Here is a 57,671-nt window from a genome sequence, read left to right as displayed (position 1 = left end):
GAGGAATCGGCCGGCATGGCAGTCTGTTGCGAGTCGGGTTTCGTGACGCGGCGCATCAGCAGACGGGCCACCGGCCCGCCCAGGATACCGCCCATCACGAGACCGAATGTGGCACACGCGATGGCGGCTTCGATAGCCGATTGCAGGCCGTGATGTTCGGCAAAGACCTTGCTCCACGCGGCACCCGTTCCGTGTCCGCCCGACAGCGTGATCGAACCGCCCAGCAAGCCAAGCAGCGGGTCGACGCCGAGCGCATAAGCGAGACCGATGCCGACGGCATTCTGTAGTACCAGCAAGCCGAACACGACGGCGAGAAAACGCAGCAGCAACGGGCCGCCTTGTTTGAGGCTCGCGAGATTGGCATTCAACCCGATGGTTGCAAAGAAGGCGAGCATCATGGGCGTTTGCAACGCCGCGTCGAAGCGCACCTCGGCGTGCCCTGCGACGCGCACGACCAACAGCACGATCGCGACGACGAGCCCGCCGGCAACCGGCTCGGGAATCGTATAGGTATGCAGCACGGGAATCCACGTGACGAGGCGGTTGCCGAGCAGCAGAACCAGCGAAGCCGCAACGAGGGTGCCATAGATGCCGATGTTCATGTTTTAGCCTTGTGAAGCCGATGAGGACGAAGCCTCAGCCTGGTCGCGAGCGTCCGCCGCCTATGCCGTGCGGACGAACAGAGCGTGGATCTTGGTCCAGAAATCGCCGCCGAGCACAAAGAAGCTCCCGATCAGCATCAGATCACCGAGCACCTGCAACTGCCAGATGTTCGGTCTGAGTCCCGGCCAGAATTGGTCGACGTACGATTCGAGCATCGCCCACACGATTGGCGTGCAGAACATCACCAGGCCGATGACGTGGCGAACTGGCCCGACCGTTTTGCTGGGTGCGAGACGTTTTGCATGGCCGAAGATAATCTGCTTGAGGCTCTGAAAACCAGCTTTGCCCATGACAGCAATGCAGGTCACCAGCAGGACCTTGTTGGCAACGAAAATCACGCCGGTCAATGCCGCGATGCGTCCAGCCGAAACTCCCATGGAGCTAGCCAGTGGAAGGAGTAGCCACAACGTGAAAGCCAGCACGAAGATGCCGATTCCAAGCTTGAAACGCCATCCGCCAGCGGCGGGAACCTCGGCTTTGATGTCTGACGTAGTCATGACGCTATCTCCTGTTGGGCGACTAAAGAGCCTCGGATTGCCGCGGCACGCGACGGGGTTGATCGAGAAGTTGCAGCACCAGACAGGCGTAGAGGGAGACGGCGATAAACAGCCCCGTGCGCACCGCGAAAGCTGTGTAGACGTCTTTCCCAGCGACACTGTCCTCGACCGACTGGCCTAGCAGGATGATCAGGGTCACCAGAGTGTTCAGCCAGAAGCTGGGCGGGTATTGCGTCGGGCTCAGGGCATACAGCTTGCGCGCCAGCAATAGGGCAAACAGGAACGTCCAGAGAAAGAACATCCATAGATGGACGAACAGACTGAGCGCAAACCAGAACAGGATTGCGAGTACGCCGCCGAGCAAAGTCGAACCGAGCAGTTCGCGCGCTGCGCCACGGGCCGTAGTCGTGCAACTCTGTCGGCCGAGGCTGACCGCCTTCATCATGATCGGTAGGTAGCCGGCCGGGTCGGTCAGCGTCAGCAGGAAGGCGGGTAATACCACTGCGGTGGCGCGAACCGCCATCCAGCTGGCTTCGTTATCCGCGAGGACCGGGGCGGTAGGTAATGCCGGCGCGCCAGCGGGCTCAGGAAACATCCAGTGGCTGAATGCGTGCATCAGTATGGCGAGAAGCAGGCCCTTGACCAGCGCGCCGATGACCAGCACGGCCAGCCCAAAGTCGACGGTGCCGGCCGTCGAAATCATGGTTAAGCCGACCGCCAGGAAGGTGGTGACCAGATTGTTAGCACCGCGCAGGCCGCGGCGGAATGCCAGGAAGAGGCACAGACCGACCAGCAGCACGCCAGCGAGCGAGAAATATCGCAGTAAAGGGATGAGCAGCAGACCGCTGCCGGTTGTCAACATCGCTACCAACACCAGGCCCAGCCCGGCCTTGGGCGACAGCGGCTTGTTGAGCATGGCCAGGAGAAACACGACGAACACCGGGGCGACCATCGGGATTGGCAAGCCCAGGCCGAAGCTTGTCGCCAGGCAAAGCGCGGTACCGGTCGCGAGGCGCAGTGCGCGCTGACTGCGGGGAGGACGCCGGGTGGGCGCTGCGCGGTTAGTAGGCATACGATAGCCAACTCATCAGATGCAGGAATAGACGGCCGAGCGGGTTCAACGGATTCCCCTGAGTGGGGAACGCCATGACCTCGGCCTGGCCGCCAACGCGCACACCACGCAACGTGGACAACTCGCCGTGGGAGACCTCGACTATTACCGGGAAGCGTTGGGCGGGACGCAGCCAGTCGCGGCTGTTCTGCACGGTCGGCAGGCCGCCGGGCGGCGCGCTCAATCCGACATTGACCCCGTAGCCCACGCTGCGCACGCGGCCTTCGAATACCTGGCCCGGCAGGGCGTCCAATGCGATGGCAACCGGAGTACCGGGCTCGACATGGCCCAGATTGTTCTCCGTCATTTCCGCGCTGATCCACATATCGTGGATGGTGATCAGTGTCATGACCGGATTGCCAGCGGCAGCAAACTGGCCGGCGTCGGTGCGCAGATCCGTGATCAGACCGGCCGAGCGCGCGCGTACCCTGGTATTGCTTAAATCCAGTTCGGCCTTCTCGAGGGCGGCAGCGGCACTACGCAGCTTTGCGTTGTCGTCCTCGCTGCCCCCCTCCTGTTCACGCGCGCGTTGAACCTCCGCCTGCGCCGCTGCCACCTGACTGATTGCCTGTTCAAGGCTCGCGCGAGCCAGTTCGAGGCGGCGCAGTGAAATGGTGCCTGGATCTCCACGATAGAGACTGCCGAGGCGATCGTTATCCTGGCGGGCCTTGAGTTCGTTAGCCTGGGCGGCACGCAAGGTGGCACGCGCCGAATCGATCCCGGCTGTGCTGGCGCCGATCTGCCGGCGCATTGAGTCGAGATCGGCGCGGGCGCGATCAACGGCGATCCTGTAGTGCTCCGGATCTACCTCGAACAGGACTGCCCCCGCATCGACATCCTGATTGTTCCGCACATACACCTTGGTCACCCGTCCCGAGACTTCGGACGCCACTGGCACAACGAAGGCCTGCACCCGCGCTTGCTGCGTATAGGGCGTAAACCGGTCGGCCAGCAGGTACCAGACGAGGCTAAGAACGATCAGTATGACGACCCACTTCACCCCCTTCCTTGACGGGTCGTCGGCGGGCGATGGCGTGCTCGGCGGAGTGGCTGCAGGAGGCTTCGGGACGTCGCTCATCGGACCTTACCTCTGCAAAGGGGAGCTGGCGTTGGCGGACGAACTTGCCGGCTCGTCCAGCAGTTGACCCCAGTCGGTACGTTTCTGCATCTGCTTACGGCTCGCTGGGTCGATGAGCGGTTGGTCGCTGTACCATCCCCCTCCGAGGGCTTTGTACAAAGCAATCACGTCGCTCACGGCATTACTGCGGTTGACCAGATAGGCATCCTCCTGGGTAGCTAGCGCGCGCTGGGCATCCAGCACCCGCTGAAAGTCTGAATAGCCCTCACGGTAAAGTGCGTTGGCCAGCGTCAGTGAGCGCTTCGCGGCCTGTTTCGCGTCGCGCAGGAGCGCTTCACGTTCGAGGGATTTGTTCAGGTCGCTGGCGGCGTCGTCGGCTTCGCGCGCTGCCTGGCGCACATCGTCCCGATAGACGACGATCAGTTGTTGGAGACGGGCGTCCTGTACGCGCACGTTGTTCTTGATGGCGCCGTGGTCGAACACGTTCCAGCGCAGACTAGGGCCGCCGATCACGGACAGGCCGTTGGGTATGCCAGCCAGCGAACCGGCGGACCAGCCAATGCTGCCCAGCAGGGTCAGCGACGGATAGAGATCGGCTTGCGCAACGCCGATGAGCGCCGATTGAGCCGCAATCTTCTGTTCGGCAGCGCGGATATCCGGGCGGCGCAGCAGCAGGTTCGCGGGTACGTCCTGGAGCACCGCGCGGTCGACCAGTGGCACCACCCCTTCCTTCTCCGTCAAGTCCGGGAGTTCGGCCCGGTTGCCGGGAGTGTGGCCGATAAGAACTGCCAGGGCATTGCGTGAACGCATGATCTGGCTTTCCAGATCGGGGATGCTGCTCAGGGTGCTCACGTACTGGGTCTTGGCTTGCTGCACGTCAAGTTCGTCAGTTTCGCCGCTCTTGAAGAGTCGTTCGGTGATTTCATAGCTGCGTTTTTGCAGCCGGGCGTTGTCGCGCGCGATGTGCAGGCGCGCCTCGGCCGTGCGCAGGGCAAAGTAACTCTGTGCCAACTGAGCATGCAGCAGGACCAGCGCATCCTCATAGTTGGCTTTGGCGGCCAACCATGCAGCGTCGGCCGATTCTATGGCCCGGCTGAATCGCCCCCAGAAATCGACCTCCCAGCCGATGTCGAAGCCCGCGCTGTATTGCCAGAAGCTGCTGGTCTGGGGAGCCTCGGGCGTGGTTACCTTGCGATCACGGTAGAGGACGTCGGCGCTAGCTATCTGGACTTGCGGGTAGCGTCCGCTTTGGGCGATACCCAGTTGCGCGCGCGCCTCCATGACGCGCAGGCCGGCAACCTGAAGGCTGGCGTTATGCGCATCGGCTTCGGCCATCAGACCTTCCAGCGTCGGATCAGCGAAGACTCGCCACCATTGCCGGATATCGGGTTGCGAACGTGTCTCGACGGCCTGGTCGAGAGCGGGACTATTCCAGTGTTCAACCCATGGCTCGCGCTGTGGCTGGAAATTCGGCCCCAGGCGCACGCAGCCACCGAGGCATAACGCGCCGATCAGCAGTACCCGGTTAGGACAAGTCGAAAGCGACATGGGCATCCTGCACTACCAACCATTCTTGGTAAACATCAGCTGTGACAGCCGCCACCGGCCGCAATCGAACAATAGAAAGTCCCGTAGCAAGCCGTTTCGCCTTCGTATGACCTTGAGTCCTGGCTCGCGGTCACGTTTCGTGTGCATGCACGAACGACGGCCTCGGTCGAGCAGATCCGAGACGCACTCGTCGCCGACAGCGGCTCGTTGCTGAATACTCGCCAACCGCGAACGTTCGCCGCCGCTACTGAAGTCTGATTCGGCGAATCAATGTTAGTGGTGGCGTGTCGAAAAAACTATTGGACTTTAGTTCCATGCGCGGGCGGCTGGCGCGTGTTAATCGTCGGACGCAAAGGTCGCGCGGTTCAACGGCGAGAAAGTAAAGCAGAATGAGAATGAAGCGGCCATAACATTAATGTCTACAATCTGTTTTAGTGAGACCTGGCTAAACTGAGCCATCTGCGATGCACTGTGCCATTCACTTAGTGGAACCCCGTAGCAGTATTTCAACGCGTTGTCACGTCAGGGCACCGCTGGTTGTAATCGAATGCAATCAATTCGCGACACTTACTAATTCGTGAGTTCGACATTTACAATCGGCCGACCCCGTACTAGCATTAATTACCCGTCAGTTCATAGCCCGCTAGGCGCTTCTTACGGCGATTCTGAAAAACGGACGGCATTCGGCAACTGGTCACTTCGAGGACGGCCGAAGCGAGAGCCAATTGATGGCAATTACCCCGGAGATCTGCTTTGACGATTGACGCGCACGCGTGAAATATTGAGTGTGACGCGCAACGCCTGGCAGTGAAAGCAGTCTCTAGCGTGCTAACGGAAGTGTCTCCTAGAAATTCAGCGGTTGTGTCCCGGCGTTAGCGTTTGCGAGGAAGCGTGGCCATGAGCATCGCGATCCAAGTCATTGCCATTTTGGAAGCAGTGGTCATTCTGTGGTTGCTGCTCGAGATGACGCGGCGCCGGCAATCCATGGCCTTGTTTGCCAGTGCCAATCTACGAGATTTCTCTGCCGAAAGCGTCGATGCTCCGTTATCGAGCGCCGCGGCGACGCGTCAACGGAGTTCGAGGACGGCGACGCGTGCTAGTCGGTTCGACGCGATGGCGAAGGCGAGTTCGTCAGGCGGGTCGCCAGGAGAAATCCGCCACCTCGCAGAGACTTCTAGTACGGCGGGCGAGCGTCAAGGCGCGGCGGGCGTTCACCGTGCATTTGGAGCGCGGTTTCGCACGATCGCATCGGCGAGGACGCTTCGTCGTCAGTCTTCTGACCATGGCACCGGCGTGACGGGCATGCAAAGCTTTTGTGACGACGCGACCGCTCGTACGAGCGGCGAGCATTATTTTCGCGAGGCGGTCGTATATTTGCCATTGGCGATTCTGATGCTCGATGAGCGCGGCCTGATAGTCATGGCTAATCCGCAGATCGAGAAGCTGTTTGGATATGAACACGGACGGCTCGTCGGGGAGCCTGTCGGACTGTTGATACCCTCCCTGCATTTTGACCGTGGTGCCTCCCGTTGGACGGCCGCGTTCGGGTTGCCGGGAACCCACGGCGTGCCGCCTTCGCACGAAATGTCCGCGCGGCGAAAGGACGGCACGGAATTTCGCGTCGAGGTCGGGTTGAATGCATATCCGTTCGATGAGAGCGTAACGCTCGGGTTCATCATCGACAGGACAGATCGGCACGAGTTAGAGCGCAACCGCCAGGATCTGGCGCATCTGACGCGCGTGTCCACGATGGGGCAACTGGCGTCATCGCTAGCCCATGAGCTCAATCAGCCTCTCACTGCAATTCTGAGCAACGTTCAGGCCGCGCAGCGCTTTATGGCTGCTGATCCTATCGACCTGGTTGAAGTGCGAGAAATACTCGACGACATTGTTAAAGACGACTACCGGGCAAGCGAGATCATCCGGCGAATCCGGACGGCAGTCAAAAAGGGGGGGCTGGATGTCGCGCCGCTCGATCTCTCCGGGGTGATCCGCGACGTTATCCATCTGGTGCATAGCGACGCTATTGTGCGCGGAACTCATGTGACGCTAGATCTCGAGAGCGGTCTTCCGCCCGTGCGCGGCGACAAGGTGCAGTTGCAGCAGGTAATCCTCAACCTCCTTCTCAATGCGTTCGATGCCATGAAAGATGTGCCGCCAGTTGATCGTACGGTCTCGGTGACGCTCAGATCCGAGGGCGATAACAAGCTGTGCATCGCGGTTCGCGATAGGGGGCACGGACTGACCGCCGACAAGCTTGACAAGATCTTCAGGCCATTCGTTACATCAAAACCCAACGGGCTCGGCTTGGGATTGTCGATTAGCCGTACCATCGTCGATATGCACCTCGGTCGGCTTTGGGCGGAAAACAATGTTGAGGGAGGCGCGACGTTCTATGTCACATTACCCCGCGGTGATGCGACAGACCATGACCGGTCGCGACAAGAGCCATGACAGTCAATGGGTCGCGGGTATTCGTTGTCGACGACGATGATTCCGTGTGTCGCGCTCTTGCGCGTTTGATCCAGTCCGCGGGCTATGGAGTGGAGACGTTCGGCTCCGCACGGGCGTTTCTCGGCAGGGTGTGCACCGTTAATACCCCGGCGTGTGCGGTCCTGGATGTTCAATTGCCCGACCTGAGCGGCCTGGAATTGCAGCGTGAACTCAATGCGGCGCTGCCGGTCATTTTCGTTACCGGGCATGGCGATATTCCGATGACTGTCGGAGCGATGAAAGCGGGTGCCACCGACTTTCTTTCGAAGCCAGTGCAGGACGCCGACTTGCTCCGTGCAATCGGACAGGCCCTTGAGCGTGCCGCGCAAACCCATGCGATCCGGTGCGAAGTCGACGCGCTCCGTCGTCGCGTTGATCGCCTGACGCCGCGAGAGCGGGAAGTCATGGAACTGGTCGTGGAGGGGCGACTGAACAAGCAGGTGGCGAGCGAACTCGGCACAGCCGAACAGACTATCAAGATCCATCGTGGGCGCGTGATGGCAAAAATGGAAGTCGCGTCGCTAGCCGAGTTGGTCCGTATCGCAGACAAGATCGGTCTCGGTGCTCCTGCCGAACCACCCGCATCACGCTGAACATCGCCGAACCGACGCGAACGGCCTATCCGTTCTGGGCACACTGTCCACGTTGCAGCGCCGGTATAGGACTAAAGTCTAATAGTGAAAAGTTCGCGTGACTTCTAATCTGGTGTCTATGGAGTGCGGTGAGATCCATGCGCTCCTGGACACCGGACTACATGCAATGGCAAAACTCAAACCATTTGTTGTCGTTGTCGATGACGATGAATCGGTGTGCCGGGCGATCAGGAGACTGCTGCGATCAATCGGGATCGCAGCCGAAACGTTCGCGAGCGGATATGCGTTTCTCGATGTCTTGTCGTCAATGCCGTCATATCAACCTGACTGTGTGATTCTCGACGTGCAGATGCCTGGATTGAATGGACTGGAAGTCCAGCAGGCTCTTTCTGGTAGCGGTACGCCCGTCATTTTTATTACCGCCCACGATGACGTCGGCGTGCGCGAGCAGGCAATTGCTTGCGGCGCCGTGGCCTATTTGCACAAACCTTTCGACGACCAGTTGTTCGTGAAGACCGTACTTACGGTGTCAAACGCAATCTCAAGTTGATACAGCTGTATCAATTTACAACTGCGCGCGACGCTTCCAAAGCGCAGGGGATCCTGGTGTTCCCGAATGTTCTTGCCGCGGGGGTTGTCGTAGGAGGGGAGTATGGCGAGGGCGCGTTGCGTGTTGGTGGCTCGACGGCCGGATACTACAGCACCACGACCGCTTCATTCGGTTTGCAGCTAGGCGCGCAGTCGAAGTCAGTGATTTTGATGTTCATCACGAAAGATGCGTTCGGCAAATTTCGCGGCAGCAAGGGCTGGACTGCTGGCGTCGACGGATCTGTCGCTTTAGCGAATGTCGGCGCCAATGGAAACGTGGATACCAGCAGCATCTCCGCGCCGGTAATCGGATTTGTGCTCACGAATGCCGGTTTGATGGCCAATCTCTCACTCGAAGGTACGAAGGTCAGCAAGCTCGATCTTTGACGGCCTTCCTGACGCACGCCAGGTCTCGGCAGGGCAAGGGGATGCCGGCACCTGGCTGCAACGCAGGTCGTTATCCTTGCTTCTGCACTTTTTTGATTGCATTGTCTTTCGCCGCCTGCGCATCCACGATCAGTCTGTATGCAGCGTAGTACTTATAGATATTGCGCACATAGGTCGTGGTTTCCATGCCGATCTTCTCCGCGACCACGATTTCCACATTGTTAAACCACTTGTCGGGATCGAGCCCGCGCGCCGCTGCCTCCTTGCGCATTTTGGCAATGTTGCTCGGCCCGGCGTTGTAGCTCGCGAACGCAAAGAGCGCCCGATCAGTGTCGCTGAAGTGTGCGTCGGAGAAGTAGCGGGTCATCAAGTGGTCCATATATTTCGCTCCCGCGTGAATATTGGACTCACTGACGGAAATGCTGCCGACGCCCATCTGCTTCCCGGTGGCAGGCATGATCTGCATGATGCCGATCGCACCCACATGACTGCGCGCGTTCTGGTTGAGCTGCGATTCCTGATAACCCTGTGCGGCCAGCATGAGTGGATCGAAACCGTATTGCTTGCCGTACTTGTCGAACAGAGCGAGCGTTTGCTCGAATAGCTTGCGTTCCGCGGAGTCTGTATTGTTCGAAATCTGCTTGATCTGTTTCATGTACTGGGACAACCGATAGGCCGCGACGCCCTGCTTCTTTACGTAATTGACATAGAAGTCGGATATCGCGGCCTGAAGTTGCGGACTTCCTTTGCGAATCGCCCAACCGACATAGCCCTCCCCGCGCACGACAAGATCGTCGCGTACCTTGACATGTGGGAGCACTTGAGCCCACATCTTCGCCTTCCAGTCATCGACTACGACGATACCGAGCAGGCCTGCGTTCAGCATCTCCAGCGTATCTTCATCTTCAAGGGCGTCCGGCAGTAACACGATCTGCACGGGCGACTTGCCGGCCGCCTTGAAGCGGTCGTTCAGGGCCGTCAGGCTCTCGTAGTAACTGGTCGACTTACGCACGTAGACCTGTTTGCCTGCTAGGTCGTCGAGCGTGGCGATCGACGGTGCCTTCGGACCCGTCACGATCAGTTCGCGCACTGGTTTCAAATCACGTGGTGCAACAAAGTCGACGAGCTTCTTCCGTTCGTCTGTGGCCGTCAGGTTGCCGGCGGAAATGTCGCCCAGGCCGGCAGAAAGATTTGCCAGAAGCTTGTCGCGTGTCGTCGGAATCAGATAGACGGTAACCGGTCTCTTGCCGAGCTGACTGGCGTAGCGTTTGTTTATGTAGCGTTCGAAATCGCGTGCGAGTTCTGCCGACAACCCGCGCTCGCGGCCTTTATCGTTGAAATAAAGCGTCCGGCTATAAGGAACAAGAAAGCGTATGACATGGCGCTGAAGCATCGCGTCAAAATCACCGGACCAGGGCTTGATTGCCACGTCCAGTTTGCGGACTTTGATCGCCTGCGTCGCCACCGTTTGCGATGCGGGAGTGTTCGACGACGCGGTTTGCGGCGCAGCCGCCTGCGCGCCCGTAGTGATGGCCAGTACGGATACGACAAATGCAACCGTCCAATGATTGGCGCCCATGACGAATGTCTCCCCGCAAGTGCCACGTATCTATGTTGACGTAGGCATTTTTCATAATAGGACACGCCACGCGGGGGATGACCCGGCATTTCCCTAGGCACATAGAAGGCGGCGCTGCGGTGGCATCGTGGGTCTCTGCGAATCGCGCCGTGAACGTGCCGGCCTGATCGCGCAGTTGGCGAACATGGATCCGTATCCGGAGTCGGTGCCGATCAACAGTCTGGTGCAGGTCGAGGGCACGCCGCTGACCGGGACCGAACCGCTCGATCCGTTCGAATTCGTGCGCACGATCGCCATAGCGCGCATTTCGATGCCACGCGCGATGGTGCGGCAGGGCGCGAGCAGATGAACGAAGCGCTGCAGGTCATGTGCTTCCTGGCCGGCGCGAATTCGATTTTCTACGGCCGCCAGTTGCTGACTACTGGCAATCCGCAAGCCGAAGCGGACCGCAAGCTGGTTGAGCGCCTCGGCATCCGGGCGGAAGGATCACCGCCAGTGGAAGTCCCACAGGCCTTCGATATGAAGTGCCTACACGAGCAAACTAGCTAACCCGTATGCATCGAGAGAGCTACGCGAGCAATCTGCGCAGGTCTTTTGTGCCTGGCTAGCATAGATCTCATTGAGGAGCATCTAAGCGCGACGCATCTTTGATTTCGCGCGCCGCGTCAACATGTTCAAGCCTTCGACAAATGCGGAAAAAGCCATCGCGGCGTAGATATATCCCTTGGGGACATGCGAACCGAAGCCCTCGGCGATGAGCGTCATTCCGATCACGAGAAGAAAGCCGAGTGCGAGCATCACAACGGTGGGATTGCGCTCGATGAAACGCGACAGTGGGCTCGCCGCGAATAGCATGACCGCGACGGCGGCAATCACAGCGACAAACATGATGGGAACGTGTTCTGTCATACCAACCGCAGTCACGATGCTGTCGACCGAAAACACGAGATCGAGAACAAGAATCTGAACGATTGCGGACCACGGCGTGAGCGTTGTGGCGGGCTCGCCTGACGCGTCGTTTTCGTCCTCTGGCGCAACGTGATGATGGATCTCTTTAGTCGCCTTCCAGACCAGGAACAGGCCGCCAGCGATCAGGATAAAGTCGCGCCACGAAAACTCATGACCGAAGGCGGAAAAGAGCGGACTGGTCAGGCCCATGATCAGCGCGACCGTGCCGAGCAATCCAAGCCGCATGAGCAGCGCGAGACCGATACCGATTCTTTGCGTTCGTGCCCTCTGTGCCGAGGGCAGTTTGTTGCTCAGGATCGAGATGAAGATCAGGTTGTCGATGCCCAGCACGACTTCCATCACGACGAGCGTTCCAAGAGCCGCCCAGGCGGTGGGGTCGCTGGCGAGCGCAAACAAATCGGCCATGGGGAGAGCAGATAGTGAGGGTTATGGGTCAGTGGCCAGGGGCGACAGTCCGAAGCACCGCCACGCCCGCGCCTGAAGCATGGCGCATCGAAACACGACTGGTGAGCTGAGTCTAAACAGGCATAGGCCGGAGACGCGTCGCCGCGAGGCAACACGGTCAATAACCGGCGCGGTCTTCATTGCGGCAGTTTTGCGCCCGGACTTGCTGTTCTGAACATCAAGCCTAGCATCCGCCATGGATGGCCGCCATGGAACCTTAGTCCCATTGTCGTCGCGCTCAATCAGGCCTAGATTTCCGAGATTGAGACACCTTACGTTTTGTCAATACAAGGTTAGGAGGCGTGCTTTGCCTTTACGGCAGGGGATGGTGGTTTTTCTCCCAGTAGCGTCACCCGTTACGTCATTCAATCACAGGAAACCATCGTGGCAAATAAACTTGGGGAGCAACCCTCCAAGATAGCGACGACGTGGGACAAGTTCGACCACGACGTTCTCGTCTCGACGCGCGCGGGAAAACCGCTTTGGAGAGAGACGGAAATTTTTGCACCAATGCATCGGCCTGGGCAAAATTCATCAGTTGCAGATCGCTGTTCAATAGCGTTTTCTGCATCTCGGCGTCGGTGAATCTTCACGTGCAGCCGACTGTAGTGTGGACCGGGTGCGCCCGTCACGGGCGGCTGGCACATGCAATTACCTAGCCGTAGGCGGGGAATACCGGCGTTGCGCCGCGGCGCATACGGTGTGCGCTGGGCGAGCCGCATACGCCGCCGCTTCCTGCACTTTCCTGCACTAGAATGGGTTATTACTACACTGCCGGGCGTCGTGGAGTATCTGGCCAGCACGACGCGCGGGATTCTCGTTGGAGGAATGCCATGCCGACTTACCAGTACAGGTGCGAGAAGTGCGGTGAAGTGTTCGAACATGCCGAGCATCTTGCTGAGCACGAAACCGCCCATCCGCCTTGTCCGAAGTGCGCAAGCGAGAAGGTTCAGCACATACCTACGCCATTTGTTGCGAAAACGTCCAGAAAGAGCTGAAATCCGTCTGGCCGAGCAAGGGCAAAATCCGACCGCATCTACGGACGTTAACGTCACCCAAAACTATGTCCGGAGTTTGCTCGATAACGGTCGTTCGCTTATCAACGATGTCGCGGGGCGCCCAGCGTAATGGGCCGGGTGTTTTAGGGGCGGCTCATTACGCCGGATGAGTAGAGGAATCCGGATTAATCCGAACCCCGACAAGTGGTGGGTTACACGATTAATGTTCCGCGACATCACTTACCCAGCGCTTCATCCGGCCGGAGTTTGGGTCGAAATGCCCCTTGGGTTCGTCGGCGGTTGGAACTGCCTGCCAGCAAAGCTACCGTCGCGATCGCAGATCCAGACAAACGCCCATTGTTGGGCAACCTCGATCGCCTCTTCCTCAGTATCGAACCAGGCAAGATTGCGCTCGATGTGCATTTCGCCGTCAACATCCTCGTCCGCGGAAAGGCGGACCAGCCGCGCATGTGCGAAGAATTTCCCACGGGAGAATTCCGGGGTTGCATCAATGATCCACCCAAGGTACCCGCATTTCATGATCACCTCCATACCAGGCTATTGAGATTCGAAAAGCCAACATGGAATCATCCAGTCGTGTTCGCTAATGCTCCTCCGTGAGGCAGTCCGCAGAGCCTTGTGTCGGCAATTGGGCAGACGCCGTTACGGGCCAGTGCGGAGGCGATTAGCCCGTCGGCGATCAAACGGCGATCGTCATCGAAGCAAATAACATGCCTTTTTGCATACACGCCGCGCTAATGAAGGCACTTGCGTTTCGGCGCCCGCCGGTTGCGGCTTCTGCCAGGCAGGACGGCCGCCAATGCGTGAAAGTTCTGCGCCAGCATTGGACTGCGGGCGACGTGTTCTGAAAAAATTTTTGCCATTCTTGAAAAAAGTATCGACGGCCCAAACGGGTCGTTCTGCCGGTCGCCGTCAGGCATAGACGGCCACAAAGGGCAAATCCCGGAGTCACCGATGAAGGACCGTGTGTTGTTGCAGACGGCCCGCGCGACTCTAGGTGTCGCCGTGAACCGAACGGGCTTGTCCGATCGCTGCAAGTAACGAAGCGAGCAATACCGGTTTGCCAACATGTGCGTCGAAGCCGACTCAGAGCCCTGGGCCGGTAGCTGTGCTGCCACAGTGGCGCCCCTTTGTTCCTTTACTCAGGCAGTTGCATTTCCCGTCGCAATGGTAAACCGTCACAACGTGTCGTCTGTGTGTCGAACAATGTCGCCGCGGTGTTATTCGAGACCGAACATTTTTCCTTATAGTCGAACAGTCTGTAAAGGCTACGACGAGGCGTCAAACGATGATCTGTTGGGACGTGCGTCGGTAAATCCTGGCGCGTAGCGTCGACGACGCTGGCATGTGGTTAAGGTCCCGACAGACACGTCGGCCGCCGCGCGGAACCATCGATTCTCTAACCAGTGAGGCAGCGAACGTGGGCACTGACGGAATGCAGTGCGGGACACAGGCGAGCGTCGGCGCCAGCGACTTGCGCACAGGAGCATCGGCGCCTGGTATGGTGTCCTCCATTTCCAGCCTGCTGCTCGGGTTTGCCCTGCTGGTCATGGGGAACGGCCTGCTCGGCACGCTGATCGCTCTCCGCATGGTCCATGCAAACTTTCCTTTGATGACTGTTGGACCGATTCAGGCCGCGTATTACCTCGGCTTCATGCTCGGCGCCTGGCGAGGCGGATCACTCATCGCACGGATCGGTCATCACCGTGCGTTTGCAACCTTCGCCGCCGTTGCGGCCTGCACTGCGCTCGGGTATGCCGTCTCCATCCAATCGCTCATCTGGGGGGGCCTGCGGTTCATGACGGGCTTTTGCATGGTGGGCATTTTCACGGTAATGGAAAGCTGGTTGAATGGCGTGGCGCGCAACGAATGGCGGGGGCGCGTCTTCTCCGTATATCTGATCACCACATATCTGTGTGTGGGCGCCGGACAGTTTCTGGTCAGCATGACTGATCCCTACGGTTTCGAACTTTTCAGTCTCGTGGGCTGCTTGTTCGCGGCATCTCTCGTGCCCGTTACCCTCGCTCGCAGCCGTGCAGCCGAAGCTTCCGCGCACGCACACGACTGCACACAGGAGTCGAGATCCGGCCTCGGACTGGACGGCGTGCGCTCCCTCTGTCGATTGGCGCCGTTGGGTCTGTGTGGGTGCCTTGCGGCCGGCTTGCTGAACAGCGTGTTCTACTCCCTGTATCCCGTATACATGCGTAGCGCCGGTTATCCGGTATCGGCGGTGTCCCATTTCATGGGTACCGCCCTGATCGCAGCGCTTCTGCCGCAATGGCCGGTGGCTCACCTGTCTGACCGTGTCGACCGGAGGTGGGTGATGCTGGCCGTTTCGTTGTTGCTGGCCCTGAGCAGCGTGACACTCTTTCTATTGCATGGCGACGGGCTACCTCAACCTGTTGCGTACCTCTACGTCAGCCTGATGTTTACCGTGTACGGCCTATCTATCGCGCACGCCAACGACCGTGTCCCATCGACCCATCGCGTCGGCGCTAGCGCCGGCTTACTGCTGATTTTCGCGCTCGGGGGTAGCACCGGACCGATTGCGGCATCGCTGGTGATGACGTGGGCCGGCCCGCAGGGTATCTATCTGTTCACCATGGCCGTTACTGCCGTTCTTGCCATGCCGATCTTGCTCAGCGTGAGCGCTCATCGCGGCATGGCCAGAGCTGCATGACGGTTCAACTTAACTTTAATTCTGCTCAGAGCCGTTCGCATCTGAACTGATGCAACGAGTGGACCATGTTATGGCTGGGCAGGGGCGTGGCGCTCTGCAGCCGGATGCGCCCTGCTTCTCGCCGGGCCGGGATCGTCTAGCCCCGTCGTCTCCGATAAACCGGCTCGAATCGCACGGCGATCCCGGGGCATCGCCGGGGGCGCGACTAAGTGTGCGGGAGATTGGGCGAGGCGCCTCGAGACGTCGGTGGTTACCCTACATTGCATTGATTCAAAAGAACAAAATCTGGTCACAGACGCGACATGCCGCTTTTGTGACAAATGATGTCGATCCCGTGTTAAAGGAAGCGCTCATCCTGCATCTATGCTGTCACCAAAGCAGCAAGCACGATAAACATGGCCCCGTCAGGGCTAGGAGACACAGTGGAAATCCTTGCTTTCATCTGGGACAACCTGGCGAGTATCGCCAGGATGACCGTCGAGCATATCGAGATCGTCGGCGTGGGCGTCGGCTTCGCCATCCTCACCGGCGTGCCGCTCGGCATTGCGATCACCATTAATGAACGCGTCGCGAAAATCGTGCTGTACGTCGCGTCGATCATCATGACGATTCCGTCCGTTGCACTGTTCGGCATCATGATTCCGGTGCTTTCCGTGATCGGCCAGGGCATCGGCTTCCTGCCGACGGTCATCGCGTTGTTCCTCTACTCGCAACTGCCGATCGTTCGCAATACCTATACCGCGATTACCAATATCGACCCTTCGCTGCGCGAAGCAGCCAGGGGGATGGGCATGAAGACCGGCGAGCGGCTGCGCAAGGTCGAACTTCCGATCGCGCTGCCCATCATCATGGCTGGCGTGCGCATGGCGGTGGTCATCAATGTCGGGGTCGCAGCGATTGCGGCCTACATCGGGGCCGGCGGTCTGGGCAAGCTCATCAGCCGCGGCATCTCACAATCCGATCCGCGCCAGTTGATCGCTGGCGCCATTCTTGTCAGCGTGCTCGCCATCGCGGCCGACTTCGGGCTCGGCTGGGTTCAGCGGTTCTTGACACCCAGGGGGCTACGCAGCCCGTCCCGCACGGCTAATCTCGCGCTGCGGCTTGGCGTGTTGACGGGCATTCGCAAACATCCACGGCAGGCGCATTGATCATGATCAAGCTATCAAACGTTACGAAGCGCTACGACGGCGCAAGCAGCCCGGTGGTCGACGGCATCAACATGGAAGTGGCCGCCGGAGAAATCTGCGTACTGCTGGGACCTTCGGGCTGCGGCAAGACGACGACGCTCAAGATGATCAACCGTCTGGTTCAGCCGACCTCCGGCAAGATCTTTCTCGAAGGCAAGGACACCGATGAATTCGACGTGGTGGCGTTGCGCCGCCGCATCGGCTACGTGATTCAGCAGATCGGCTTGTTCCCGAACATGACCGTCGAGGAAAACATCTGCGTGGTGCCGCAGTTGCTGGGCTGGGACAAGGCGAAGGCGCGCCGGCGGGCGGCGGAACTGCTCGAGATTGTGGCGCTCGATCCGGCCATTTATCTTACCCGCTACCCGAAGGACCTGTCGGGGGGGCAGGCACAGCGTGTCGGGGTCGCACGGGCGCTTGCAACCGATCCGCCCGTCATGCTGATGGACGAACCGTTCGGCGCGATCGATCCGATCAACCGGGAGCTGATTCAGGATGAGTTCCTCAGGATTCAGAAGCAGGTTAAAAAGACCATCATCTTTGTCAGTCACGACATCGACGAGGCGGTGAAGATGGCCGACAGGATCGCGATCTTCCGTGCCGGCCAGCTCGAGCAGTTTGATTCGCCGGACAACATCCTCGCGCGACCGGCCACGCCGTTCATCGCGGGTTTCGTCGGCACGGACCGCGCACTCAAGCGCCTGCGTCTGGTGCGTGCGCGGGACGCACTGTCGGCATGTGAGTGCCTGGTGCGCGTCGGCGAGAGCAGCGCACGCGCGCAGGCGATCATGGCCAAACACGGCGTCGACCAGATCGTGCTCCTCGATGCAGCCGACAGGCCCCAGGGCTATCTAACCGCTGACCAGCTTCAGCGCTTCGATGGGGCGCTGACTCCGGCACACGCCATGCCTTGTCAGGGGGCAGCAAGGCCGGAGGATGATCTGCGATCGGTTGTCTCGGCGATGTTCGCGAGCGGGGCATCGTGGCTGCCCACGGTCGACGACGACGGCCGGTTTGTCGGTTATGTCAGTCAGGCGCACATTGTCGATCTGCTGCGCGTACCGGCTGGAGAGCAGGCATGAAACACGGAAGACATACCGGCACGGCCAGATGGGCCAGTTCTGCCGTCGGTCTGCTGCTCGCGATGGTGTGCGCGCAGGCTCGCGCGGACAGCTGGTTGTCTGGCGTCGCCCAATACCGCGGCGACATCGTCTACCAGTCGAGCCAGATGATGCTGATGGTGGCGATTGCGGGCGTCCTCGCGATCATGGTGGCGGTGCCGGTCGGCATCTACATGAGCAGACCCTCGCAACGGCACGGTTCAGCGGTGGTCATGCAGACACTGAATGTCGGCCAGGCGGTCCCGAAGCTCGCCCTGCTCGCGCTGGCGATGAGCGTGATGGGCATCGGCACGGTACCGGCGATCTTCGGCCTGTGGGTGGCGACACTGCTGCCGATCGCGCTAAATACCTATGAGGGGTTGCGAGCCGTGCCACGCGCATTGATCGAAGCAGCCACCGGAATGGGCATGACGCCGCTGCAGATTCTCTGGCGCGTCGAACTGCCCAACGCGCTGTATGTCATCTTCGCGGGCATCCGGACGGCGCTGGCGATCACTGTAGGGACGGCGCCGCTCGCCTTCCTGATCGGTGGCGGCGGTCTCGGCGAGCTGATCTTTACCGGCATTGACCTCAACGATTTCACCATGTTGCTTGCGGGCGCGATACCGACTGCCCTGCTGGCTATTTTCACCGACGCCTTTGTCGGTCTGATGCAGCGCCGGCTTGTCTCGCGCGGCGTCAACCCGCAAACGTGAACCACTGCCGGTTATCACCAACCCATCGAGGAGACCATGAAAAATTCATTGTTGGCGCGCGCGTTCGCGCTGATCTCTGTACTGATTGCAGCGTTCTGGATCATCCCATCATCGGCCGCGACGGTCATCGTCGGCGGCAAGAATTTCACTGAACAGCAGCTGATGGCGGAGATGACCACTCAACTGCTGGAAGCCAAGGGCTTCACCGTGACAAAGAAGGACGGCTTGGGCAGCGCCGTGCTACGGCAAGCACAGGAAAACGGTCAGGTCGATATCTATTGGGAGTACACCGGCACGTCGCTGATTACCTACAACAAGGTCAACGACCGTCTCAGTCCCGAAGACACCTATAAAAAGGTCAAGGAACTGGATGCGGCCAAGGGTCTCGTATGGCTGAACCCGTCGCGCGCCAACAATACCTACTCGTTCGCGATGAACGAGGATGAAGCGAAGAAGCTCGGCATTGTGACCATCAGCGATCTCGCAAAAGCAATCAAGGGCGGCAAGACTCTTACGTTCGCGTGCAACTCGGAATTCTATGCGCGCCCCGATGGCCTGCGTCCGCTTGAGAAGATGTACGGCTTCGAGTTCAGCCAGGATGAGGTCAAGCGGATGGATTCGGGGCTGACCTATCAGGCGTTGAAGGACCGGCAGGTGGACATTGCGCTGGTGTTCGCCACCGATGGCCGCGTGCCGGCCTTCCACTTTGTGATCCTGAAGGACGACAAGGGCTACTTCCCGGCCTACGCACTCACACCGGTTATCCGCAAGGCAACGCTCGACGCCAATCCGACGCTCGGGCCTATCCTGAACTCTCTGTCGGCAAAGCTCGACGCGCCGACAATGGCGCGCCTCAATGCAAGCGTCGACGTGTCGAAGAAGTCCTTTAGCGATGTCGCGCACGAATTCCTGAAGCAGTCAGGTCTGATCTGATGCCCGGTCAGGGCGCCCACCCACGCAACGCGAGAGAAAACAGATGAATTCGATGGCCGGCAACGATCCGCAGCACAACCTGATCAGGGTGGCTGCTGCCCAGATCGACGGCGCCTACGGCGATGTCGGCGCGAACCTGACCAGGCATCTCGGCCACATGGAGCAGGCGCGCGCCAGCGGCGTACGGCTCCTTGTTTTCCCCGAGCTGTCGCTGTGTGGGCACAGTGCCGGCAAGGATGCGCTGCGGCTCGCGATGGGCACCGACGATCCGGTGATCGCGACGCTTGCGCAGGCGAGCACGAACCTGCATACCGTGTTCGGGTTCATCGAGGAAGCACCTGGCGGACAGTTCTACAACAGCCAGGCGACTGTCTCGAACGGCAAGGTCGTGCATATTCACCGCAAGGCGCAACTGGCAACCTACGGCAAGCTGAGGGACGGGCTTTACTACGCGGCCGGTACGGCGCTCGGGAGTTTCCCCCTCAATGACCGCTGGCAGCTGGCGACGCCAATATGCGCGGATCTATGGAATCCGGCCCTCGTGCATGCGCTCGCCTGCGATGGCGTCACGCTGATCGCGGCGCCGATCAGTTCGGCTCGCGAAGCGGTCGGTGAAGGCTTCGACAATCCGACCGGCTGGGACGTCAACCTGCGTTTCTACGCGATCACGTACGGCGTGGGCATCGTCATGGCAAACCGTGTCGGCACCGAAGGGATGATGACCTTCTGGGGCGGTTCGCGCATTCTCGATCCGTTCGGCAAGACTGTCGCGCTCGGCTCGGAGACTGAAGAGGGGCTCGTCATTGGCGAACTGGACTATCAGGCGGTTCGCCGGGCGCGGTTCCTGTTGCCAACCGTGCGGGACGCACGAGCATTTGCATTGCGCCAAAGTGCAGCGAAGCGCGACTTTACCCTTCAACCGGATTAAGACACGACGATGCGAGATTTTCTTCTTGATGACACCGACCGGGCGTTCCGGAGCGAAGTCCGGGATTTCCTGCTACGCGAACTCGCACCGCGGGCGGCCGACATCGAAGACCGCCAGGACTGGTCGGCCGTGAAACATGTCGTCCGCATGCTGGGCGAGGCGGGCTATCTCCGGCTGATGTTTCCCGATCTGTATCGGGGCACGCTCACCAACCCGGGGCTTACTCACGCAACGATCCTTTCCGAGGAAGCCGCGTATCTCAACTACGCATTTGAAACCACCATTGCGACCGCGCTGAGCTGCGCCTATCCACTGCATCGCCATGCCAGCGAGCGGCTGCGCAACGCCTATCTCGCACCGATTCTCGACGGGACAGCGATCGGCGCGATCTGCGTGACCGAACCCGACGTCGGCAGTGATTCCGCGGGCATGGAAACGCGGATCGATTTTGATGCAAAGACCAATGAGTGGGTCATCAACGGTTTCAAGCGATATATCTCCAATGCGTCCGTTGCCGACGTCTACATCGTCTATGGCATCGCCCCGGCCGGCACCGACCCGTCTCGGGCCGGCATGACGGCGGTCGCCGTACCGGCCGCCGCGGCCGGCATCCGGTTCCCGCGCAATTACACCTTCATGGGCCGGCGCGGGTGCATCGTGGGCGAGGTCGAATTTAACGACTGCCGCGTGCCGGCTGATCACCTGCTCGGCGAACAGGGCGCCGGTTTTCGCATCATGCGCGGCATGTTCAATTTCGAGCGGGCCATCCTGGGCGGTTCGGGTCTGGGCGTCGCGCGCAGCGCGTTCGATATCGCAACGGCGCATGCGCAGCGGCGTCAGTCGTTCGGTCAGGCTCTGGGCTGCAAGCAACTGATCTGGGACAAGATCGCGCAGATGAGCTGGCGCATTGACGCAGCCGAACTCCTCACCTACCGGGCGACAAAGATGTACGACGCAGGGGCCGATGGCAAGGCGCTGATGAAAGAGGCCGCCATGGCAAAACTGGTGGCCACCGAAACGGCGAACTTTTGCGCGAACGAAACGGTGCAAATCCTCGGCGGCGATGGGATCACCAAGGAGTTCGGCCGCGCCGAGCAACTGTATCGCGATGCACGCGCGCTGACGATTGTTGGCGGCACGTCCGAGATCGCCAAATACCTGATCGCAGGTCGCGACCTTCCGGACATCCGGATCAATCTCTAGAAGCTTTACACCGTCCCATGCTCACGGTCACGTCCCTCTTCGAAAACACGGTCGAAAAATATCCCGACCGCCTCGCACTCGTTTGCGGCGACACCACGCTCACCTATGCGGCATGGAGCCACCGGGTCAGATGCCTCGCACAGGCGCTGTTCAACCTCGGTGTCCGGCAGATGGACCGGGTGGCCATCCTGCAGAAAACGTCTGACGCGACACCAACGACGTACATGGCGTGCCAACTGCTCGGCGCGATCGCGGTGCCGATGAACTTCCGGCTGTCGGCCAACGAGGCGGCATTCATCCTGCGGGATGCCGGTGCGCGTGTTGTGGTCTACGACGATTCGATGCTGCCCGTCATCAGCAAGATTGAGCAGGCGCTGCCCGATCTGCGCACCTACATCTGTGTCGCGGGCAACGCACCCGATGCGTCCGGACCACCGGCGCATCATCATTCGTTCGAGGCGCTGGTCGAGGGAATTGGGCAGTTCGACGCGCCACTTCCTCGCCTGAAGCCGGACGACATCTCGGCGCTCGTCTACACGTCGGGCACGACTGGCCGGCCCAAGGGTGCGATTCACACCCACGGCAATGATGTCGCGATTGCGATCAACTGCGTGATGGAATACAGCCTGACGAGCACCGACGCGGCGCTGCATATCGCCCCGCTTTACCACGTGGGCGGCATGCAGGCCTATTTCGTACCGCACATGATGGTTGGCGCGGCGAACGTGATCGTGCCACGCTACGAGCCGCTGGCCACGCTCGAGGCGATTGCCCGCCACCACATCACGACCCTCTTCGCTGTGCCCACCCAGATCCAGGACATGCTGTTCCATCCTGATTTCGCGTCAATCGATGTCAGCAGCCTGCGCATGATCACGACCGGCGGTGCCGCCATTCCCGCCGCGACCATGCAGCGCGTAATCCAGGAGTTCTGCCCGAACATCTTCAACGGCTATGGGATGACGGAGGCGAGCTTGACGCTGCTGCTGCATCCGCGCGATGCGCTGGGGTATCTCGGTTCCTGTGGCAAGCCGACGCTGATCAGCACATGTCGTGTCGTCAGGAACGATCCGGAGCGAACGGTGCCACCGGCGGAGAGCGTGGTCGTCGGCGAGGTTGGCCAGCTCATCGTGAAAGGCCCGCAACTCGCTGCCAGCTACTGGAACAACCCCGTTGAGACGGAGAAGAAATTCAAGGGCGGGTGGCTCTATACAGGCGACCTCTTCAGCGTGGATGAAGCCGGGTATTTTCACTTCCACGGCCGGGCCGACGACATGATCGTATCGGGTGGTGAAAACATCTATCCACGCGAAATCGAGGAAGTCCTGTATCACTGCCCCGGAGTACAGGAGGCCGCAGTGATTGGAGTACCCGACGAGAAGTGGGGCCAGGCGGTGACCGCGTTCGTGGTGCGCAGCGACGCCGCTCTCACAGAGGCGGACGTCGTCGCTTTCTGCAAGGCGAGCGACGATCTCGCGCCGTACAAGCGCCCGAAAAAGATCTTCTTCGTGAACCAGCTGCCGCTCAATCCGAGCGGTAAGGTACTGCGGCACGAGCTGGCCGGAGCGGTCTATCAAAAACTGGTGGCAGGAGCCTCACAATGAGCGACGCAGTGCTATATGAGCGCGACGAATCTGTTGTCACGCTGACCCTCAACCGGCCGGCAACGCGCAATGCCCTGACAGAGATGGAGGTTGTCGATGCGCTGGTGACGAGTCTGGAGCGCGTGCAGGCCGACGGCAGTGTCCGGGCAATCGTGCTGACCGGCGCCGGACCGGCCTTCTCGTCGGGCGGCAACATCAAGCATATGCGCGACGACGTTGGTACGTTTGCGGGCAGTTCGGCGCACATTCGCGAGAACTATCGCCGCGGCATCCAGCGCATTCCGAAAGCGTTTCATGAACTGGACGTGCCGTGCATCGCGGCGGTGAACGGCCCGGCGCATGGCGCCGGCTGCGACCTGACGTTGATGTGCGATATTCGCATCGCCGCTGCGAGTGCGGTGTTCGCGGAGAGCTTCGCCAAGGTCGGCATCATTCCCGGCGACGGTGGCGCCTGGTTACTGCCCCGCGTGATCGGGCTTTCACGAGCCAGTGAAATGATCTTCACGGGCACGCCGATCGATGCGCAGCGTGCCCAGGAATGGGGACTGGTGTCCCAGGTCGTGCCGGATGAGGAATTGATGGATGTCGCGCATGCGCTCGCGCGGGCGATTGCCAGCAATCCGCCAGGCGTCTTGCGGATGTCCAAGCGGCTCATCCGGGAAGGGCAGCGGATGGACCTGCCCAGCCTGCTCGAATTATCGGCTGCATTTCAGGGCATTGCGCACCGGACCGCAGACCATCGCGAGGCGCTCGCGGCGACTTTTCAGAAACGCCCCCCGACTTTTACCGGAGACTGACCGATGGGTGCGTCCGCTATTGCGTTCATCCACGGTCTGACTTTCGGCGATTTGCCCAAAGACGTTGTTGAACAGGGCAGGTTGTGCCTGCTCGACCTGCTGGGCGTCGCCCTTGCCGGCAGACAGACCGCGTTGTCGCGTATCGCAAGCGACCATGCGGTCGACTTCTTCGCGGCCGGCAGGCTGCGCTCGCGCATCCTCTTCGACGGGCGGGTGGCAAGCCCCATCGGTGCCGGACTCGCGGGAGCGATGACCATCGACAGCTGCGACGGCCACGATGGCCACGCAGAAACAAAAGGACACGTCGGCGTGACCGTGCTTCCGGCATTGCTCGCGCTGGCGGAGCATCGACCCGACATGAGCGGGCGTGAATTCCTCACGTGCCTGGTGCTGGGTTATGAGATCGGGACGCGCGCTGGCATTGCGCTGCATGCCAGCGCCTGTGACTATCACACGTCGGGCGCATGGAACGCGCTGGCTGCGGCTGCGCTCGTGGGGGGGGGGGGGGGGGGCGGCCCCCCCCCCCCCCCCCCCGGGGGGGGGGGGGGGGGCGCCCCCCCCCCCCCCCCCCACTGCCCGGTCCACCCGGGACGCGGCGTGCATCCAGCTCCCTGGTTACCGCCCTTGACCCGCGACCGTAGCCGATAGCGGGCAGGCATCAAGGGGCGAGGGACCGTGTTGCCCGCACCCCTCCCTCGCCTTTTTCCTTGACGCCTGCCCGCTATCGGCTCCTTCAGTCGCACGGGCGGAAACCCGGGAGCCTGGCGGCAGCAAGGCCAACCCCGAGTTCCACCGGGAGGTGTCCAGCCACAACGGCAAGTCACATCCCTTCGCCCGGTTCAGGTCCTCAACCTTGACTGTGGAGATTGCCATGAAACTCGCTTCCTCTTTCCGTTACGGCTCCCCGATGCTGCGCGCTGACTCGCCTCTCTCAGACGATCAGATTCGCCGCGTTGCCCCGTCCATTTTCGCGGACGGCAAGCACGAAAGCCGCTCCGATCGCTACACCTACATTCCGACCATCGAGGTGCTGCGCGGCCTGCGCAACGAAGGCTTCCAGCCTTTCATGGTCTGCCAGACGCGCGTGCGGCACGACGACCGCCGCGAGTACACAAAGCACATGCTGCGGCTTCGCCATGCCGAGCAGACCACCGGCGACGAAGCCAATGAAATCGTCCTGCTGAACTCGCACGATGGCACTAGCAGTTACCAGATGCTCGCAGGCATGCTGCGCTTCGTCTGCCAGAACGGCATGGTGGCGGGCGACAGCGTCCGGGATATCCGTGTGCCGCACAAAGGCAACATCGTGCAGAACGTCATCAACGGCGCGTTCGACGTGCTCGACGGCTTCGACCTGATCCGCGAGCAAAAGGACGGCATGCGTGCCGTCACGCTCGACCGCGACGAACAGCACGCATTCGCCCGCTCCGCACTTGCGCTGCGCTACGACCCGACCGACGCAGAGGCACCGGCCCCTGTCACCGACAGCCAGTTACTCGCTCCGCGCCGCTTCGAGGATCGCCGCGACGACCTTTGGACCGTCTTTAACCGCGTGCAGGAAAACCTGACCAAGGGCGGCCTGCACGGACGCTCACGCACCGGACGCTCAATGTCCACCCGCCCCATCACCGGCATCGACCAGAACGTGAAGCTCAACCGCGCCCTCTGGATGCTCGCGGATGCGATGCGCCAGATGAAGGCGTAAGCACAGCAGAGGCGGTACCCCACCGCCTCGCCCCAACCTTTCTGTCAGGACTCCTATCCGAGTCAAGTCCTGACAGCATCCTGCATCACTCTGACCCGGAACTTACCTCCCAACTTTCTGGAGTTAATCATGCAAGCCCATGAAATCGAAACCGCCACGGTGGACACCGCCGAAGCCGCATCCGCACTCGAAACCAGTTTCGGCAACGAACAGCCTGTCGTCACCGTGCCCTATTCCAGCCTGCGGCGCTCGCCACTCAATGCCCGCACGAAACCGCTCTCCGGCATTCCCGGCCTTGCGACGAACATCCGTGCGAAAGGACTGCTGCAGAAACCTCGTTGTGCACGAGATGAAGGGGTCGCGCAGCAAGCAGCGTAAGTACGGGGTCTGTGCGGGGCAGCGCCGCGAGGCCGCGCTCGATCTGCTGTACGAGCAGAAGCACATCACTGCCGATTATCCGGTGCCCGTGCGGATCGTCAGCGAAGGCGAAGCCCTCGCCATTTCGCTGATCGAAAACAGCGAGCGCGAAGGACTCGACCCGTTCGACGTTCTACGTTCGTACCGGATGCTGGCCGGGGAAGGTCGCAGTGTCGACTACATCGCTGCGCTCTTTTCCGCTTCACCGCTCACGGTCAAACGCCGCATGAAGCTCGCGAACGTCTCGCCCCGACTGCTCGCACTGCTGCGCGACGATGCCATCACACTCGACCAGCTTGCCGCGCTCGCTCTCGCGGACGACCACGAGACGCAGGAGCATATCTGGTTCGAGGCGAACGAGTGGCAGCGCCAGCCCAACTATCTGCGGCAGGCCATCACCCGCGCGGAAATCGACGCGAGCCGCAGCCGCCTCGTGCGCTTCGTCGGTCTTGACACCTACGAATCTGCTGGCGGTTATGTGCGCCGCGATCTGTTCAGCGACGACCAGAACGCGGGGTATATCGCGGACGCGGAACTGTTGCAGCGCCTCGTTGCGCAGAAGCTCGACGCCGCCGCCGGGGAAGTCCGCGCCGAGGGTTGGGGCTGGACCGAAACGCGCATCGAACGCAATTTTCTGGAACTGAACCGCCACGGCAGGCTGCGCCCCGTCCGGCGTCCATATACCGGGGACGAGCAGCGCGAGGCGGACGCTCTCACCGCGCAGCGGGACGAACTGGCCGAAAAACTCGAAGCACTCTCGGAGGACGACGAAAACGCCTATGAGGAAGCCGACCGCCTCAACGAGGAAGTCGAGCGCGTCAATTCGGCGATCATCGCGCTCGAAAGCCGCATTGTAGTCTGGAACACGGATCAGATAGCCGAGGCCGGTGCGTTCGTGATGGTCGGTCCGCAAGGCGAACTGCTCATCGAGCGCGGTCTCGTGAGGCGTGAGAACAGCGCGGCGCTCGACGCAGCGGGCGCGACGGTCACCGGCACGCCGGAAGCCAAGGAGCAGGACGTAGCGGACACGCCGACCCCGAAGGTCAAGCCTGTCCACAGCGCGAAACTCTGTCAGCGGCTCACCGCACACCGTACCGCCGCAGTCCACGCAGAACTGGTCGCACAGCCCGCCATCGCGCTCGCCGCCATCCTGCGGCAACTGATTCCGCTGGCACTGCCCGAACACTACGGGCATACGTCCGCGCTCGGCTGCCTGGCGCTTTCCGGCGAGAACAATCACGACGGCCTGCTGCGTGCAGCGGACGACCTGCCCGCCAGCCCCGCGTGGAACGCCATCGAGACGCAGCGCGCACGCTGGATCGCGGAACTGCCCGCCAGACGCGCCGACCTGCTGCCGTGGCTGATGCAGCAGGACCCTGGCACGACCCTGCTCGACCTCCTCGCGTTCTGCACGGGCGCGCTGCTCGACGGCATCGCTGGCGAGGAAAAGCCGCATGCGATCAATGCACTCGCGGGCGCGCTGAACCTCGACATGACCCGGTACTGGACACCGACCCGCACTGCGTACTTCGATCACGTCAGCAAGGCGCGCATCGCGGAAGTCGTGGCCGCCGCCGTGTCCCCCAAGGTTGCCGCTGACCTCGGGAAGATGAAGAAGGCCGACGCTGCTGCCGCCGCCGAACTGCGGCTCGCAAAAGCCACATGGCTCCCGGAAGTCCTCACCGATCGGGAAACACCGGCCACGCCCTCCTGGGAAAGCCGCGACGACGAGGATGAGGACAACGATGCGGATACAGGAGACGGTACCGGCGAAGCGCCGGACAGCGAGGACTACGAAGCGGAACCGGATGCCGGGAACGGCACCGGACACGTCAACGATATGCCTCCCGATGCAGCACCCACTTCCGGCACAGATAAGGCGTTGGCGCCGTGGCCTTTCCCGACCGCTGAGAGCATGAACACCGCACAACCCGGCCCGCGCGCTGCGTAGCCCCTGCCTTCGCCCCGGAAACGGGGCGAAACAGGCGGCAGACTTGTATTACTGCCACCTGCTTACCCGAACCGGAAAACCCACCATGACCCGCCGTATCCGCATGGTCGTGCTCGTCACGAATGCCGAAGGCTCGCCCGACCTCTGCGCGACCTTCGTCGAAGCCACCGATCTGCAATGCAACGAAGGCCAGCACTATGACATGGCGCTCGCCTGCGCCGAAGATGAAGGCTACCGCGCACCCATGATCGCCTTCGACCCGAATGACGCAGCCGCAAGCATGCTCCGCTATGTCACCGACTTCATGGAAGACCATACCGATGAAGCGTAACCTGTGCGGGCAGCCGGCGAGCCGCCCGCCCGTCCCGGATGGCTGCCTGCCCACCAGCCTGCCAGTGCGCCCGCACCTGCCGCCAGCATCATCACGACCAGGCCACCGACCACCAGCCCATAGCACGCCCTCATGAGCCGTCGCAAGGTGACCTGCTCGAATGACACGACCGCTGCCTCAAGCCGTTGCCCCTGCTCGCGCGCCGCGATGGCCGTCACGCCTACGAGCCGGTTCCCCGCTGTACGCGCGATCCGGTCCGCCGCTCTTTCCGACAATCTGGTCAGCGCCTGTCCGTTCAATTCCGCGAGTGCAGTCCGGTAACGCGCTTCCTGTTCGCTGATCATCTTCTCGGCCAGTTCAATCGTCGCCTTGCAGCGCGCAAGCGCGTCGCGATGCTGCGCCATCAGCGCATCCGTCGCCGCGTGCGCCTCGGCCCACATCGCGTCGAGACTGCCTGTGCCCGCCTGCCGGATACGCTCCGGCATCGCTTCGTAGAGGCGCGCGTAGTATTCAAGCACGACGATCATCGACCATAGAGCGTCATTGTCCCGCAGGCTCAGCGCACCGGCAATCCGCCGAATCCGCAGGAGACTGGCGTCGTCGGGCAAGTCACCCGTAACATCGAGAAACAGGCGGGCGAGCGTATCAGGCGGCGTCGCCCGCCTGTTACGCATGGGCCGTCACCCCGGCGAACATCGTGTTATATAGCGCGCACCAGCGCAGCAGTTCCGCCCGTTCGCCAATATGCATCGTCTCCGCTGCCTTGCGTATCGACAGCCGCTGACTGCGAAGTTCATCCGCGACGCGATCCGCGAGATCGGGAAAATCCAGCGACCGGCCCTGCGCCTCGACGGCCTTGCGCAATTGCGAGTCCCGATACAGGGTAAATTTTTCCGGCGCGCCGAAATAGCCGTTGCGCACAACATGCGTCGTAGCACCTGGGAACGTCGCGCCGAACTTGAGAAGCAGTTCGAGGCTGTCGCGCTGCCGGTTGATGACCCACAGCACGACCAGACGCCGCGCCAGTTCATCGAGCGTGCTGGCGAGTGTTCCGCCATACTGCGCGACGCCCGCCTGGCTGCGGGCCGCCGTATTGACGACAACGGTCGCATCCCGATGCGAATCGCAGAAATTGACGAAATCGATCCAGCCACTCACGTCGTCCAGATCACACGACCCACATTCGATTTCGTCGTGGACAGCCTTCATGACGTCGGGGTTGGACGTATCCGTCTCAACCAGCACGACGTTGACGTCCGTCCGTCGCAGGTAATCAACCAGCGCCAGCGTCACAAAGCTCTTGCCGACACCACCCTTGCTGCCACCGACCATATAGATAGGAGGATTTTCCGTTGCCATGTGAGACCTCTACAAGTTTTCGGTATCCGGACTGATCGGAAATCCGAGGAAGCCCTGAACCGGTTGCCCGGGCTTGGTTACGCCCCCATTCCCTTTCTGCTGTGATCCTGCGTGAGCACGGTCGTTATGTGGCGACGCCTCTTGATTGACCTTCTTTGCGCGCGGTGATGCCGTGGCAGTGCGCGTTTTGACTTGTCGCTCCGCCTGTGTAGACTCGTCTTCTTTCGCTGCACGTTGCATCGCGTATCGCAACGTGCTGGCGCTAATCTCCACGCCGTCCTGCGCGATCTGCTGAACGATTTCTTCCTGCGTGTAGCCCTTCCTCTGGGCACCAATAACTTGAGGCTGCATGGATTTCATTCCATCGCGGACATTGACGCGATGCTCATGCGCGGGTTTTTCCGGCAGTGCGTCGAGACGGCGCGCTGCCGCGTCCCATTGCGCCTGGGTAAAGCTCTTCACCACCGGCATCATTCGCTCCCGCGTACTGCTTTCACGATATCTTGCTAAGGGGAATAACGGTCGTCAATACCCCGAAACAGACTCATTTCGGGTCGATGGAACCAACTGGAATAAGCGGCATTTCCCCGGAACAGGAATTTTTTTGTGCCATTGCATACGGGTAACCCACCGGAATCTGCGCGCACGAGAACCCGGCCACATCGCCCCTCGAATCAAGTGATCAAGATTGTGCGTTGACAACGGGCAACACACGCAATCCATCGCCCACCATAGTGCGACGGATGATCGCGGAACCTGATGCGACGTATCCATCCGATACAATTTTTGGCGCGATGCCCGTGAAAGGCTCTATGCCCACGTTGCGCAACCGTCGGCACCCATGCACGGGGAATCAACACGGAATTTGAGTTTTTCTGCGCGGCGTGCGATCACGCATGCTCATGCGTTTTGCTCCGTGAGTCGTACCTTCGCGCTTCCGACCTAACTTCTATTTGCGCGGGCAGGGATACCTGTTCACGCGATACATCACTTCTTTCAACTAGGACAGTTCATCTTGCTGCGCGAGGTGTGCGGCGTCCCTATTCGGACGAACATATTTTCCTGCGGCGGGGTTTTGATCTATTTGCGCGACCACGGTCAACCCCGCTCACGGGACTTGCGGATGGCAAACTTAAGGACATAAAAACGAGGGACGGCAGGATAGGCTACCGCCGGTTTTGGGCGTCATGCGCAATGCGCTTCTACTAGATAAACATGGTCGTGATGTCAGTAACCTTGCGCTTACTAACAAGCGCTCGCGCGTCGATCAGAATCCTGGGGCATGTTCCGGCAATATGATCGATCGGATCAACGAGAATATGGCGAACTGTGTTCGAGGTCGCAAGAATAGGTCGCCGTCTGCAGCGGAGTTGAGAGGCTGAGAAATCGTCACTGTTCCGCCATTTGGGGACTTTGCATAAAAGAAATTAGCAACATATGAACGATCGTGCTTTTGTGTATCAAAGACGCATCGCGACGCCACGGTCATCGTCAGCCAACGGCCGGTTACCGGGTCACGAAGTCATTCGCGGTCACCCGTAGCGGTTCGTCGGGCCGCGCAAGTAACTTTCTTTGTGCGACAGCGACGATGCGGTTGCGACCGCTTTCGAATGTCTTGAGTGTGCGTGCCGCGTCGGCGTCAGGCGGCAGCCAGAAGTGTTCTTCGAGTGCGTCACGTGCAACCGCGATTTCGACCTCGCGCCCGCGGATCGGCAGCATGAAAACCACAACGCGTCCATCCGGCGAGACGGCGGGCGCGCGATCAAGAACTTCCATGAAGCACCTCGACGATATTATTGGCGGCCTTTGTATTTGTACTGCACCGCGCAGCAATAAATTTACCAGAAGTTGAACGCAGGACGATCGTCAATGATTAATCGCCACGTGACGTATCTGCGCATTAATTTTTTCAGGCGGCCACGTGTTGTAGGTGGTCTCGTGTCTTGTGGCGTACGTAGTTGGGACAGATGGTTGGTTGCGTATTCGAAATTAACGTACCTCCTTATGGTGTGCTTTTCCGGGAGTCAACGTGAGCCACGATCTGGCGGATGGTTCGGCACTGCAGCGTGAAAACACCAATACGGATGAATTTACGAGCGAGAACGCAATGGTCGTTTGAGAAGAAGCGTTCGTAGATCGCGGCGCGTATCGGTGACGAAGTGAATGTGAATGGGCATGGCACAGTCGGACGCTAACGCAGAACAACACCCTCGTTGCGTAGGGTGTCGAATAGACGCCGCGGAATTCAGCGGACAGAGGACCGGTTTAACTAAATAGATAACGAAAAATTGATCACTTTAATTATGTCAAATTGTATCGCCCCGGTTAATCGGTTTCTACTTAACTGGCGTCGGTTCAAGCGACGCGGCGGCAGGGTGGCGCTAAGGCCTGCCTGCTTTGGTTGGAGCCGCCGCGCCGTGCCGCAACGGACCGCGTGTTGCCTTACCGCTCGGTGCTGGGAACGCGGGGAGAGTCGGTGCCCGCCTGTTGAGCTCGCGCCGTAGCTGCGTCCAACATCGCAGCCCCGATTGACGGGTCGGCGGCCGCAGCCAATATGCGTCGTGCCTCCAGGTAGGCGGGATGAACGGGTAAGCGGTGATACGCATGGCTTTCTACATAACGCATGAAGACGTCAATTGCATCCGCGCCCGTGGGGATTGTGAACTGCCCGCGGCAACAAGCCTGACGGATTGCCGCTCGAACGGAAAGACTGTGCGGCGAGAAGTTCCAGGGTGGCGCCGCCCGCAGCACACCAAGCAACATGCCGTCGACAGTCGAAGCGAGCGCGACCCGACAATCGTCCTCCTTATGACACACCACCCAGATCTCGGACCCGACGAGGTCATGGCGACTGTGAAGCACCTCGTTCGTGTAGCGTCCGTAATAGAACTCGACAAACGGGGCGCGCCCCGTTTGGGCGCCGCCGCGCACGATACATCGCTTGCGAACGCTCAATAGGGCGTCCACAACAGCCGGATCGGCTCGACGCAAGGTTTGCTGCGAATGCTGATATAGAAATTTCGCGTAGGCCAGCGGCGTCCGGTTGCCGATGCCGCTGTGTGGCGTGACGTTATAGTTTGCGACAAGCATGTCGAGCAACTCTTCCGCGTACTCGTACTGGAATCGGCTCGCCAAAGGCACCTCCTCGGGCTGTCGGCCCTTTCGGTCCTGAGGCTTGCCGCCAGTGGTGTTGGATAGGCGCTGAAAGCCCTGTCCCGCCAGGTTACGAAAAAAAGCTTCGATGAACGGCCGGTCGTCCTTGCTACGACGTTTCGAAAACGAATTTTTTGGGTCGAGCACCGTGGCACCAGCCGCATCTTGCAACGCATCGCGAACGTGTTGCCAGGTCTCCGACAGCGCGCCGTCTACACTAATCTCATCCCAGCAGAGCCCGACGAATTCATCGCCAAGTGCGGAGAGGAGCCCGGCTTCGGGCAGATACGGTTTGTCGCAGAAACTCACCGGGCGCATGCGCCACCTGCTCAATGCCCGCTTGAGCGCGCGCAGGACGGCGTCTTTTGATATTTCCCGCCTCATGCTGAAGTAGTAGCCAAGTACCGCACGCGACGCCACCTCAAGGATCACGATGACCCACAGACGATGAACGATCTTCTCCTGCGAACCGCCCCCCACCAGAGGAAGCGACACACAAAAACGTCCGTCGAGTTTGTGTGCATCCATCTCGACACGCTGCATGAACTTCATCACCGGCCGTCGAGCGCCGTCTCCGGTCTTCAGCTTCGCGACCAGGTCTGGGCCACCGCTCGTCGCCGCTAGTGCTCGTGGGTTCGCCGACAGCACGCTGTCGACATACCGGCCAATTGAGACATAGCCAAGCCTAGCCGTATTAAACGGCCACTCGGCGCGCTGCTCATATCCGAGGCCACGAAGTTGGTCGAGAAACCATGCGCAATGGCGCCGTTTCGACCAGCCGCCTGGATGAAACGCCGCTCAAAATACGTGCTTCGAAGGCCTTGCGAAGCTCAGGCCAAGCGTCGAGTAGCGACTGCAGCGCGCCAACGGCGCCCCCACCAAATTGGTCGATTTGGATCTTGCGAGACCGCTGATACTGCTTCAATCGCACCCATGGCACCAACCCACGCCATCCGTAGGGCCGTTCGTCTGGGTGGGTTTCAATGCAACGTTCATGAATCAGACGATAGGCCTGTTTTGCGCCCAGTGAAGTAACCCCCTTGATTGTGTCGGCCGTCGCACAGGAAAGATACAGCGAGACTGCTTCCTTTTTCGCAAAATACAGCGCACGCCGGCGGCCATCGAGCGCACCCTCATCGGGGCTGGCCCATTGCGACGTGTCGATAGTTCGCCTCCCCATCGTCCGCGTGAGCAGTAAAGGCTGTCGTCAAGGTCGCCTGCTTCCATGGGCGCTCCATAGCGCCCGCCCGCCGATAGCTAAGGGCCGGGCGCCTTTAAGACCATAGAGCGCTTACGCAACAATGCAAGGTGAAGATTCGGCCACGGTGTCGAAAAGGATACAAAATTGCTTGAACTGTTGGCCGAAGGAACAATTTTGCTTGAATTGTTTGCAAGCAATTTTGTTCCGGAGCGCCGTGGACGCCGCCAATTTCCGGCCGTCCAGTGGTAACAAAATTAGTTGCACCCACGATTCGGGTTCGTTTCCAGCGTCGGGGGGCAACTTTCTACAAAGCCTAGTGAAGCACAACAAAATTACGCGAAATAACGAATGGGGCAGATTTATGCATCAATTCGATGGCCGTGAGGCTCACCCGTTCCGCACTCGGAAGCGCCAAGGCCTCCGCCGAGTCCGTGCCGACGGCCTGCGGGTCAGATCTTCTAACGGCGAGCTAGAACAGAGCCTGGCGAACGGCCGCTTCGCGGCCTGGTGCGTTTGCACGGTCGATGGGCGCGAGATACCAAATGCACACTCAGCGCCCATTCCGCGCGGCCAGACCGCTTTGATCGTGACGTAGACCGCGCGAGTTCTTTGCTCGCGACGACATAGTTGGCGCAGTCATGGAGGCGAGCACATGCCAGATCAAGTAATCCTCGGACCCGCTTGGGCTAAGCTGTTCCGCTTCCCTAGCAAAGATCAAACGCGATGTGCGCACTCAAACGTCGTTCCCGCCTTGATTCTTCAGAGTGTTATCTGCCACGGCCCTGCAGCGACGCCCACGACCGCTGCTATCTGTAAATTCCGATGAGCTTGGCGAACTTCATTGAAGCTGATCTACTCGGCAGCGTGACGACGGATAATGAAGCCGCGAAGAATATTGCGTGCAAACCAGATCTCCACACAACTGTGTGTGGCCTCACCGTCTTGCAAGGGCAGGGTCGTACCCGCACGATTCGGTTGGCTGTCATCAAGCCGCCTCTACGAACAGTCGACCGTTGCGTATTGCTCTGTTTTTTCGGTCGATTGACCACGCGAGGGAGCGGCGGTCGGTCCACAGTCCTTAACGCCTCGGAAACGGACCCTCTGCGCAGCATCAGAGGGGCGGGGGTTATGATGTAGTTGGCTTTCGCGGTGTCGAGGCGAATCGTACGTTGTCGGCCCCCTTCTAGCATTCGATGCGACAAAGCCGTCTGCTCCATGACGTGAGGCAGGTTCGCCTGCCAGCGCACGCCATCTGTAAGCGCCGAGGAGCCACGCGCGGCGGCCGCCACGGCGCCGCTGCCCATGGCGACGGGACTGCGATTGGCATGGTGCGAGAGAACCACAGCGGCACCGGTCTCGCGAGCAACAGCTCAATGGCCTCAACGACTGCCGTCATATGGGTGGAATCGTTCTCGTCACTGCAATGGAAACGACAGAGAGAATCGACTGTCCCAAGGCGAGCACCGTCGCAAAAGGGCGAAATCTTGGCTACCTCCGCCTTCGCAATCTTTCCCGCTTGACAAGCATCAAACGTCCCGCGTTTGGAGACGGATAGATTCGGAGGGGAGAACGCAATCGTTCAAATAGCGCATAGCATGACCTCGGCTTGCGAAACTCGGGCATTGCTTGCATACCGTGGAACGCGGCCTGTGGGCGATGATGCATGACCTGCCGGAACTCCTCCGCAAGCAGAGATACCACGGGCGAACCGGCCGTCTTGGAGCAAGTCCCAAGTCCGAATCCCTCCGCCGATGGGGCGCCGGCTACAACATCGCAAGCGATTTGGGTGAGCAGCATGGTATTGCAGAGAGCGTCTGGTCCAACCAGAGCGCCCACCGTCCCGTCACCGTCTCCCGGCGCAAGGTACTATTTCTTCTCAAATCTCTGGCACAGAATTCATGCTCGCTGACGTAAACCTGAAGATCCTTCTACCGCAGATTGTTCGATACTAGCGATTTGTGTTTTCGCTATTGGCGCCTTTTTCTGATTGGGCAGCGTGGGTATCCTTGAAAACATGTGAACATGCCCCCGGACACCGCAATGCAGAAGGGAGGATATGAGTGATTGGCAATGGACGGGTTTTACTCCTCCCCTGACGTTCGTTGTCATTGGGCACAGCAATGCGCTGTGCCTTTTTTTATCAGCTGGTTATGGAAAAGCGCCGCGTATGTGGCGCATCAAGCATACGGAGACCGGCGAATGACGATGTTCTAGACAATTGGCGTCCTACTGACCCTCATTGCAATCTTTGGCCCGACAAACCCTAGGTTCCTTAAACTTCCGGACGCCCTTGGTATCACGGCATTCGGCCTCCTCGTCAGCCTTTGATTCCTCTTTGCCAGCTACAAAAATCCTAGTCTAGTTCGCGTTGCACGAAAGGTGGTCAGCGACATCGATTTCGCGGACATCATTTTCCACGGGCTTCCTAGAACATTAGGAAGGCTGGTAAGGAAACTAACACGCTGCACAGCTACTTCCAAACATACCAACGCGCGCAAGGATGCAGACAATTCGCAGCCTGATGCCGCTTAACTGAATGACTGGCAACACCACGAGAAGCGGCGATCCGACCGCTGGATATTTAAGACTCAAGCAACGAAGGATAGACAGAGCATGACTGATTTCAAAGATGCGCAGGTCGTCTCAGCGCAAGATACTCGCCGGCGTGTTCTCGCCATCGTCGGCGCCTCATCCGGCAATCTCGTCGAATGGTTCGACTTCTACATCTATTCGTTCTGCGCCATATACTTCGCGCCCGCCTTTTTCCCCAGCGGCAATACGACTACACAATTGCTGAATACGGCGGGCGTCTTTGCCGCAGGCTTTCTGATGCGTCCGATCGGCGGCTGGTTTTTCGGGCGACTGGCCGACAAACACGGCCGGAAGACCTCCATGCTGGTGTCGGTGTATATGATGTGCGGCGGCTCTCTGGCCATCGCATTCCTGCCGACCTACGCGCAGATCGGCGCGCTTGCCCCCGCGCTTCTGCTGATAGCGCGCCTCTTTCAAGGCCTGTCGGTCGGCGGCGAATACGGTACGAGTGCGACCTACATGAGCGAGGTCGCGCTGAAGGGACGCCGCGGCTTCTTCTCGTCGTTCCAGTACGTGACACTGATCGGCGGCCAGCTTTGCGCGCTGCTGGTGCTCATCATTCTGCAGCAGACGCTTTCCGCCGACGACCTCAAGGCATGGGGCTGGCGCATTCCCTTCGTGGTGGGCGCAGGCGCCGCACTCGTCGCGCTCTACCTGCGCAAGTCGCTCGAAGAAACCACGACGGCGGAATCGCGCCGTCAGAAGGAAGCCGGTACGCTGCGAGGTCTCTGGAAGCATCGCAAGGCGTTCATCTCAGTTGTCGGCTTTACGGCCGGCGGCTCGCTGATTTTCTACACGTTCACCACCTACATGCAGAAGTACCTGGTGAACACGGCGGGCATGCACGCCAAAACCGCCAGCAATGTGATGACCGGCGCACTCTTTGTATTCATGTGCCTGCAACCGGTATTCGGCGCACTCTCCGACCGGATCGGCCGCCGCAAGTCGATGCTGATGTTCGGTGCGCTCGCGACACTGTGCACCGTACCGCTGTTGCACGCCCTCAAGGACGTATCCAGTCCGCTCATGGCGTTCGTTTTCGTGACCATCGCCCTCACGATTGTCAGCTTCTACACCTCGATCAGCGGACTCATCAAGGCTGAAATGTTCCCGCCCGAAGTGCGCGCACTGGGTGTGGGCCTCTCGTACGCGGTCGGCAATGCAATGTTCGGCGGTACAGCCGAGTACGTCGCGCTGTGGTTCAAGCAGGCGGGCAGCGAGACGACGTTCTACTGGTATGTGACGGCCCTCTGCGCAATTTCTTTCCTGGTTTCGTTCAGCATGCGCGATACGGCGAAGGAAGGTTACCTGCGTCACGAACCTTGATTTGATTCGATCCGGCGCCGGCGGGCCCCGCGACAGTCCAGAGCCGGTCGCCCGCGCGAGGCGCCCCTCGCCGCACTCGCAAAAGAGAAGGCCGCGCACCTCACCGGTGTCGCGGCCTTTTTGTCAGGCGGGGCAGAGAGCGCTCTTCGGTATAACGCTCCCCGTTTCGCCTGCCATCACAGATTGATTAGCGTGTTATCCACCGCTTGCTGCGTCTTGATGGTTTGCGCGTTCGCCTGATAGTTGCGTTGCGCGGAGATCATATGCACGAGCTCGGACGTGAGATCGACGTTCGAAGCCTCCAGCGCCCCGCCCTGCAATGCTCCGTGATTAGTCGAACCCGGCACCGAAATCTGCGGCACGCCCGACGAGTTCGTCGCGGCATACTGATTGCCGCCGAGGTTGACCAGTCCATTGGGGTTATTGAAAGTGGCCAGGGCTACCTGCCCAATGGCCATGGTCTCGCCGTTGGAGTACATCCCGACAATCGTGCCGTCCACATCGATCGCGAAGGTGGCGAGCCGCCCTGACTCGAAACCGTCCTGGCCGAGTTGATTGACACCGGTCTTTCCGCCGTACTGTGTCGTGCCGCCAATACTCAACGAAAGGCTCTGCGGTGTGGCGGAGCCGTCCGTTGTCGCCACTGCAAAGTCAAACGCAAGGGGCTTCGCCGTCGGGTTCCCCGCGGCGTCGGTGGTCGAAACCAGATTGCCGGAGGTATCGAACTTCGCCGTGCCGATCTGCGTTGCCGCACCCGTTGCCGAGCCTGCATACACGTCCCAGGAACCGGCGGCCGTCTTCACGAAGTACATGTCGACCTGCTGCGAACCGCCCAGCGAGTCGTACACCACGGTCGACGTCGCATAGTTGTAGCTCATGGGGTCGCCCTTCGCGAACGGGGTCGTCTTCGGCAGACTGTCCTGTGCGTTCAGGTTCAAGCCCGCCGTGATCGCCGTGGTGGCCTTGGGCGGCAGATTGCTCATCGGCACACGCAACGGCACCGTGGAGGCCGTGTTGATGACGCCCGACGCGTCGGCGTTGTAGCCCATCAGATTCTGGCCCGCAGCGTTAACGATGTAACCGTTGTGCAACTCGAATACGCCATCGCGCGAGTACGTGAGCACGCCATTGCTCTGCATCTGGAAGAACCCGTTCCCGTTGATGGCGATATCCAGTTCGCGGCCCGTGTTCGTGATACCACCCTGCGTGAACTGCTGCTGTACCTGGGCGAGCCGTGTGCCGATGCCGATCTGGTTGTTGACAGCGGTTGCAACCGAGTTCGCATACATGTCCGAAAAGCGCGCCACGCCCTGCTTGAAACCAACGGTGTTCGCGTTCGCGACGTTATTGCCAATCACATCCAGGTCTTTGGACGCGCCGGCGAGTCCGCTCAGGCCAACTTGATAACTCATGGTCGTTCCTCGAAAGATTCGGGTCGGTTAAACAATGGCCGCGAGGTCGTTCAGACCCACGATGGTGCCGTTAGACAGTGCGAGCCCGGGCGTCCCGTCCGGCTGCCTGATGACCGCGTGCACGACAGATGTCGAAAGCGTCTTCAACGGAATCTGCTGGCCGCCGGCCGATGCGGTCGCGGTGAAGGTGTAGGTGCCATCCGGCAGCGGATTGCCACTCGCATCCTTGGGCTGCCAGCCGACCGGGACCGTGCCGGCCGACTGCTTGCCGAGATTCAGCGTATCGACAACCTGGCCGGCCGAGTTCTTGACCACAATCTGCAGGTCAGTCACGTCACGCTCCAGCTTGACGCCGAATCCGGCGGACTTGCCCTCCGTGACTGACGCCGAGTTGCCCGGAGCGAGTACGGTGGACCCGATCAGCAGCGCGGCCTGGGTTTGCTGGTCCGCGGTGAGCTGCGCCGCCAATGCGGACAGCGACACGTTGAGCTGGGCGATACCGGAGACCGTGTTGATTTGCGCGAGCTGCGAGGTCATCTGCGAGCTATCCATCGGGCTCGTCGGGTCCTGGTTCTGCAGTTGCGCGATCAGCAGGCGCAGAAAGGTCGCCTGCAGGTCTTCGCCCCGGTTGCTGCCGGCGTATTGGCTGGCGGCTTCCTTGCGATTGCTCGTGCCGTTGACGGAGTCGAGCAATGCTTGCGAAGGCGGCGCGGTATTCTGGAAGTAGGTGTTTTGTGCGTACATGAGGAACGAGTCCAGTTGAAGGTTCGCTTATCGGAAGATGCCCAGCACGGTGTCGAACATCGTGGATGCCGCCTGGATGACCTTGCTATTGGCCTGGTAGAGTTGCTGGTAGTACATGAGGTTCGCCGCTTCCTCGTTGATGTTCACGCCCGACACGGACTGCTGGGCGGCGCCGACCTGCTGGACCACGGCGTTCTGCGCCGCGGCGGCGGACTTCAACTGATTGGTGGTGTTGCCGACGCTGTTGACGTAGTTGCTGAAGCCGCTAGTGAGCGTGATGCCGCCATTGAAGTCTTTGGCCTTCAGCAGGTTCGACAGCGCGAGCGCGTTACTGCCATCGCCGGTCGCGCCGCTATTGCGCGATACCGTGAATAAGTCGCCATTCGCGGGCTTACCGGAGAGATCGAGCCTTACGCCGTTCATCCCGCCCGCAGTGCTGCTGTTGACCATCAGCGCCAGGCCTTTTGCAGGGTCGTACGGCACGGGCGTGTCGGCATCCGTAATCTCGATGGTCGTTGGCGGTGTGCCGTCGAGGGTGACGGTCGAGCCCACCGGAAAACCCGTCAGTTGACCCGGCGCCGGGCTCGACATGAATTTCAGGCTGGTCGGCGAAGATGGAATCGAATAGTCACTACCCGTCACGCCGACGACCAGCTTCCCGCCGCCCGAGTTCGTCGGGCTCGCGTTGCCAAGCACCGGTGAAGCAGCGGCAATCGCCGCGCCGTCGGTTGTCGCTAGACCGAAACTGTCGAGCACGCCCCGAGTGGGCAGCACGGTGAAGGCATCGCCCGCCGCCATCGCGCCGCTCAACTCGAATTTCATCCCGTTGATGGTTGCCGGCATGGTGCCCGAAGTGCCGACCACGTTGCCGGTCGCCTTGTCCGTGAGGGCGTAGCTCGAGCCGTCGAAGGACAACGTGAAGTCGCCGATCGGCGGCTTCACTCCGTCCACGATGCTCACGCCGAGCTGCGCGTCACTGGTGTTGTTCCGGTTCGCATACACCGTCGGCACGCCCAGTTTGAAGAGGTCTCCACCTTGCCGGCCGGCGAGGTCGACGCCCAGCGCATTCTGCTGGTTCACCTGTCCGGCGAGACTCATCGCGATGGCGCCAAGCTGCGCCTGAGCAGGGTCCAGTGTTTCCCGGCGGAACGTGATCAATCCGCCAAGCACACCGTCAGTGAGGCTCGAATCGGGCAGATCGACGGGGGTCGGCTTCGGATTGGCACCCGTCGTCCCGAGCCAGGCAACGGCCAGCTCCGTTGGTTCCGAAGGCGATGCCACCGCGCCGAGCTCGTAGCTGGTGTTGCCGTTCACCAGCGGCTGGCCGCCGGGCATGAATACACTGACGCCGTTGGTGCCGCTCACCACTTGAGCGCCGACCAGTTGACTCAGATTGGAGACCGCGAGATCGCGCCGGTCGAGCAGGTCGTTGGGCGGCTGCCCCTGCGCGCTCGCCTTCGCGATTTCCGCATTCAGCTGTGCAATCTGCTTCGCGTACCCGTTGATCTCGGACACCGCGCCGCTAATCTGCGTGTTCGTACTGGAACGAAGTTGCGCGTACTGCGCTCCCGCCGCATGGAACTGGTCGACCAGAACCTGTGCCTTGCTCATCACCGTCTGGCGTACGGCGAGGCTGGAGGGGCTGTTGGCGAGATCCTGAAGACCGTTGAAAAAGCCCGGGATCGCGGTTGATATTCCCGCCGTCGGACTGCCGACGAGGTTGTTCAGTTGCGCCGCAAGCGAGTAATAGGTCGCCAGTGAGCTGCCTCTCGCCTGCGCGTCATTCAGCGCGCTCGTCAGAAAATCGCTGTACTGGCGCTGCACGGTCGTCGTCGACACGCCCTGAGGCAGATAACCCGAAGGCGAATAGTGCCCCTGCGTTTCCTGATATATCGGACGCACACGAGAATACCCCGGCGTGGCGACGTTGCTAATGTTCTGCCCCGTGGTCTGAAGACCCCACGAAGCCGCGTTCAGCCCGCTCAGGCCGATATTCAAAAGACTGCTGGTCATTCAGAACTCCGATGAAATACGTGCCGGAAAAAAGACTGCAGCAGGCCACCGTCCCGCTGTTTTCGCCGCGGGACGTCCGTCAGTACTGCGATAGAGAACTGCTACGCCTAACGGGCGTTCAACGCGCCGGTAGTATTGCCATTGCCGAATAGCTGGGTGAGATAGTTGGCGTTGGTATTCATTTGCGCCATCAACGTATTCAGCGCCGTGAATTGCGCGCCGTACTGTTTGGTCAACTGTTCGGCGTAAGTGTCGAGGCGAGCCTTCTGGGCCGACAGCGACTTCATTTCCTGATCGATCGAGCTCAGGCGACTGTCGATAATCCCGTCCTTCTTGACGTAGGCGTCGACACGATTCGTCACCGTGGCCGCAATGCCGTTATTGGAATCGAAAAGCGCCGAGACCTTGTCCGGAAAGTTAGTGAGCGCGGAGGTGAGTGCGGCATCGTCAATCGACAGCATGCCGTCCATGAGCGAGACGCCGATCGAGCCGAGGGTGAGCGAGCCGTTTGCTGAAGAAACCCCTTTTCCGATCACCGCCGCGAGTTCATTGCGGATGCCGTTGAGCATCGAATCCCCCAGCAGCGCGGCCCCTTGTGAGCCCTTGTTCTGCAAAGGGTCGAACGCGGTCAGTGTTGCCGCCGTGCTGACGAAGTTGTTGTACGCGGCGACAAACGCAGTGACTGCCGCTTTCTGCACCGTAGCGTCGCGCTTGATCGACAACGTTTGCGTCGTGCCGACGGACTCGGCGCCTAGCGACAGCGTGACGTCGGAAATGGCGTTTTCCACGCTATTGCTCGCACTATAGACGCGCGTGCCCGCGATGGTGAAAGACGCGTCCTGGCCGACCACGCTCTGCGTCCAGCCCGAACTGCCATCGACGGTGGTGTAAGGGGAAACCGTTTTAGTCGGGTCTTTCGGGTCGACGGTACTGGTTGATGACACAACGTTCAGTCTGGACAGTCCGGCATCGATGCTGCCGCTCGCAAGGTCGGCCGACATCGAGATGCTGTTACCCACGCCCGTCCCGGTGGAGCGCAGCACGAGATGCGCGCCATCCGCGCCTGTGACGACGGTCGCCGTGACACCGGAACCCTTGGCCGCCGCGTTGATCGCCGATGCGATTCCCCCAACCGTATTGTTCTTCTCCGTGATTTCAACGGAGATTTCCTTGCCGCCCACGACAAGCTTCAGCGTCCCTTCACCGAGCTTTGCCTTCGGGTCGAATGCCGAGGAACTGATGGTCTGCGCCGTCGCGATGTTATCGACGGTGATCGCGTAGCTGCCGGCCACCGCGCCCTTGCCGGCGGCTGCGGCAATACCCTTTCCATCGCTTCGGGTGGCGAGGCCGCCGAGCGCCGTGCCGTCGGCGAGCGACTTCGACGCTTCCTGGAGCGCCTCGAGCGCGGACTTGAGCTTTCCAATCGCGGAAGTCCGCGTCTGCCGGGTCGTCTGCTGCCCGGCAATACTGCTCGCCTGACCCGCAACCTTCGCGTTCACGAGCGCGGTGACAATCCCTGAAATGTCGGCATTCGAACCCGTCGAACCGCTGATGATTGACTGCACCGCGGACTGCATCCCCGGGGTATCGTAGATTGAGGTCATGCCCTATCCGTTGGCCTGATTTATATGGCGTCCGGCTTTTCCCGCCCGGCGCCGGCGCGAGGAAAGTCGTGCAAGCAATCGGAAGTCCAATGCCTCCAATTGGCTTACACGTATATTACGGATAAGCTTCGCCAGGCTAAAGCCTCCCTATGCCCCCTGCGACTATGGCAAAAATAAAAATTCGATAAGTCGGTTGTTTCTCTATGAAATGTGCTATTACGGCAGCGCTGCGCGAACCGAGTTTTAAGTTGCTCAGCCGCCGCGAGAAGTTTCCGCTGACACGCGCAACGACTCAGCGCGCCGCTCGAGCCACCAACCGTACTCTTTCGGCCAACTGCCGAAGCCGTCCGTCTCGAGCCGTTCGCGCGCGTGTAGAGCCCAATTCGGGTTATAGAGGGCCTCGCGTCCTATCCCAACGAGGTCGGCGTGCCCGCTCTGCAATACCTGCTCGGCTTGGGCAGGCTCTACGATGAGCCCGACGGCCATCGTTTTGACTGCCGCGTCCTTTCTAACTCGTCCAGCGTGGCGAACCTGCCGGCCAACGCCACGCGCTAGGCGGTTTGCAACACTCGCGAGACCAGATATGCCACCCGATGAACAGTCGATGACGTCGACTCCCGCGTCCTTCAAATACCGGCAGAACTGGACCATTTCGTCGATGCCGTAGCCGCCATCGGCGCCGTCGATGACCGAAATCCGACACATGAGGGGCTTATTATGCGGCCAGATGGCGCGCAGCCTTTTGACGACTTCCAACGGATACGCTCGCCGGCAAGCGGGCCCTCCGCCATAGGCGTCGCTTCGCAGATTGGAAACGGGGGAAAGAAACTCGTGAAGCAGATACCCGTGCCCACAGTGAATCTCCAGTACTTCGAAGCCTGCGCGTGATGCACGTCGTGCTGCTGCTTCCCACGCTGCCGCGACGGTCTCCAGTTGGTCCGCACCCATTGCGTCGGGCTCAGGCCATCCTCGCGCCGCCGGGAGCGCCGAGGGCGCAACCGTTCTCCATGGCGGTTCGCCCCGGACGGCATCCGCGTCGACGAGGGGCGCATGGCCCTCCCAGGGACGCGTCACTGCTGCCTTGCGTCCCGCATGCCCGAGCTTGATGCCGGGCACCGCCCCTCGCGCCTTGATAAAACTGGCGATTCGACCAAGTGGCGCCACCTGGTCATTCGACCATAAGCCCAAATCGCCATAGGTCGTGCGACCGCGCGGTTCCACTGCCGTGGTTTCCACCATCACCATGCCGCCGCCGGCCTGCGCGAGCTTGCCGTAGTGGACAAGATGCCAATCGTTAGCCAACCCCTCGTGGGCGCAATACTGCCGGATGGGGCTGATGACAATCCGATTGCGGAGGGTGACGTCGCGGAGCGTCAGCGGAGAGAAAAGCGTGGACTTCACTATGCTTGCAGGTGGGTGAGGTGTGACCCGCGACTCTAGTTGATATCGTGCAAGCCGTGTCGCAGGCGCCGGCGAATAGTCTTTTCGGTCTCTTTGAACAATACTCCTGGGCCGTCTCTACCCGGACCGGCCGTTTGCGGGCCATTGTTTGTGCAAATGATCTGCGACTAATATAAGACATCCGCGGATCGCCGCCTTCCGGTTTTGTAAGGTCCCCACATGCAAGCTGGAACTACTTCCCCAACCATCTCTCGCGCCGAGGCCTTAACCGGTCCAATTGTCTACGTTGTGGACGATGACGCCGCAGTACGCCGTGCCCTCGCAACACTGATGCGGTCGGTCGAGCTCTGCGTTGAAACGTTCGCCTCCGCAGAAGAGTTCCTGCTGTTCTCCCGTCCGGCCGTACCGAGCTGCCTCGTTCTCGATGTCCGGCTTCGGGGAAAGAACGGCCTGACGTTCCAGAAGGAAATCGTCGATAGCAGCATGCATATTCCTGTGGTATTCATGACCGGACACGGCGACATTGAAATGTCGGTCAAGGCGATGAAAGCGGGCGCGACTGACTTTTTTGCCAAGCCATTTCGTGACCAGGACATGCTCGATGCCATCGGCCAGGCCCTGAGGCGCGACAAGGCGCGACTCGAATCCGAGGGCGCGGTCATGCAGTTGCGCGCGTCATACGACACCCTGTCTCCGAGGGAAAAGGAAGTACTGCCCTACGTGCTAGGTGGCCTCCTGAACAAGCAGATTGCGTCCGAGATGAACCTGAGTGAAATTACTGTGAAGGTGCATCGCGGGCAGGTGATGAAGAAGTTGAACGCCCGCTCTCTTCCCGACCTCGTTCGGAAAGCAGAGTCGCTTGGTATCGTCCCGCGCGGCATTGATACTGCACATTAGACTCCGCAAAATCAGCACCAGCCGCGAGGCATACGAACGCCTATACCTGCGCATGTGCGAGGTCGAATCTGAGTTACTCGTTTGCCCCTGGCACGAGTACCCACCGTGAATTTCGCGCACTCTGTTGAGTTATTCTGCGGTACAAGTGGCCGACCCAATCGCGCCAACGCTATATTCCCTCGTAAAATGGATTCCTCCGTCCCCGCTGTCCGCGCTTAAGACATCGCACCAGTGCATGTCCGATAGCGGCACGGCGAGCAAGGCGCCCGCTCACCTTTCCTGCTTCATATCAGAGTTGCGGTCCGTTGCATCTGCCCATGCACGAAGCGTCGCGATGAGGCTTTCTCCGACTGAAGAACCGTCGCTGAAGGAATCAGCCGTACCCAAAGCTCTCAACCACTGGTTATTTATTGGCGCCAATGCCTACGTCGAATACACATTCGTTCTACGGCTTGACAGAAGTGCCTATCGTCGGCCGCGGTGGACTATTCGGACATTTGCATTGAGTAGGCCTTGCTTCCGGTGGGGTTGAAACGCAATCTGCGGTAATCAGCAGCGCACTGGAAATCGGAGCTCAAGCCGATGCTAAACCGAGTCACAACAGCAACTGGAACTTTTACGTAACACATCTCGCTCAACATTCGACAGAGTCATAAAAGGACTCGCCCTCTGGGCAGGCAACATAGCGAGGGCCCGCGGCCTGGCACGCTTGCGGCGCATCGCCAGTGCACCTCGCCGCCGCGCGCTGGCAGGGATACTCCGCACAATGGCCGTATCCCTCGATTCCCACGTCCAGCGAATTGCAATTCCTCGCTCGGGCGTTTCGACGCGCACGTTTTTGGTGACGGTGCTCGAGAGTTACCCAACTTGACCATTGCTGTTGCATGGCGTGACCCGACGCGTCGCAATCACGCCAATCAGGTATGGGCGCTGGCGGAGGCTTCGGACGGCGGCAGATGCACGCTCTCAGGGAAACCATCCGCGGAGATGCAGAGGTTTATTCACCGCAGTCCGGCAACCACGGTACGCCGCCGAACGTGGCAGCAATGATTCTCGCGTCCGTGCTGCCTAACATCCGCGTTGAAGACGGATGATGTTCTCGGGTGGGCCATACGCTGCCTGGCTTACCCTGAACCCAGGCAGTGACGAACGTTAGCGAGTTGACGCCGCGCTCACGCGCCTTCGTGGCCACACGAGGCCGCTGGCCACTTCTGGATTCCAGAAATACCTTTTCGTGAAATCCGAACAATCTAGCGACGCTGTCTGCCGCACAATGACTTGTGCCAGACCCGTGCCCGGGAAAGTGCTGTATCCCGGGCAGGCCGCCTTACCAGATGCGATACGACCTGCCCGTTTGCACACCGTCGACGCTACGGCGGTATGCCTTCGCGACCTTAGCTGCGTCGACCGTTTCGAACCCAGGAAAGAATGGTCCATAGGCCGCAGACGATTCGGTCACGATGGACGGGCTTACTGCATTGATACGCTGTCCGTGTTTCAATTCCGTGGCGGCGGCCAGTACGAAGGCGTCGATGGCTGCGTTGGCTGTCGTAGCGTTGCTGCCCTGTGCGATAGGCTCATGAGTACAGATGCCGCTTGTTAGCGTTATCGAGCCGCCCTCATTGAGGTAGCGTTGCCCGATGAGGGCGAGTCGCACCTGACCGAGGACCTTATTCAAGAGACCCAAGCTGAATTGCTCGGCAGTAGTCTCCGTGAGCGGGCCGAAGTGGATATGTCCGGTTGCCGAAACGATGGCGTCAACGCGGCCGATTTTCTCGAAAAGCCCTGTAACACTCGCGTCGTCCGTAATGTCCACCTGCAGGTCACCGCGCGTCTTGCCAACGCTAACGAGCTCGTGATGGTCAAGCTCGCTCATGATTGCTTTGCCTATCGTGCCGGTACCACCGAATACGAGAACTTTCATCTGAGCCTCCGTTGAATGTGTTGGAGGATTGTGGCTTTCGGCGCGACGTCCGGCCAGTAGCGCCTGATTAGGAAACATCTAACTGGAAGTTAGGAGCATGGACAGATTGCGAAGTATGGAGGTGTTTGTCGCCGTGGTCGACGCGGGGACGTTCAGCGCTGCTGCACAGAGTCTTAACCTCTCGGGTGTGATGGTTGGCAAAACAATCCAGCAACTTGAGGACCATCTCAAAGCGCGCCTGCTAAACCGCAGTACGCGGCGACAAAACCTCACTGACGCCGGCACTGCTTTCTACAAGGCCGCCCGTACAATTCTCGAGCAGGTGAAAATCGCTGAGGACAGCATTGAGAACATGCAGGCTACTCCGCAGGGGCGCCTGCGCGTCAGTGCGCCTGACACGCTTGGCAGCGAGGCCATCGCGCCGCTGCTAGCCGCCTACTCGGTTGAGCACCCCAACGTCCATGTGGAACTGGTGCTCAGCAACGAACGCGTGAATCTGATTGAAGATGGGTTTGACCTCGCCGTTCGCATCGGACCACTCGCCGATTCCCATCTTGTTGCGCGGCCCCTCAAACCGTACCAGATGGTCATCTGCGCATCGCCGACGTACCTCGCACGCGCCGGGGTGCCTCGAACAATGGCCGAGCTCGAAGAACATAATTGCCTCGGCCACCTGGCTTTTAAGGTTCGTCATGCGTGGCGCGTTGGTGACACGGAATATGCATGGCCACAAAAGACGACCCTATCAACCAATGATGGGCACGCCTTGCGAGCAGCCGCTATTGCTGGCGCTGGTGTCATTATCCAGCCGGAGGTGTTGCTTGCTGAGGACATCGCGACGGGACGTCTTGTGCGGATACTGGACCCGTATCTTCCGGCGCCCAGACCCGTGAACCTTGTCTATCTTCGGGATTCAAAGCCCAGGTGTAAGCTGATGAGCCTGGTTCACTGGATTCTTCAAGAACTTTCCTATCGGCCAACTTGAATTACCAGACCTAAGCACCGCTCGCGCGACGCCAGCTCCTCGATGTAGTCCCGGTTGTCGAAGAGAACGCTCTCGTGAAGGGACGCTGGTCAGCGAAACCACAAGCCGCTGCGACAGATGCCAGAGACAGAGAGGTGCCGCGAAGTGGCTCCTTGGCCCGCTCGATCCGATAGGTCCGCAACCATCTGAACGCCGGTACTCCAATTGTTTGACGAAACGCGTCAATGAACTGACGCAGGGGCAGCCCGCATAAAGCCGCAATGTCGAGCAGCCGGCGCTTAGCTGATAGTTCCGCTACCAGCAGTTCTTTGGCTATGCGGTCCTGCGTCTTTGAGAGCACGCGCGAACGCGCCACCGCACGTGCCCGAAAGCGGCCATATGCGGTGGCAAGTCGCTCGTACATTGCGTGGGCGACATGGTCGAAGAAGAGACAGCACGCAAGTTGAGAGCCTGCCATCGCAGGTACCATAGCGAGACCCAGGTGATGTAGAGCAGGGTCAATCTCCCGATTTACATCTTGCAACTCTCCCACTGTCGGCAAAGCCGACAGGCTACAAGGTCGTCAAACGCGGGGCGCGAACTATGAAAAAGCACGCATTCGAATGGGTCAGGCAAATTCGCAACAGACTCTTCAGAAAGGTGGCTCAGCATTATCGAGCCCGGGGCATACGGGTCCGTCGGAACCCGACACCCCGTTTCCAAAGCCCTGTCCGTCCTAAGTGCTGCAACTGCAACTGCAACTGCAACGAGAGAATGTATGCGTCCTGCGTCGGCAAGGGCGTATTCTTTCCGAGTCCGTGCATCGATGAGAACATATGTGTGGCGGTCAGTTGAGCAGTTTTCCAGGCTGGTAGTTCTCAGCGTCTGTGCGGTGTCAACATTGAACGGATGCGCGAACTCACGAACATACGCGTCGGTTGCGACGCTTGAGGTCGCAACGCGCAATGCACCGTCTACACTGTGCTGGACGGTTGGACGCCCGCCCTCGTCCTTCCAGTTCACCCGCTCTTTGCCAGCCTCCGACTAAGCGGCCGTTCTGCGTTGCATCGCTATGGCAGCGCCCTGATAACAAGAGATTTGTACCTCGAGAAGACGTTCCCTATTGTGGCAGGTTTGCCGTTGCTTTGAACGTTCTCCGCCCGCACGCGTTCTATCAACCGTGAAGGTTCCAGATATTTCGGACAAGCACGAGGCCGTCGTGTACGTCGTAGACGACGAGGCATCGGTGCGTCGCGCCCTGGCGACGCTCATGCGTTCGGTCGACATGCACGTTGAAAACATTTTCCTCTCCGGAGGCATTCCTGCAACACCCTCGCCCGCCAGTACCTAGCTGTCTAATCCTTGATGTCCGAGTACGCAACAAGAACGGTCTGACGTTCCTGCAGGAAATCGTTCAGAGCGGTCTGCGGATGCCGATCGTATTCATGACTGGACACGGTGACATCGAGATGACCGTCAAGGCCATGAAAGCTGGCGCGATGGACTTCTTTGCCAAGCCATTTCGCGACCAGGACACGCTTGATGCCATTGGTCAGGCACTGGCCAGAGCCGCGCGCCTTCACTCGGAGCGAGCGGTAGCCGAACTACAGGCGCTTTACCAGACTCTTTCGCCGCGCGCGAAAGAGGTGGTGTCGTTCATTCTCGCCGGTCTGCTCAACAAGCAGATTGCGGCTGAAATGAACCTGAGCGAAATCACCGTCAAGGTTCACCGTGGTCAGGTGATGCGCACACTGAACGCGCGCTCCTTGCCGGACCTTGTTCGAAAAGCAGAGACGCTCGGCATCAAACCACACGACGAGAAGCCCTCGCAAGGAACGCAGGGAACGCGGAGATAGCAGCCGAGTTACAGAGCTCATGGAGAGCCGAGTGCGACCGATAGCCAATGCATCATCGCAGAAGGCTGGTATGGCTTCTGCAGAAGGACAAGGGCGCCATTACCTGTCGCCCTCGCCTGCAGAGCCGGCGTCGGATATGCACTGATAAAGATTGTTGCAGGCGCAACGCCTTGGGCAACGAGGCGTTCGTGCATTTCCACTCCGGACATGCCAGACATCCGGATGTCCGAAACCAGGCAAGCGGTAGCTGCAGCTTCCCACGACGCAAGAAATGCTTCGGCTGACTCAAAGAGTCGCGCTTCCCAGCCGAGTGAGCGCACCAGACTGCCAAGCGCGCGACGTACTGCCTGGTCGTCGTCGACAATGGATACTATTGGTGTTGTCTGCAAAATCGCGGCCCCTACTTCTCTCCCAGTGAATACCGCGGGCGTCGAAGCACCCGTAGTCTTGTAACTTAGAGACTACCTTACGGGGGGCGTCTGGCGCGATGATACGTTTGTATAAGCGGGTTGTACCGGAAGAGCGTCGCTGTTGCGGGCTCCCCGGCCAGGCGGATCGCCTGTTCACTTCGCGGCAATAGCCGTCTGCGCAGAAGGCAGCGTCACGCGAAAAGTCGCGCCGCCCTCCGGATTGTTTGAAGCCGATATCTCACCTCCGTGTGCTTCAACAATTGAAGTGCAGATAGCGAGGCCCATGCCCATACCGGTGCTGCGTGTGGTGAAGAATGCATCAAAGAGGCGAGTCAGATTGTCCTCACTGATTCCCGGGCCACTATCGCGTACAGAAAGAACAATGTCCCCATCCGCGTTAGTCGACGAGCTCACCGTCAGTCGGTGTTTGCCTGGGGTGGTCGCCATCGACTGCAACCCGTTGATGATGATATTGATTAGCACCTGCTGAAGCTGAACGCGGTCCCCTGACACCGCAGGAACCGCGGGCGCGAGGTGCAGCTCGAGACAGCAGCCGTGGCTCTCCATCTCGCCCTTTGTCAGGGCGACTACCTCGTCGACCAGTTCGTTGACCTCCACCGGCGCGTGTTCGGGCGGTGCGCCCTTCATCAGTCGCCTCACCCTCTGGACTATCTCGGCGGCCCGGGTTCCCTCGCTGGTCATCTCGCTAACGCAGCTTTCGACTTCCTCCATGTTGGGCGGCTTGCGGTGCAGCCAGCGCAGGCAGGCTTCCCCGCTCGTGACGATGGCTGCAAGCGGCTGTCCGACTTCATGAGCAATTGAGGCGCTCAGCTCGCCCAGAGCCGAAATACGGCTGGCGCGGGCCAGTTCGCTTTGCGTCTGCCGAAGTTGCGTCTCGGTCTTCCGCGCGCTCGTCACATCCATGACAGCACCAATGAAGTGGCGGCTGCCGCCCACTGCGTCGGAAGCGTGCGCCACAACGTGCAGATGCTTTACCCGGCCGTCCGGGAAAAGCAGACGGTGCTCAATGTCAAAATCATCCGCGGTGCTGCTGACCTGCGAGAGCATGCGCTCGAAGATATCGAGGTCCCCCGGATGAAGCCTCTCGCGCACGGTCTCAAGCGTTGGAGCGCGGGCTGGGTCGCACTCAAAAATCCGGAATGCCTCCTCGGACCAGAAAAGCTCGCCCGTGACGACGTTCCAGCCAAAGCTTCCCGTATGGCTAAGTTGCTGGGCTTCGGCAAGGTACTGCGCCTGGCTTTTCCGGACCAGTTCTTCGGCCCGCCTGCGCTGCGTGATGTCGTTGTTCGTTTCCAAGGTTGCGCAGGGCTGGCCGCGGCTGTCGTGCTGGAGCGTCCAGCGACTTGCCACAATGACTGCGGAACCGTCGCGCCTGGTATGCACAAGGTCGCCTTCCCAGTACCCGTCGCGTGCCAGTACCCGCTGTATTTCTTCCCGCGACACGAGAAAAACAGTTTTAAGCAGGTCGTCGACAACTTTTCCGACGGCCTCATTCTTACTCCATCCGTAGAGCACCTCCGCTGCGTGATTCCAGTAGGTAATCACGTTTTGCCGGTCACGCACGAAGACGGTGTCGTGTGTCAGGTCCAGCAGTCTCGCCTGCTCCCGCTGCAAACGCTCGGCTGTTCTGATGCGTCGCACGAGCGAGGTAATCGCAATCGAAGTAATGAAAAAAGCCGCTATGGGCAGGATGTCCTGCGGTTTTTCGATTGCAAAACTAAAGAGCGGCGGCGTGAAGTAGACATTGAGCAGCAAGCCGCCAACGATTGAGAAAATTGCAGAGGAAATGAAGCTGTCGAGAAGAGACAGCAGTACGATGACAATCAGCATGCAGAAACCAGTGGTGGCAATCCTGAGGTGAAGACTCAGACAAAGCCACGCAATGGCGCACAGGACAAGGCTCCCGCCAATCCATAACGTCACCAGGTAGCCCCACTGACTGCTCTTGTCCGACGAACCTAGCTTGCCACCCACGCTACCTCCCGCGGTGTGCCACTGGCCTCGCGCCTCGTGACCCGCGCCAGCCCCTGTTTAAAAGCGGTGGCGTGGTGAGGCACGCACCGCCCGGCCAATAGGCCCAATTTTCTTTACACGCTTGAAAGAAAACGGCTTTTTCTATGCAGCATGCACAAACTCCATCATATACAAACATATAAGAGCGGTGCAGTCTGGACTACTCGTTTTTCCCGAAGCTGGAACGCGAAGATGCTCGAGGTCGACTTACTGCGTTATACGGCCGTATACCGCGATTACGCCATCGCGGCATTGCAATACCCCACCGTAGAGTAGATTCGCCCCTTTGCCGAATCTACTCTTCAGTCATCGCGATTAGCGCATGACTGATGACATTACGGACCTTCGTAGTCCCGAACTGCCATCTCCGCTTCAGGGTGCTAACCCGCGATGCGGCAAGCCGGCGCCCGTGCCTGCGAGCAGCCGTACCTGAGCGCTTTCCTTAACCGTCGCACCCGCCTCAAAAGGAACTGGCCATGTCACACGCCCTGCACAACTGGATATACATCGGCGCAAACGCCTATATCGAATACACCTTCGTTACCTGGCTTGGCAGAAGCCTCTACAGGCGAACCGTGGACTACCGACAAGTCTGCCTTCAATAGATGTTCGCGGCTTCACACTGATTCTTCGATAACTGCATCAACCCTGGATGAGAGGAAGATGATGTTGAACGTTCAAACACTTACTGGGCCCGCGGACTCATCGACTGAAGCCGACGAGCCGGATTCTTCAAGCCCGCTGCCGGCAGCGAATCGTTCCAGTGTGGCGTCGACGCTCACCGGTTTATCGCAGGGACGAGGTCGGGTTGGCCGGCGCCGCCCTTCTTTTGACGCGGCTATGGCAACCACGGCTGACCCGTGGTCACAAACGCTTGCCGCTCTGCAGCACTTTTCAGTGCCGCCGGACGAACCACTTAACCCTTTCGGTTTGCCAGGGTACAGGTACGCGCCCGCACGGATGGCAACTGATAACCCTCGCGCCAGGTCGTTCACGATAACCGTTGTGGAGCACATGTCCAATTCGCGGGTCTGCCTTTCCTGGCACGACCCGACCTTATGCAATTACGAGGAACAGGTCTGGACGCCGGCGCTTGCCCGCCGCTCGGGCCGATGCGCGCTCTCTGGGGCTCACATCCGCAGGGGCAACGCGGTGTACCGTCCCCAGACACGAGGTCAAATACCGCCGGCGAACGGAGAGGCGATGATTCTCGCGACCGCACTTGCGCAGGTACGCGACGGCTGACCAAAGCCGCAATAGTCGCCTGAGACGTCTCACCCAAAGCGCCTCCCGCGGCTGAGATGGTCCCGATGAACGGCAGTTACCGTCCGATTGTCGCTTTTGAGTGGCCAAAGCGTCTCCCGTAGGAGTGTTTATCTGGCATTACGCCGCCGTCATACTGTCGCCAAACGTGGGGACATGTTTCTGCGGCGTCTACCAGCGCCATCGTGCATTGCCCCAGCAACTTAAAACCTGACTGCGATGGCGATGTTGACAAGAGAGGCGATTAGCTCAGGGGCCTACCTCGAACATTTCGAGGCGCTGCCAAACCTGTGGACCCGGGAGCGCATTCACAGTTCGCTCACAGAGACCCTGCAGGCGCGGCCGGCCGATGCGGTTGACACCTGGATTTTCGCCTACGGCTCCCTGATGTGGAACCCGATGGTGGAGTTCGAAGAACGGCAAACGGCAACGTTGCACGGCTGGCACCGAAGCTTTTGTCTGCGCATGGTTGCAGGTCGCGGTAGCCCCGATGGCCCGGCGCGCATGCTCGCACTGCGCCCGGGTGGCCACACGGACGGCGTAGCGCCGAAGTTGCCGGTGGCGACGCTCGATGACGAACTCCGGCTCATCTGGATTCGGGAGATGGTGCTGGGCTCTTATCGGCCAACGTGGGCCTGCATAACGCTGGAAGATGGCACAGAAACGCATGCTCTCGCGTTTGTTGCAGACGAGAGTCGCGAACAGTTTGAGTCAGATTCGTATGTGGCAACCGTTGCGCCACTCATCGCCACCGCAACGGGAAAGTTTGGAAGCAATACCGAGTATCTGCTGAAACTGCGCGAGGCTTTGATTGAGTGCGGGTTGCAGGACTCCTATATCGAAGAGTTCGCGAGCGAGATCGAGCGCCTGTCGCGCCGAGCCAGCTGCGATGTACCCGGCGCATTCGAATGACTGCAGCGGCGCAGAACAAGCCGCCCAGCGTAATTGCCTTAAGTGAGAATCATGGACAAACTTCAAGCGATGCAGGTCTTCACACGGGTAGTCGACACGAACAGCTTTTCCGGTGCGGCCGACTCCCTGCACATGACGCGTTCGTCGGTGACGACCATTATCCAGACCCTCGAGGCCTACCTTAAGGTGCGCCTGCTCAATCGCACGACACGTCGCATCAGCCTTACTCCGGACGGCGCCGCTTACTATGAGCGCTGTTCGCGCATTCTCGCCGAGGTCGAGGAGTCGGAGAGCTCGTTTTCACGGGCATCAGCTCCGCGAGGAAAGCTCAAAGTTGACATGCCGGGTTCAATCGGACGGCTCGTGGTCGTCCCCGCGCTGGACGACTTTCACTCGCGATATCCCGACATCGACATCATGCTTGGCGTCGGAGACAGGGCCGTTGACCTGATTCAGGATAGCGTCGATTGCGCCATCCGCATCGGCCCGATGCAGGACTCCACGCTGGTTGCGAGACGCGTCGGCGTATCGGAGTTCGTCACCGTGGCAAGCCCGGACTACATCGCCCGATACGGCGAGCCATCGTCTCTGGCCGAGCTCGAATCACACACGGCCGTCAATTACTTCTCGAGTCGCAACGGCCGTATTGTGGAGATGGACTTCGTCGTTGACGGCAAGCCGGTCGAAGTCCACATGCGCTCGAAGCTCGCCGCTAACGATGGCGATGCATACCTTCAGTGCGGATTGCGGGGCCTCGGGCTCGTCCAGGTCCCCCACTTCCTTGCTCTTCCTCACCTCGAATCGGGCGCGCTGGTGGAAGTGCTCGGCAAATGGCGCCCCAGCCCGTTTCCGATTTCGGCGGTCTATCCACAGAATCGTCACTTATCCCCGCAGGTTCGGGTGTTCGTCGAATGGGTTGCCGAGCTGTTTGAGAGCTGTCAATTGCTTCGCGCGGATAACGTGCTCCCGTCCGGTATCGCCCAATACGTCAAGCATCGCCAGTCGTCCAGCGCTGCCGGCCGCGTGCTGGAGTCGGCGCGGGCGCCGGGTGCACGCAGCAGGGATTTGGCGCCGATGTAGGCGCCCTGCCACAGCCGGGGAGTCTCGACATTTGGCGCTGTTCCTTGACAGCACAATTCGCTGCGAGCGAATTGTCTTATCGGAAGTGAGATGTTTATCCGGTCGTCCAATCTATGCAGAATTCCGGCTGCTTAAACCTCCTTTACCTTTGGCGCATAGCGCAGACACTTTGATGAAAGCCAGGCTGGACATTACGGACATCACGATTGCAGGACACGCGCAAGACATCACGTTGCGCAGCTTCCATCCGTCCGCTCACAGCGGTGCGCCAATCGTGCTGTATTTCCATGGCGGCGGGTTCGTCAAGGGTTCGCTGAACGAAGCCAGTAAGCCGGCTTCGCTCCTCGCTGCAAGGGTCCCGGCCTGGGTCGTTGCCGTGGGTTATTCGCTCGCGCCAGAGTTTCCGTTTCCAGCCGCAACTGAGGACGCCCATCTGGCTCTCGAGTGGGCGATAGAAAGCGCCCGGGAATATCGCGCAGATTCGAACCGGATTGCTGCGGTCGGACATGACGCCGGAGGCAACATCGCAGCGGGACTCGCCGCCATCGCGCGCGACCGGGGCGTGCGTCGCCTGTCCGCGCAGGCACTCCTTGCGCCCTTGCTTGACCCGAGCATGACGCGACTCATAGAGGGGCAGCGCCATGGCAAGAGTGACCTTGCCCAGGAGGATTGCGTACGCTCATACCGTGCGTACCTGCCCAGCGCAAACCATCGCATCCACCCTTATGCGGCGCCGCTGGAATCAAGACGCCTCGGCACCCTGCCCCCCACGCTGATAGCGACGGCAGAGCAGGACCTTGTGCGCGCAGACGGCGAGACCTATGCCCGCGAACTTATTACGGCGGGCGTATCCGTTGAGATGACACGCCATGGCGGAGTCTGCCATGGCGAACTCATCTCTCACCCACCGGCACTCAATGATGTCGTCGAATTCCTGCGCAAGCGGCTCGCGCCTGATTGACCGAGCAGAATTGTCGCTCTGATGGATACAAAGAAACCACTCTT

The 57,671-nt window shown here is 60.1% G+C and carries 46 protein-coding genes and 4 pseudogenes (1 of these 50 running past the window's edge); 28 read left to right on the top strand and 22 right to left on the bottom strand.

Annotated features, from left to right (window positions below):
• The 5 genes in view from gltS to PQR32_RS06990 are tightly spaced (at most 60 nt apart) and all read right to left on the bottom strand, a layout consistent with a single transcriptional unit that may run on beyond the window.
• Window positions 1-602, bottom strand: partial view of a sodium/glutamate symporter gene (gene gltS, locus PQR32_RS07010; RefSeq protein ID WP_408223564.1) — the 5' portion only. The gene continues 601 nt to the left of window position 1, outside the view; only the first 602 of its 1,203 coding nucleotides appear in the window; the start codon lies at window positions 600-602; its stop codon lies off the left edge, out of view.
• A gap of 60 nt (window positions 603-662) precedes the next feature.
• Complete coding sequence (locus PQR32_RS07005; RefSeq protein WP_408223562.1) at window positions 663-1,160, bottom strand: transporter suffix domain-containing protein; 498 nt, start codon at window positions 1,158-1,160, stop codon at window positions 663-665.
• Between the two features lie 22 nt (window positions 1,161-1,182).
• Window positions 1,183-2,232 carry a DUF2955 domain-containing protein gene (locus PQR32_RS07000; protein WP_408223560.1) on the bottom strand — a complete coding sequence of 350 codons (1,050 nt, stop codon included), beginning with the start codon at window positions 2,230-2,232 and terminating at the stop codon, window positions 1,183-1,185.
• Window positions 2,222-3,349, bottom strand: a complete 1,128-nt coding sequence (locus tag PQR32_RS06995; protein WP_408223558.1) for an HlyD family secretion protein — start codon at window positions 3,347-3,349, stop codon at window positions 2,222-2,224. Before PQR32_RS06995 ends, PQR32_RS07000 begins: the two co-directional genes overlap by 11 nt.
• Before the next feature lie 6 nt (window positions 3,350-3,355).
• Entirely contained in the window at window positions 3,356-4,897 is a 1,542-nt protein-coding gene (locus PQR32_RS06990; protein WP_408223556.1) for an efflux transporter outer membrane subunit, read from the bottom strand.
• 897 nt (window positions 4,898-5,794) lie between these two features.
• Here PQR32_RS06990 and PQR32_RS06985 point away from each other — a divergent pair.
• The 4 genes and pseudogenes from PQR32_RS06985 to PQR32_RS06970 all read left to right on the top strand — a co-directional run.
• Window positions 5,795-7,351: a sensor histidine kinase gene (locus PQR32_RS06985; protein WP_408223554.1), complete on the top strand. Its 1,557-nt coding sequence runs from the start codon at window positions 5,795-5,797 to the stop codon at window positions 7,349-7,351.
• On the top strand, window positions 7,348-7,983 hold the full coding sequence (locus PQR32_RS06980; protein ID WP_408223552.1) for a response regulator transcription factor: 636 nt from the start codon (window positions 7,348-7,350) through the stop codon (window positions 7,981-7,983). The genes PQR32_RS06985 and PQR32_RS06980 overlap by 4 nt, the downstream gene beginning before the upstream one ends.
• Before the next feature lie 166 nt (window positions 7,984-8,149).
• The gene (locus tag PQR32_RS06975; protein ID WP_408223550.1) at window positions 8,150-8,533 is read left to right on the top strand and encodes a response regulator transcription factor; all 384 of its coding nucleotides are present in this window, start codon (window positions 8,150-8,152) and stop codon (window positions 8,531-8,533) included.
• A gap of 14 nt (window positions 8,534-8,547) precedes the next feature.
• A pseudogene (locus PQR32_RS06970) lies at window positions 8,548-8,958 on the top strand (BPSL1445 family SYLF domain-containing lipoprotein); the annotation flags it as partial.
• Between the two features lie 70 nt (window positions 8,959-9,028).
• Here the strand turns inward: PQR32_RS06970 and PQR32_RS06965 are convergent.
• Window positions 9,029-10,537 (bottom strand): MltF family protein, encoded by a 1,509-nt coding sequence (locus tag PQR32_RS06965; protein WP_408223548.1) that lies wholly within the window; start codon window positions 10,535-10,537, stop codon window positions 9,029-9,031.
• Window positions 10,538-10,652: 115 nt separating this feature from the next.
• Between PQR32_RS06965 and PQR32_RS06960 the strand changes: the two are divergent.
• A pseudogene (locus PQR32_RS06960) lies at window positions 10,653-11,086 on the top strand (biotin synthase BioB); the annotation flags it as partial.
• A gap of 81 nt (window positions 11,087-11,167) precedes the next feature.
• On the opposite strand, the gene PQR32_RS06955 reads toward PQR32_RS06960, so the two are convergent.
• Entirely contained in the window at window positions 11,168-11,911 is a 744-nt protein-coding gene (locus PQR32_RS06955) for a TerC family protein (RefSeq protein WP_408223546.1), read from the bottom strand.
• A gap of 872 nt (window positions 11,912-12,783) precedes the next feature.
• Here PQR32_RS06955 and PQR32_RS06950 point away from each other — a divergent pair.
• A complete protein-coding gene (locus PQR32_RS06950; RefSeq protein ID WP_408223544.1) occupies window positions 12,784-12,948 on the top strand; it encodes an FmdB family zinc ribbon protein in 165 nt (54 codons plus the stop codon).
• A 252-nt stretch (window positions 12,949-13,200) separates the two neighbouring features.
• Here PQR32_RS06950 and PQR32_RS06945 read toward each other — a convergent pair whose 3' ends face one another.
• On the bottom strand, window positions 13,201-13,488 hold the full coding sequence (locus tag PQR32_RS06945) for a hypothetical protein (protein WP_408223542.1): 288 nt from the start codon (window positions 13,486-13,488) through the stop codon (window positions 13,201-13,203).
• A 982-nt stretch (window positions 13,489-14,470) separates the two neighbouring features.
• On the opposite strand from PQR32_RS06945, the gene PQR32_RS06940 reads away from it, so the two are divergent.
• The 13 genes and pseudogenes from PQR32_RS06940 (at window position 14,471) to PQR32_RS06880 (ending at window position 28,521) form a co-directional block, all read left to right on the top strand.
• A complete protein-coding gene (locus tag PQR32_RS06940) occupies window positions 14,471-15,649 on the top strand; it encodes an MFS transporter (RefSeq protein WP_408223540.1) in 1,179 nt (392 codons plus the stop codon).
• A gap of 422 nt (window positions 15,650-16,071) precedes the next feature.
• Window positions 16,072-16,797, top strand: coding sequence for an ABC transporter permease (locus PQR32_RS06935; RefSeq protein ID WP_408223538.1), 726 nt, complete (start codon window positions 16,072-16,074; stop codon window positions 16,795-16,797).
• Window positions 16,798-16,799: 2 nt separating this feature from the next.
• Window positions 16,800-17,918 carry an ABC transporter ATP-binding protein gene (locus PQR32_RS06930; protein ID WP_408224024.1) on the top strand — a complete coding sequence of 373 codons (1,119 nt, stop codon included), beginning with the start codon at window positions 16,800-16,802 and terminating at the stop codon, window positions 17,916-17,918.
• 62 nt (window positions 17,919-17,980) lie between these two features.
• Complete coding sequence (locus PQR32_RS06925) at window positions 17,981-18,652, top strand: ABC transporter permease (RefSeq protein WP_408224021.1); 672 nt, start codon at window positions 17,981-17,983, stop codon at window positions 18,650-18,652.
• A 36-nt stretch (window positions 18,653-18,688) separates the two neighbouring features.
• Entirely contained in the window at window positions 18,689-19,585 is an 897-nt protein-coding gene (locus PQR32_RS06920; protein WP_408223536.1) for a glycine betaine ABC transporter substrate-binding protein, read from the top strand.
• A gap of 43 nt (window positions 19,586-19,628) precedes the next feature.
• Window positions 19,629-20,513 carry a nitrilase-related carbon-nitrogen hydrolase gene (locus tag PQR32_RS06915; RefSeq protein WP_408223534.1) on the top strand — a complete coding sequence of 295 codons (885 nt, stop codon included), beginning with the start codon at window positions 19,629-19,631 and terminating at the stop codon, window positions 20,511-20,513.
• 9 nt (window positions 20,514-20,522) lie between these two features.
• Window positions 20,523-21,716 (top strand): acyl-CoA dehydrogenase family protein, encoded by a 1,194-nt coding sequence (locus PQR32_RS06910; RefSeq protein WP_408223532.1) that lies wholly within the window; start codon window positions 20,523-20,525, stop codon window positions 21,714-21,716.
• Window positions 21,717-21,733: 17 nt separating this feature from the next.
• The gene (locus PQR32_RS06905; protein WP_408223530.1) at window positions 21,734-23,320 is read left to right on the top strand and encodes a class I adenylate-forming enzyme family protein; all 1,587 of its coding nucleotides are present in this window, start codon (window positions 21,734-21,736) and stop codon (window positions 23,318-23,320) included.
• On the top strand, window positions 23,317-24,117 hold the full coding sequence (locus tag PQR32_RS06900) for a crotonase/enoyl-CoA hydratase family protein (protein WP_408223528.1): 801 nt from the start codon (window positions 23,317-23,319) through the stop codon (window positions 24,115-24,117). The genes PQR32_RS06905 and PQR32_RS06900 overlap by 4 nt, the downstream gene beginning before the upstream one ends.
• A 3-nt stretch (window positions 24,118-24,120) precedes the next feature.
• Window positions 24,121-24,765 (top strand): MmgE/PrpD family protein, encoded by a 645-nt coding sequence (locus PQR32_RS06895; protein ID WP_408223526.1) that lies wholly within the window; start codon window positions 24,121-24,123, stop codon window positions 24,763-24,765.
• 223 nt (window positions 24,766-24,988) lie between these two features.
• Window positions 24,989-25,822, top strand: a complete 834-nt coding sequence (locus tag PQR32_RS06890; RefSeq protein ID WP_408223524.1) for a DUF932 domain-containing protein — start codon at window positions 24,989-24,991, stop codon at window positions 25,820-25,822.
• Window positions 25,823-25,951: 129 nt separating this feature from the next.
• A pseudogene (locus PQR32_RS06885) lies at window positions 25,952-28,190 on the top strand (ParB/RepB/Spo0J family partition protein).
• A gap of 85 nt (window positions 28,191-28,275) precedes the next feature.
• The gene (locus tag PQR32_RS06880; protein ID WP_408223522.1) at window positions 28,276-28,521 is read left to right on the top strand and encodes a hypothetical protein; all 246 of its coding nucleotides are present in this window, start codon (window positions 28,276-28,278) and stop codon (window positions 28,519-28,521) included.
• Here the strand turns inward: PQR32_RS06880 and PQR32_RS06875 are convergent.
• From PQR32_RS06875 to PQR32_RS06855, 5 genes are all read right to left on the bottom strand, one after another.
• Window positions 28,479-29,195: a hypothetical protein gene (locus tag PQR32_RS06875; RefSeq protein ID WP_408223520.1), complete on the bottom strand. Its 717-nt coding sequence runs from the start codon at window positions 29,193-29,195 to the stop codon at window positions 28,479-28,481. The two genes, PQR32_RS06880 and PQR32_RS06875, sit on opposite strands and share 43 nt — an antisense overlap.
• The gene (locus tag PQR32_RS06870) at window positions 29,188-29,880 is read right to left on the bottom strand and encodes a nucleotide-binding protein (RefSeq protein ID WP_408223518.1); all 693 of its coding nucleotides are present in this window, start codon (window positions 29,878-29,880) and stop codon (window positions 29,188-29,190) included. Before PQR32_RS06870 ends, PQR32_RS06875 begins: the two co-directional genes overlap by 8 nt.
• 9 nt (window positions 29,881-29,889) lie before the next feature.
• On the bottom strand, window positions 29,890-30,351 hold the full coding sequence (locus PQR32_RS06865) for a hypothetical protein (RefSeq protein ID WP_408223516.1): 462 nt from the start codon (window positions 30,349-30,351) through the stop codon (window positions 29,890-29,892).
• A gap of 1,035 nt (window positions 30,352-31,386) precedes the next feature.
• Window positions 31,387-31,656, bottom strand: a complete 270-nt coding sequence (locus PQR32_RS06860; RefSeq protein WP_408223514.1) for a DUF1488 family protein — start codon at window positions 31,654-31,656, stop codon at window positions 31,387-31,389.
• A 666-nt stretch (window positions 31,657-32,322) separates the two neighbouring features.
• Window positions 32,323-33,585, bottom strand: coding sequence for an integrase core domain-containing protein (locus PQR32_RS06855; RefSeq protein ID WP_408223512.1), 1,263 nt, complete (start codon window positions 33,583-33,585; stop codon window positions 32,323-32,325).
• A 3,262-nt stretch (window positions 33,586-36,847) separates the two neighbouring features.
• Here PQR32_RS06855 and PQR32_RS06850 point away from each other — a divergent pair.
• Window positions 36,848-38,152: an MFS family transporter gene (locus PQR32_RS06850; RefSeq protein WP_408223510.1), complete on the top strand. Its 1,305-nt coding sequence runs from the start codon at window positions 36,848-36,850 to the stop codon at window positions 38,150-38,152.
• A gap of 176 nt (window positions 38,153-38,328) precedes the next feature.
• Here PQR32_RS06850 and flgE read toward each other — a convergent pair whose 3' ends face one another.
• The 5 genes from flgE to PQR32_RS06825 all read right to left on the bottom strand — a co-directional run bounded on the left by flgE (window position 38,329) and on the right by PQR32_RS06825 (window position 45,326).
• Window positions 38,329-39,564 (bottom strand): flagellar hook protein FlgE, encoded by a 1,236-nt coding sequence (gene flgE / locus PQR32_RS06845; protein WP_408223508.1) that lies wholly within the window; start codon window positions 39,562-39,564, stop codon window positions 38,329-38,331.
• Between the two features lie 27 nt (window positions 39,565-39,591).
• Window positions 39,592-40,308, bottom strand: a complete 717-nt coding sequence (locus PQR32_RS06840; protein WP_408223506.1) for a flagellar hook assembly protein FlgD — start codon at window positions 40,306-40,308, stop codon at window positions 39,592-39,594.
• A 27-nt stretch (window positions 40,309-40,335) separates the two neighbouring features.
• Window positions 40,336-42,321, bottom strand: coding sequence for a flagellar hook-associated protein FlgK (gene flgK / locus PQR32_RS06835; protein ID WP_408223504.1), 1,986 nt, complete (start codon window positions 42,319-42,321; stop codon window positions 40,336-40,338).
• Between the two features lie 107 nt (window positions 42,322-42,428).
• Complete coding sequence (gene fliD / locus PQR32_RS06830) at window positions 42,429-43,925, bottom strand: flagellar filament capping protein FliD (RefSeq protein WP_408223502.1); 1,497 nt, start codon at window positions 43,923-43,925, stop codon at window positions 42,429-42,431.
• Window positions 43,926-44,177: 252 nt separating this feature from the next.
• Complete coding sequence (locus tag PQR32_RS06825; RefSeq protein WP_408223500.1) at window positions 44,178-45,326, bottom strand: NADH:flavin oxidoreductase/NADH oxidase; 1,149 nt, start codon at window positions 45,324-45,326, stop codon at window positions 44,178-44,180.
• A 219-nt stretch (window positions 45,327-45,545) separates the two neighbouring features.
• Between PQR32_RS06825 and PQR32_RS06820 the strand changes: the two genes are divergently transcribed.
• Entirely contained in the window at window positions 45,546-46,223 is a 678-nt protein-coding gene (locus PQR32_RS06820; protein ID WP_408223498.1) for a response regulator transcription factor, read from the top strand.
• 867 nt (window positions 46,224-47,090) lie between these two features.
• Window positions 47,091-47,273 (top strand): DUF3331 domain-containing protein, encoded by a 183-nt coding sequence (locus PQR32_RS06815; protein ID WP_408223496.1) that lies wholly within the window; start codon window positions 47,091-47,093, stop codon window positions 47,271-47,273.
• 277 nt (window positions 47,274-47,550) lie between these two features.
• Here the strand turns inward: PQR32_RS06815 and PQR32_RS06810 are convergent, their stop codons facing one another.
• Window positions 47,551-48,147, bottom strand: coding sequence for a short chain dehydrogenase (locus PQR32_RS06810; protein ID WP_408223494.1), 597 nt, complete (start codon window positions 48,145-48,147; stop codon window positions 47,551-47,553).
• Window positions 48,148-48,244: 97 nt separating this feature from the next.
• Here PQR32_RS06810 and PQR32_RS06805 point away from each other — a divergent pair, with 97 nt between their 5' ends.
• The gene (locus tag PQR32_RS06805) at window positions 48,245-49,132 is read left to right on the top strand and encodes a LysR family transcriptional regulator (RefSeq protein WP_408223492.1); all 888 of its coding nucleotides are present in this window, start codon (window positions 48,245-48,247) and stop codon (window positions 49,130-49,132) included.
• Between the two features lie 10 nt (window positions 49,133-49,142).
• Here the strand turns inward: PQR32_RS06805 and PQR32_RS06800 are convergent, their stop codons facing one another.
• Window positions 49,143-49,535: a helix-turn-helix domain-containing protein gene (locus PQR32_RS06800; RefSeq protein WP_408224018.1), complete on the bottom strand. Its 393-nt coding sequence runs from the start codon at window positions 49,533-49,535 to the stop codon at window positions 49,143-49,145.
• 756 nt (window positions 49,536-50,291) lie between these two features.
• Here PQR32_RS06800 and PQR32_RS06795 point away from each other — a divergent pair.
• Window positions 50,292-50,967: pseudogene (locus PQR32_RS06795) on the top strand (response regulator transcription factor).
• Between the two features lie 17 nt (window positions 50,968-50,984).
• Here PQR32_RS06795 and PQR32_RS06790 read toward each other — a convergent pair.
• Together PQR32_RS06790 and PQR32_RS06785 are read right to left on the bottom strand one after the other, a co-directional pair.
• Window positions 50,985-51,356: a response regulator transcription factor gene (locus tag PQR32_RS06790; protein WP_408223490.1), complete on the bottom strand. Its 372-nt coding sequence runs from the start codon at window positions 51,354-51,356 to the stop codon at window positions 50,985-50,987.
• 174 nt (window positions 51,357-51,530) lie between these two features.
• On the bottom strand, window positions 51,531-53,321 hold the full coding sequence (locus PQR32_RS06785) for an ATP-binding protein (protein WP_408224015.1): 1,791 nt from the start codon (window positions 53,319-53,321) through the stop codon (window positions 51,531-51,533).
• A gap of 480 nt (window positions 53,322-53,801) precedes the next feature.
• Between PQR32_RS06785 and PQR32_RS06780 the strand changes: the two genes are divergently transcribed.
• The 4 genes from PQR32_RS06780 to PQR32_RS06765 all read left to right on the top strand — a co-directional run bounded on the left by PQR32_RS06780 (window position 53,802) and on the right by PQR32_RS06765 (window position 57,627).
• Window positions 53,802-54,656, top strand: a complete 855-nt coding sequence (locus tag PQR32_RS06780; RefSeq protein WP_408223488.1) for a DUF3331 domain-containing protein — start codon at window positions 53,802-53,804, stop codon at window positions 54,654-54,656.
• 243 nt (window positions 54,657-54,899) lie between these two features.
• Complete coding sequence (locus PQR32_RS06775; RefSeq protein ID WP_408224012.1) at window positions 54,900-55,586, top strand: gamma-glutamylcyclotransferase; 687 nt, start codon at window positions 54,900-54,902, stop codon at window positions 55,584-55,586.
• Window positions 55,587-55,637: 51 nt separating this feature from the next.
• The gene (locus PQR32_RS06770; protein ID WP_408223486.1) at window positions 55,638-56,666 is read left to right on the top strand and encodes a LysR family transcriptional regulator; all 1,029 of its coding nucleotides are present in this window, start codon (window positions 55,638-55,640) and stop codon (window positions 56,664-56,666) included.
• 172 nt (window positions 56,667-56,838) lie between these two features.
• Window positions 56,839-57,627 carry an alpha/beta hydrolase gene (locus tag PQR32_RS06765; protein WP_408223484.1) on the top strand — a complete coding sequence of 263 codons (789 nt, stop codon included), beginning with the start codon at window positions 56,839-56,841 and terminating at the stop codon, window positions 57,625-57,627.
• Window positions 57,628-57,671: the final 44 nt, after the last annotated feature.

The sequence above is a fragment of the Paraburkholderia dipogonis genome, from assembly GCF_046027395.1.
GTDB lineage: Bacteria > Pseudomonadota > Gammaproteobacteria > Burkholderiales > Burkholderiaceae > Paraburkholderia > Paraburkholderia dipogonis_A.
The sequence above is the reverse complement of the archived record's forward strand: the minus strand, read 5'-3'. Positions and strand labels throughout refer to the sequence as shown.

Excerpts from the sequence above, each read along its gene's own strand:
- PQR32_RS07005 (WP_408223562.1), bottom strand. The coding sequence starts at position 1,160 with ATGACTACGTCAGACATCAAAGCCGAGGTTCCCGCCGCTGGCGGATGG.
- PQR32_RS07000 (WP_408223560.1), bottom strand. The coding sequence starts at position 2,232 with ATGCCTACTAACCGCGCAGCGCCCACCCGGCGTCCTCCCCGCAGTCAG.
- PQR32_RS06995 (WP_408223558.1), bottom strand. The coding sequence starts at position 3,349 with ATGAGCGACGTCCCGAAGCCTCCTGCAGCCACTCCGCCGAGCACGCCA.
- PQR32_RS06990 (WP_408223556.1), bottom strand. The coding sequence starts at position 4,897 with ATGTCGCTTTCGACTTGTCCTAACCGGGTACTGCTGATCGGCGCGTTA.
- PQR32_RS06985 (WP_408223554.1), top strand. The coding sequence starts at position 5,795 with ATGAGCATCGCGATCCAAGTCATTGCCATTTTGGAAGCAGTGGTCATT.
- PQR32_RS06980 (WP_408223552.1), top strand. The coding sequence starts at position 7,348 with ATGACAGTCAATGGGTCGCGGGTATTCGTTGTCGACGACGATGATTCC.
- PQR32_RS06975 (WP_408223550.1), top strand. The coding sequence starts at position 8,150 with ATGGCAAAACTCAAACCATTTGTTGTCGTTGTCGATGACGATGAATCG.
- PQR32_RS06965 (WP_408223548.1), bottom strand. The coding sequence starts at position 10,537 with ATGGGCGCCAATCATTGGACGGTTGCATTTGTCGTATCCGTACTGGCC.
- PQR32_RS06955 (WP_408223546.1), bottom strand. The coding sequence starts at position 11,911 with ATGGCCGATTTGTTTGCGCTCGCCAGCGACCCCACCGCCTGGGCGGCT.
- PQR32_RS06950 (WP_408223544.1), top strand. The coding sequence starts at position 12,784 with ATGCCGACTTACCAGTACAGGTGCGAGAAGTGCGGTGAAGTGTTCGAA.
- PQR32_RS06945 (WP_408223542.1), bottom strand. The coding sequence starts at position 13,488 with ATGAAATGCGGGTACCTTGGGTGGATCATTGATGCAACCCCGGAATTC.
- PQR32_RS06940 (WP_408223540.1), top strand. The coding sequence starts at position 14,471 with ATGGTGTCCTCCATTTCCAGCCTGCTGCTCGGGTTTGCCCTGCTGGTC.
- PQR32_RS06930 (WP_408224024.1), top strand. The coding sequence starts at position 16,800 with ATGATCAAGCTATCAAACGTTACGAAGCGCTACGACGGCGCAAGCAGC.
- PQR32_RS06925 (WP_408224021.1), top strand. The coding sequence starts at position 17,981 with ATGGTGTGCGCGCAGGCTCGCGCGGACAGCTGGTTGTCTGGCGTCGCC.
- PQR32_RS06920 (WP_408223536.1), top strand. The coding sequence starts at position 18,689 with ATGAAAAATTCATTGTTGGCGCGCGCGTTCGCGCTGATCTCTGTACTG.
- PQR32_RS06915 (WP_408223534.1), top strand. The coding sequence starts at position 19,629 with ATGAATTCGATGGCCGGCAACGATCCGCAGCACAACCTGATCAGGGTG.
- PQR32_RS06910 (WP_408223532.1), top strand. The coding sequence starts at position 20,523 with ATGCGAGATTTTCTTCTTGATGACACCGACCGGGCGTTCCGGAGCGAA.
- PQR32_RS06905 (WP_408223530.1), top strand. The coding sequence starts at position 21,734 with ATGCTCACGGTCACGTCCCTCTTCGAAAACACGGTCGAAAAATATCCC.
- PQR32_RS06900 (WP_408223528.1), top strand. The coding sequence starts at position 23,317 with ATGAGCGACGCAGTGCTATATGAGCGCGACGAATCTGTTGTCACGCTG.
- PQR32_RS06895 (WP_408223526.1), top strand. The coding sequence starts at position 24,121 with ATGGGTGCGTCCGCTATTGCGTTCATCCACGGTCTGACTTTCGGCGAT.
- PQR32_RS06890 (WP_408223524.1), top strand. The coding sequence starts at position 24,989 with ATGAAACTCGCTTCCTCTTTCCGTTACGGCTCCCCGATGCTGCGCGCT.
- PQR32_RS06880 (WP_408223522.1), top strand. The coding sequence starts at position 28,276 with ATGACCCGCCGTATCCGCATGGTCGTGCTCGTCACGAATGCCGAAGGC.
- PQR32_RS06875 (WP_408223520.1), bottom strand. The coding sequence starts at position 29,195 with ATGCGTAACAGGCGGGCGACGCCGCCTGATACGCTCGCCCGCCTGTTT.
- PQR32_RS06870 (WP_408223518.1), bottom strand. The coding sequence starts at position 29,880 with ATGGCAACGGAAAATCCTCCTATCTATATGGTCGGTGGCAGCAAGGGT.
- PQR32_RS06865 (WP_408223516.1), bottom strand. The coding sequence starts at position 30,351 with ATGCCGGTGGTGAAGAGCTTTACCCAGGCGCAATGGGACGCGGCAGCG.
- PQR32_RS06860 (WP_408223514.1), bottom strand. The coding sequence starts at position 31,656 with ATGGAAGTTCTTGATCGCGCGCCCGCCGTCTCGCCGGATGGACGCGTT.
- PQR32_RS06855 (WP_408223512.1), bottom strand. The coding sequence starts at position 33,585 with ATGAAGTTCATGCAGCGTGTCGAGATGGATGCACACAAACTCGACGGA.
- PQR32_RS06850 (WP_408223510.1), top strand. The coding sequence starts at position 36,848 with ATGACTGATTTCAAAGATGCGCAGGTCGTCTCAGCGCAAGATACTCGC.
- flgE (WP_408223508.1), bottom strand. The coding sequence starts at position 39,564 with ATGAGTTATCAAGTTGGCCTGAGCGGACTCGCCGGCGCGTCCAAAGAC.
- PQR32_RS06840 (WP_408223506.1), bottom strand. The coding sequence starts at position 40,308 with ATGTACGCACAAAACACCTACTTCCAGAATACCGCGCCGCCTTCGCAA.
- flgK (WP_408223504.1), bottom strand. The coding sequence starts at position 42,321 with ATGACCAGCAGTCTTTTGAATATCGGCCTGAGCGGGCTGAACGCGGCT.
- fliD (WP_408223502.1), bottom strand. The coding sequence starts at position 43,925 with ATGACCTCAATCTACGATACCCCGGGGATGCAGTCCGCGGTGCAGTCA.
- PQR32_RS06820 (WP_408223498.1), top strand. The coding sequence starts at position 45,546 with ATGCAAGCTGGAACTACTTCCCCAACCATCTCTCGCGCCGAGGCCTTA.
- PQR32_RS06810 (WP_408223494.1), bottom strand. The coding sequence starts at position 48,147 with ATGAAAGTTCTCGTATTCGGTGGTACCGGCACGATAGGCAAAGCAATC.
- PQR32_RS06805 (WP_408223492.1), top strand. The coding sequence starts at position 48,245 with ATGGACAGATTGCGAAGTATGGAGGTGTTTGTCGCCGTGGTCGACGCG.
- PQR32_RS06800 (WP_408224018.1), bottom strand. The coding sequence starts at position 49,535 with ATGTACGAGCGACTTGCCACCGCATATGGCCGCTTTCGGGCACGTGCG.
- PQR32_RS06780 (WP_408223488.1), top strand. The coding sequence starts at position 53,802 with ATGCGGCAAGCCGGCGCCCGTGCCTGCGAGCAGCCGTACCTGAGCGCT.
- PQR32_RS06775 (WP_408224012.1), top strand. The coding sequence starts at position 54,900 with ATGTTGACAAGAGAGGCGATTAGCTCAGGGGCCTACCTCGAACATTTC.
- PQR32_RS06770 (WP_408223486.1), top strand. The coding sequence starts at position 55,638 with ATGGACAAACTTCAAGCGATGCAGGTCTTCACACGGGTAGTCGACACG.
- PQR32_RS06765 (WP_408223484.1), top strand. The coding sequence starts at position 56,839 with ATGAAAGCCAGGCTGGACATTACGGACATCACGATTGCAGGACACGCG.